The following is a 57,090-nucleotide window of genomic DNA, read 5'->3' as shown; positions in this document are numbered from 1 at the left end:
TAACCTGCCTGACCGGTCAGTTGCATAAGGGCAACGATGATCTGCAAGATCACCCGGATCAGATCCAGAATCAGCTTAGTCAGTTCCATCACTTTCCTTCTCCTTTTACAGGAGCGCGCTTTTCGGCAACCAGGGCTTTGACTCTACCCGCCGGGCGCCTGAGCACATCTTGTGGAGAGGGCTGAGCGGCACTCATGGTTAAAGCCACAGGCCAGCACCACCTGATGCCTGCCGGGATTTTAAAAACCTGCCCCTGTGAGCGGCCAGTCGTCCACGAGGCGATACCCAACGCTCAACACCTGTATAAACATACAGCATAATGGTGAAACTTGAAATCCTTAGCCGCACATTTTACACTCTCTTTTGTGGAGAGTGCTGAGCACCTCGTCTGCAGCGCGGTTACCAGCCGGACTGGCGGACAAAAAATAAAGGATTTGGCAATGCGCCAAATCCTTTTTTTATGTCTGCTCTTCAGCCCGGCGGGCAGAAGCTAGTTGGCGGCGCTGACACGCCACACGGTATTGCCCGCATCGTCTGCGATCAGTACCCCGCCCTGTTTATCGCTGGCCAGGCCGACCGGCAGGCCCCGCACCTGTTTTTCATCATCCGTCAGGAAGCCAGAAACCACCGTTTGCGGCTCGCCCACCGGCTTACCGTTTTCAAATTTCACCCAGATGACCTTATAACCATTCAGCGGCGTGCGGTTCCAGCTGCCATGTTCGCTGATAAACGCGCCGCCTTTGTACTGCGGCATGTTATCGGCTCCGTAGAACAGCAGGCCCAGCGGCGCAACGTGCGAACTCAGCGCATAGTCAGGCTTAATCGCTTTCTGCACCAGATCGGGACGCTGCGGTTCCGCGCGGGTATCAACATGCTGACCAAAGTAGCTGTAGGGCCAGCCGTAGAAGCCTTTCTCCTGCACCGAGGTCATATAGTCAGGCACCAGATCGGAGCCGATCTCATCGCGCTCGTTGACCACCGCCCAGAGCTTGCCGCTCTGCGGTTCCCACTGCAGACCGGTAGGATTGCGCAAACCGCTGGCGTAGATCCGGCTGGCGCCGCTGGCCGCATCCACTTCCAGCACCGCGGCACGGCGATACTCGGCGCCGATACCGTTCTCGGTGACGTTACTGTTGGAGCCGACCCCGACATAGAGCTTGCTGCCATCAGGGCTGGCTAACAGCGCCTTGGTCCAGTGGTGGTTAATCGGCCCGCCCGGCAGTTCGGTCACCTCTTCCGGCGCGGTGCGGATCTCAGTGTCGCCTTCGCGATAGGGGAATTTTACCAGGCTGTCAGCATTCGCCACGTAAAGCGTGTTGCCGATCAGCTGCATCCCGAACGGTGAGTGAAGATTTTCGATGAAGCGATGCTGTTCCCATTTGCCGTTTACATTGCGCAGCAGCGTAATGCGATTACCGCCTGCGCCGCCCTTGCCGGAGGCTTTCTGCACGATACCCATGATCAGCTGTTTTGGTCGGGTGGTCGGCTTGGGCGGGCCATTCGATTCCGCCACCAGCACATCGTTATTCGGCAACACATAAACCTGACGCGGATGCTGCAGATTCTCCGCGATCTTCTCGATTTTCAGCCCCTGCGCCACTTTGGGCATTTCGCCCGCTTTCCAGGGCGTGCCTTCCGGCACCTGCATCGGCGGCATAAAGAAATTGCGCGCCTGCGGCAGTTCGGGATTGGCACCAATCTGTTTCTGTGGATCGACCTGCGCGCCCTGATCGCAGCCTGCCAGCAGGGCCGTTACAGACAGCGCCAGCAGCGTTTTATGCGTTCTCTTCATGATGGCTCCTCCTTAAGCGCTACGGTGGCGTAACGCAAGTTGCACATTCGCCAGCAGCAGCAGCGCCACCACCAGCGTTGAAAGCGTGACGCCCAGCGGAATGACCGCGGCCGCATCACGGCTATGAATAAACGCATTAACGATGGCGATGACGATTGCGACCAGCCAGAGCCAGAAATGGCCCTTTTCTGCGCTGTCGCTGCCACGGAACAGATAGACCAGGGCGATGATGCGCGGCACGATAGCCAGAATCAGCCCCAGCGCAATCAGCCAGCCTGCGGCATCTGTCCAGAACTGCACAAAGGTCTGCATGTAGAGAATATCGAACAGCCAGGCCGCGACAAAAAAGCCCAGCGGTACCGGCTCCAGCAGAGCATACAGCGTCACGGCAAACGCCGATCTTCCCAGGGTATTGCGCATGTTTCTCTCCATTTTTACGTGAATGCGGACCAGGTCAGACGTCGCACTGCTGACAGTAACCGACCCCGCGCCTGTAAAAGATTAGTAAATCTGAAGAGAAACAGTGGGTTTATTCAGGAGGAATTGTAAATCAGGCGGATGACGTCCCTGTCATCCTGTCCTGTCAGGGCTTGTCAGCAGGCAGCGTGACCCAATAGCCTGGCTGATAAGGCAGCGGCAGAAATTTCTCGTGGAACTCACGGAAGGTGGCATCCGGATCGAGATCGGCAAAGAGATCGGGATGCAGCCACTTCGCCAGCGCCTGAATCGCGACAAACTGGTAAGGGCTGTCGTAGAACTGATGCCAGATAGCGTGCACATGGCCATTGTGCGCCACCGGCAGGGTTTTGAACGCATCGCGCGTCATCAGCGCTTTAAGACGCGCTGTAGCTTCGGTGACATTCGCCCCCGGGCCGACGCCGACCCACTTGCCCACGGTGTTGTAGTTTTTCCAGTTCGCGCCGGTCACCACCACCACATCCGGCTGGCTGGCGATAATCTGCTCCGGATTCAGCGTGCCGAAGGTGCCCGGGATGATGCCTTTCGCAATATTACGGCCACCCGCGATCTCTACCATCTGCCCGAAGTTCTCACTGCCAAAGGACATGCAGCACTCATCGCTGTAGCCGCCCGCACGGTCAATCATCACTTTCGGGCGATAGCCGGTGAAGTTTTTCAGTCGTGATGTGACCCGCTCAATCTGCTGCTGGCGGAAGGCAATAATCTCCTGAGCACGCGCCGGTTTGTTCAGCAGTTCACCCATGATGCGGATGCTTTTCTCTGCGTTCACAAACGGGGCTTCGCGGAAGTCGATGAATACGACCGGCACGCCCACGGCCTGCAGTTTTTCAATCAGCCTGCCCTCATCCGTGGCGGCCTTCGACTCCAGGTTCATCAGCACCAGATCGGGCTTCAGGGTTAACGCCTGCTCAACGTTGAAAGTGCCATCTTTCGCGCCGCCAAAGGTCGGTAATTTTTTGATTTCCGGGTAGCGTTTCTCATAGGCCTGATAGCCATCCCAGTCCGCTTTCGGCAGATCGTCACGCCAGCCAATGACCCGGCGGAACGGCGCATCCGTATCAAATGCGGCCAGCAGATAGATCTGACGCCCCTCACCCAGAATAATGCGTTTTGCTTCCTGTGGCACGTCGACCTGACGGCCTGCGACGTCAGTGATCATCCGGGCCGAAGCCGTCCCTGCCAGCGCGAGCATCCCCAGCGCTAAAAACCATTTTTTCATCGTCAAACCCACATAAATGATAATGAGAATTATTAATGTAATGCGGCGTTACTATTACCTAAAATGGCAAACAGGGGAAGTCATTCTAAGAAATGTTTTTACGACATCGGGCAGGCGGGAAGGAAGTTGAAAGGCCGGCTGCACCGGCCTCTGCTCAGGGCCGCCGTCAGTGCGTCAGCTGACGTACAAAGGCGATGATCTCCTGATTTTTACCCTGATCAGACAGACACTGCTGAAAACGCGGGCCGCTGACGGCGGTTCGTACCAGTTCAGGATCGAGCGCACGGAGGGTGTCGAGATAGTTCTCTTTCAGCATAGCGGCTTTAACCTGGTTCAGCAGACCGGCATTACGCACCTGCGGCGCTTTACGTTCAGGCGGATAACCGTGCCCTTTTTCGCCGGTAAAGGCTTTTTCGAAGATAAAATGCAGGTTAAGTTCTGCGCCCCAGCCAAAGCCCTTGGCAAAGGGCAAGGAGAGCGCGTTGCCGTTATTGATCTGTGCGAACAGATAAGCGTCTGCCGGATCGATGCAGTAGCCGCATACCACGCCCGGATGAAGGTTCAGTGACATCAGTGCACCCTGTCCGGTGCCGCATCCCGCCACCACAAAGTCCACTGCCTGGCTGTTCAGCAGCACGCTGGCCTGAATGCCGAGATGAATATAGGTCAGCGCGTGATCCTGCTCATCGCTCATGCCGACGTTAAAGACCTGATGCCCCAGCGGCTGCGCGACGCCTTCCAGCTCCTTCAGCACGATGGCATTTTTGGCGGCCTGGCTGTTTTCCATCATTAATGCGATTTTCATGAACTGCCCTCATAAATTAATTGAAACACCGTTTCATTTTAATGAAAAGCGATTAAAGTGCATGGACTAATTCGGCCGCGAGCTGTGAGTGTCATCACAAACTGACTACCGCACGCCCGGTCATCACAGGAGGTTCAGGATGTTTGTTTATCATAACGCGCAGCCGGTCGACGACTCCGGCCAGGGGGTGACCCGCCGCATACTGGCGCATGGCGGCAACCTGATGGCGGTTGAAGTTACTTTTGCAACCGGGGCGATTGGTCCGCTGCACCATCATCCCCACGAGCAGCTGACTTACGTTCTCAGCGGCCGCTTCGCCTTCACCATCCAGGGCGAAACGCGTGAAGTCGGTGTCGGAGACACGCTGTATAAAGCGCCGGATGTGGTGCATGGCTGTGTCTGTCTGGAGGCTGGCGTGCTGCTGGATACTTTCACCCCGCAACGGGACGATTTTCTGTCCGGAAAATGAAAAAGGCGGCTCACCGGGCCGCCAGTTTCCCCTCCCGCAGGCATCATTTTTCCCCCGTCGCCCCCTTTCATAAAAAACTGCAAAAAGTTTCTGAATGTAGCCTCTGTGCTAACTGAATGATAAGCAGGGATTTACCTCCAGCCCGCGCTGCGCTTCGCGTCAGCCTGGAAATCTCTTCGCCAGATTTCTGTACAAAACCGGGATCGCTGTATAAGTTTAATAGCAACACCAGTACGTTTTTTGACCCAAAAAAGGATAAGAATATGCCAATGCAGAACACCCTGAGCTTGCCAGCGAATCACATTGTCCCGGTAAAAAATGCCCTCGGCTCCGCTTTCGCGCCATCTGAGCAGGAGAAACTGAACTTTCTGATCGAAGAGTTACTGGAAGCAGGCAAAGAGAAAAGCTGCATGGAGTTGCTGCGCTATCTGGCCTCTGCGGACAGTGCCGAAGAAGAGGCCTGCTGCCGCGAGCTGCTGACAATGCTGATGGCAAAATAATGCAAGCCTTCTCTCTGAAGCCATTCAGCGTTCCTGTGTGTTTATGGATTTCTCCGCTTCACGTCTGAGCCCTCTGCTGTTCAGACGTGTCGCATCCTTGTTCATCCTGCCTCTGCAGCAATCCTGTGCTGAAATAAAGCAAGTTCTGATGCCGTATCGGGCTGGTCTTGTGCGCCGGCGCGCGGAAGTAATCAATGCCATTAATCGTGGTTTTCGCTCTACGTAGCCACTCTCCCGCTGCATGTTATTTCCCTGACCCGCCGCTGACCATGCAGTCTCCTGTGTAAACAGACAGACATCGCCTGACTTACCCGTTTTCCATGTTGTACAAGATCAGCGTCTCAGACACGCAGACTCTGAAACGTCTCTGCGGCTTGCCTGCCCGGCAGTTAAGTCTGTTCAGATAACACAGTCAGCTGTCCATTCTGCCCCCGTCAGTGCATAGCACGCTTATGAATCCTGTCACATTTCCGCAAACTCATCTCAACAAGTTTCAGAACCGCAGGAAAAACGCTCACTCACACAACGTGCTGAATAAAAAGACTTTTTATGGATACAGCTTGGCAATCATGCGGCGTACTCATCAATCCATGCTCTTTTTGCACTTATTTAGCCGCGGACGCTGATCCACTCTTCAGCAACAGGCGCGGCTAAAAGCGTCATACCTTACTGGAGTTACTGATGCAGACGACCTCACCCATGACCCATCGCGCCAGGATTGGCGCTATTTTCCGTGTGACCTCCGGCAATTTTCTCGAACAGTTCGATTTCTTCCTGTTCGGTTTTTATGCCACCTATATCGCCCATACCTTCTTCCCGGCCAGCAGTGAGTTCGCGTCACTGATGATGACCTTTGCCGTGTTCGGGGCGGGCTTCCTGATGCGGCCAATTGGTGCCGTGGTGCTGGGGGCCTACATTGACAAAGTTGGCCGTCGCAAGGGGCTGATCGTGACGCTCTCGATCATGGCGGCAGGCACCTTTATGATCGTGCTGATCCCCTCTTACCAGAGTATCGGTCTGTGGGCGCCACTGCTGGTGCTGTTCGGCCGCTTACTGCAGGGCTTCTCTGCCGGTGCAGAGCTGGGCGGCGTCTCTGTCTATCTGGCCGAGATCGCCACACCCGGTCGCAAAGGTTTCTACACCAGCTGGCAGTCGGGCAGTCAGCAGGTCGCGATCATGGTGGCGGCGGCGATGGGCTTTATCCTCAACGCCGTGCTGGCAGAAAGTGCCATTCGCGAATGGGGCTGGCGTATTCCGTTCCTGTTTGGCTGCCTGATCGTGCCCTTTATTTTCGTGCTGCGCCGTAAGCTGGAAGAGACGCAGGAATTTAACAACCGCCGCAGTCATCCTGAGGTGCGTCAGGTGTTCCGCATTCTGCTGGGCAACTGGCAGGTGGTGATCGCCGGAATGCTGATGGTGGCGATGACCACCACCGCGTTCTATCTGATTACGGTGTATGCCCCAACCTTTGGTAAGAAGGTGCTGCTGCTCAGCGCGTCGGACAGTCTGCTGGTTACGCTGCTGGTGGCCATTTCAAACTTCATCTGGCTGCCAGTTGGTGGCGCACTTTCTGACCGTTTTGGCCGTAAGCCGGTTCTGGTGGCCATGACCCTGCTGGCAATGGCGACCAGCTATCCGGCGCTGAGCCTGCTGGCGGCGGCACCGGGCTTCTCGATGATGCTGGGCGTTCTGCTGTGGCTGTCGATGATTTACGGCCTCTACAACGGTGCCATGATCCCGGCGTTAACCGAAATCATGCCCGCAGAAGTGCGTGTGGCGGGATTCTCGCTGGCTTACAGCCTGGCAACGGCGCTGTTTGGCGGCTTTACACCGGTGATGTCGACCGGCCTGATCGAACTGACCGGGGATAAAGCCTCGCCGGGCTACTGGATGAGCTTTGCGGCTGTGTGCGCGCTGGGCGCCACGCTCTATCTTTATCGTCGTACCCGCAGTGTCGCATCACCTGTCCATGAAACAGTTAGCTAAGGAATGAAGATGAAACTGAAAAAGATCGCGTTGTACGCCGCCCTGCTGTCCAGCATGGCAGGCAGCGCTTCGGCGCAGGCCAGAGAGCTGACGGTGATGATCTCCGGCGGGTTTAAAGCGGCGTGGGATACCCTGTCGCCCCGCTTTGCCAGACAGGAAGGGATCACCATTAATACGGTGCCCGGACCGTCGATGGGTAAGACGCCGCAGGCAATCCCGGCGCGACTGGCGCGCGGTGAACCGGCCGATGTGGTGATCATGGTCGGTGATGCGCTGGGCGAACTGCAAAAGCAGGGAAAGACGCTGCCAGGCTCGCGGGTTGAACTCGCCGACTCCCGTATCGGTGCGGTGATTAAAAAGGGAGCGCCGCCGGTAAAGATTGGTACGGAAAGCGAGCTGCGCGCGACCCTGCTTAAAGCGCAGTCTATTGCCTATTCCGACAGCGCCAGCGGCAGATATGTCAGCAGCCAGCTGTTCAGCCGTCTGGGGATTGAGGATCAGGTCAAAGCGAAGGCGGTGAAGGTCGAGCGTATTCCGGTGGCCTCCGAAGTCGCCGCCGGAAAGTATGCCATCGGCTTCCAGCAGGTAAGCGAACTGCTGCCGGTTCAGGGCGTGACCTTTGTTGGTGAACTGCCGGACAAGGTGCAGTACACCACCCGCTTCGCCGGTGCGGTAGTCCGCCAGTCGGCCCAGCCGGACGAGGCGGCGAAGCTTTTACACTGGCTTGCCTCGCCCGAGGCACAGCAGGCGGTGCATGATAGCGGGCTGCACAGCGTGAAAGCGGCCGCCCCGGTTAAAGACGCTGATACTGTTCAATAATCAGGGCCTCCAGTTCGCTGGCGATATGCGACAGCGTCCGGCCATCTTTACGCAGCAGGCCTACGGTGCGTTTCACCTCCGGGTCGGTTAGCGGCACGGCTGTCAGCAGGGCGTGATCGTAATCAGGCATCGACATGGCGGGGACGGCAGCAATGCCCAGCCCCGCCTCTACCATTCCCAGCATGGTTGTGACATGCCGGGTTTCACAGACACAGGGCTTCTCTGGCACGATAGCCTGCAACGCCTGATCCAGCAGGTTACGGTTGCCGGAGGTTTTATCCAGCCCAATCCACTCAGACTGATAGAACGCCCGCCAGCTCAGACTCTTTTTGGTTGCAATGGGATGGTCACGCCGACAGGCGGCCACATAGGGGTCATCCATCAGCGGCTGGAAATGGACATCCGGCTGGGCGTGACCTGAAAAACTGATACCGAAGTCAGCCTGCCCGCCGATCACCGCGTCGTAGACATTGGCCGCACTGCTGTCGATCAGTTTGACCCGCACTCTGGGGTAGCGCGTCTGAAACAGCCGGATGATGCTGGGCATAAAGTAGTAAGCGGCAGACGGCACGCAGGCCACGGTAATCAGGCCCGTACGGGCTAAACTCACCTCACTGAGATCGGCCATCACCTCTTCAAAATCGGCCAGCAGCTTTTCCGATCGCTGCGCAAACGCATGCCCTTTCAGCGTCAGCGTAACCCGACGGGTCGTCCGCTCAAACAGTCTGATCCCCAGCGCGGTTTCGAGCTTATCTATCCGGCGGCTCAGCGCTGACTGAGAAAGGCAGATCGACTCCGCCGCCAGACGAAAATTGCCAAACTCCACCAGCGCGCGAAACGCGTAGAGATCGTTGAGATCGAAATTGACCGGCATAAATCCCTCTATCCGTTGTCTGTCAGCATCCTGACCTGATCCTGACGGCACGGGGGCGTACCGGGATTCAGGTCATAACAGCAAGGATATCATTGATGTCAGCACAGCTTATAGCAAGCAATTATCGCTTCGGTTTAACCTCATGCAGAAAACGGTCGGGATAATCGGCTGTAATGGCGTGCTGGCTGCTGTAACGGCCAGACAGCTTATAGCGGTTCAGGGCGATGCGGTCATAGGCGAAGTTGCTGATGGCCTCCGGAAAGTGACGCAGCACCGCCAGACCACGCCAGGGCGCCGGGAGATGCTGCATGACCCGAAACACCGCCTGTGCCCGCAGCCAGTGCTGATTACCGGCAATGTAGACAATGGTGCTGACGTTTTCTTCCGGCAGCCCGGCCCAGCGTAGCAGCGCTTTGCCCTGCTCGCTCTGCACCGAGGCAAAACGAACCTGTCGCGCCAGATGGTGGCGCAGCAGAAACTGAACCCAGCCATTGCAGAGCTTACAGACGCCGTCATAGAGCACGGCGCTTTCACCGGTTTGCAGATAGGGGGGTGATGACATCCTGCAGATCCTCACTTTTCAGATGATGCGCTGAAGTGTAGCGGGTTCTGCTGAGTTGCTGCTGCAGCCACTGGAAGACGGCCGCGTGATCCTGCACACAGGCGTTGACCTCACAGAGCGGACCCAGCGCCATCGGCCGCGCCCGTTGCGCCAGCTGGTACAGCTCCGGCAGATACTCCGCCCCCGGATGACCAGGCTGGCGCTGCGACAGCCGCGCCTGATAGCGCGCCACCGCAACGTCCGGCTCGATCCTGAGCCACAGCTCCAGCACCTCACCGACACCTGCCTGTTTCAGGCCCTGCTCCAGCAGCGCGCGCGGCTGGAAGCCAAACCAGGCATCGATAAGCCAGACAGGCGTGGCCGGCGACTGCCCGACAATATTCCAGATCGCCTGATACGCCGCGCAGCCCAGCTGGCGGTTACGCTGGCGGTCGACCGGCGCAAAACAGGTCATAAAGGGTTCTTTCAGGCTGTCGAGCGTCAGCACCGGCCAGCCAAAGTGGTCCGACAGCGCGTGCGTCAGGGTGCTTTTGCCAGACGCCGGAATGCCGTTCACCAGCACCACACGTTTAGGGGGAGTTTTCAGCGTCATAGGATGTCGATGACCTCCGCGACGCTACCGGCCTGACGGAGTCTGATCAGCGTCTGTTCATCCTCCAGCAGCGACACAATCGCCCGGATCCCCTCTTCGATATGCGCGTTACTGTCGCGGGCGCCAAACATAATCACAATGTCCGCCTTATCGCTACCGTCAAACGAAATCGGCTCATTCAGCAGGATCATGCTGAAACAGTCGCGAATAACCCCGGCTTCCGGTCGCGCATGGGGGATCGCGATCCCCTCTTCAAAGACATAGTAAGCGCCATGTGTCAGTGTATTGGCGATCACGGCATCAGAATAGGAGGCCGCCAGATATCCCCCGCTGACCAGCGGGGCCGCGGCCAGCGCGATAACCTGACGCCAGTCCGTGGCGTCAATCCCGATCTGGATCGCATTGGCCTCTTGCAATAACTGCTTAATCGTCATCAGCACTCCTTAAATCGACTGGCGAACCACGTTGCGCAGTTCATCGATTTTGACAAACAGCCCATCAATGTCATTGCGGTAGCGGCGGCTTTTGGCAAATAAACTCAATGCCCGGTTATATTCCAGCATTAACGCTTTTTGCGTGTCGCCATTTCGCGGATTCGTCGCCAGCTGCTGCTCCAGCTGCGTTATTTTCTCGCGACTGATCTCTGCCAGATGATCCTGCTGCTGCTCGTCAGCGGTGTCCACCGCCGCTGACTTTTTTAAAAATCCGAACATAGTCTCTCCTGTCCCCGGCTCTGTCGGGGTCACTTCGCGTAGAGGGAAGATAAAATTAACCGGACAGCGGCGACGCTGCACTTACCGGAATAACTGCATCTTTTCGACCAGCACATCGGTAACGGCGTCGTTGGCAGGAACCAGGAAATTGCGCACGCTGTCGTTGACTTTGCCTTTCTCAAAGGTGGATTTGCAGCGCGCCACCCACTGAACGTTCATCTCGGTGCCGACGTTCACCTTCTCGATCCCGCTGCTGACGGCCAGACGCATATCTTCGTCGCTGACCCCGGTGCCGCCGTGCAACACCAGCGGCGTGTGGGTCGCCGCGGTGATATCCGCCAGTCGCTGATGCTGAATGTGGGCTTTACCGGTGTAAAGACCATGCACGGTGCCGATAGAGATCGCCAGCATGTCGACGCCGGTCTCTTCAACGAAGCGGCGAGCATCTTCCACCGGCGTAAACGCGATGGCGTCCATTTCTACGCACAGACCATCTTCAGAACCGCCAATCGCCCCCAGCTCGGCCTCCACCGAGACATTGTGCGGGCGCGCCATATCAATCACCCGGCGGGTATTGGCGATGTTCTCCTCAATTGGCAGATGTGACCCGTCATACATCACGGAGCTGAATCCGGCATCGATCGCCGTCTGAATTGCCGCTAAATCGGAACAGTGATCGAGGTGCAGACAGGCGGGCACGTTCATGCTCTCTGACAGCGATTTAATGGCATCCACCAGCAGCTTATGGCCAAGATATTTCGCGGTACCGGTGGAGATCTGGATCATTAGCGGGCTGTTGGTTTTCTCTGCCGCTTTAAAGTAGGCGGGCAGCATCTCAAGACAGTGAAGATTGAACGAACCAACGGCTTTAAAGTCCCGCTGTTTAGCCAGCGCTAACAGGTCGGCGAAGTTATAAAGTTTCATGGATTTTTTCCTCCTGAGGATGGGTGGATTTACCGTTAACGAACCAGGCAATGGCGGTGACAAAGGCGATAAACAGCGCTACGAACAGCCAGTTATTCTGGAAAGCGTGGCCGAGCACCAGACCGGTACTGATGACGTCAGAATCACTGAAGGTCACGCCGGTGAAGCCATAGCTTTCCAGCATCGGCACCAGAATGGCGGGCAGAAGGGTGATAAACAGGCCGTGAACAAAGCCGCCGATCATCGCGCCGCGACGGCCGCCCATGGCATTGCCGAAGACCCCGGCTGTACCACCGGCAAAGAAGTTGGTCAGCAGCCCGGGCAGGATCATCGCCAGACCAAACATCGGGAAGACCAGCATGCCGACGATGGAGCCGAGTGTGGTGGCGAGGAAGCCCACAATCACCGCGTTTGGCGCATAGGGAAACATCACCGGGCAATCCAGCGCCGGTTTCGCGTCAGGAACCACGCGCATGGCGATACCGCGGAAAGCAGGAACCAGCTCGTTCAGCAGCAGACGCACCCCGCTGTAAAGCACGAATACCCCGGCTACGAACTGAATCGACTGCATAAAGGCGTACATCAGGTAGTTCATGCCATTGCTGTACTGCGCAATAAATGCCGGACCGGCCGCCACGGCGGGGATCAGATACATCGGCACCATCACCAGCGCCATCGACAGATAGGTATCCTGCAGAAACTTAAAGTTATCGGGCAGCTTCAGATCTTCGGTGGAGCGCGATCCTTTGCCGACGACTTTCGCCACTGCCGCCGTAACCAGATAGCCGATGGTACAGAAGTGTCCCAGCGCCACGTCATCCGAGTCGGTGATGCGGCGCACCACCGGCTGCGCCAGCGCGGGCATCACGACGGCCATAATCCCGCCGAACAGACCACCGGTAAGAATCAGCGGCAGGCCTGTAAGACCGGCTTTGTAGCCGATGACGGCACCAATCGTCGCCATCCACAGCAGCGCCTGTCCGGTGAGGAAGATGTACTTGAAGGGTGTGAGCCGTGCGATGACGATATTCACAATGAAGATCACCAGCAGCGTCAGCGCCACCTCCGAGCCCAGCTCGCGGTTGGCCAGCCCGGCAATGGCGGCAACATCAGTGATGTAGCCGCGCATCCCAAAACCGTGGGTAAATATCGTATTCAGGAAGGTCAGCGTACCAACGATAATATTGATACCCGCCATCATAATTAAGAAGCCGAGCAGCGTTTTAAAGGTGCCCTCCATCACCTTGCCAGCCGATTTTTTTTGCAACAGCAAACCAATCAGCGCAATAAAGGCGATCAGAATGGAAGCCTGCCCCAGCAGATCTTTGACCAGGAAGTCAATTACACTATTCATGAGCCGCGACCTTAAGATTATGTTCTTTTAAAAACGCCAGAATCTTCTGCTCAATTTCCGCTTTATCGGTGAGCCGGTTAAGAATAATGACCCGTTTAATCTGTTCCGGACTGGCGTCGGCATTTAAAACATCTGCAAAGGCTTTTTGCGTAAGAATCATGTCTGACTTAAAGGCATTTGCTTCAGAAATGGTGGTGTGATCGATATCCGCGTCGATTTCCAGTTTTTTTAATACGGCCTTCGCGCTCATTTCAATCGCGAAACTGGAACCTAATCCACAACCACAGACACATAATATTTTCAGCATGGTCTTTTCCCTCACAATATATTGAGTTGTTTAGCGAGTTTGTATTGGTGCCCGTCAATATCGACCAGGCGTTTCTGCATGCTTTTTAAATCAATCGGAATCGGTTTATTGCTGCCGTTAATAATGACCGCTTTATTCCGCATACCTGACTGAATACATCGCACCACTTCACTGGCCATAATGGTGCCCTGATAGATCTCCTCGCAGGTCGGGTCGCCATTGCGCAGCCCGTAGCCCAGGATCGTTTTACGGATGCGCACGCCAATCAGCGGCTCCAGCTGCCTGATCAAGGTGTCGATCGCGCCCTGAAAGCCCGGTGAATATTCCCGGGTGTAGCCCTCCGAGCAGAGAATGATGACGCTGTTTTGCTGCGCCAGCCGCTGTGTAATGCGCTGCGCCAGCTGAGGCAGCGGGATCTGGCACTCCGGGATCAGCGCAATATCGGCATTCGATTTAATAGCGGACTGCAGCGTTAATTCGCCGCAATAGCCGCCGAGTAACTCCAGCATAAATACCCGGCCCGGTAAGGCGCGCCCGGTATTACGGAGTTTTGCCACCTCTTTTAAAACCTGTTCGCAGGCAGTGGAGAAACCCAGAGTGTAATCGCTGCCAAAAACATCGTTGTCGATGGTCATGCCGACGCCAAAACAATTTACGCCCCACTCCGAAAGCGTATGCAGAAATTGCAGCGAGCCGTCGCCACCCGCCATCACTAATACATCAATCCGGGCGTTCTTTAGCTGGCGGGCAATAGTGTCATATTCACTGCGTACCAGTTTTTTCTGGGTGCGGCCTGACTGCATCACAGGAATTGAGGCGATGGAAAAATCGAGCAGATCGCGTTCGCTAATTTCACGGTGGTTATTTGCCAGCAGTCCGGGAATGCCGCCGTCAAATATCACCATTTCTGCCTGCGCCAGATGCCCTAACCGGAAAACAAAATTATTTATGCCGGTTACATCGCCGCCGCTGATCACCATTCCAATTCGCATTTTCCCGCTCCTCACTGGCCTCATCTGCTGAAGGTCATTCTTCCGGGAAGCGGGTCAGCTATTTGCAGGTGAGATCACACTTACGTGCGTTATTTTCCGGGCAGGCGTGTTGACAGCAGCAATACCAGGCCGTTATTTGTGAACGTAATCACATAATCCGATCGGACAGGGAGGTTTTCAAAATGAGGTAAATCAGTGAGTTAACGTAAAGCGCGCGCGCAGTGATGCGGGCCGTGGCGAACCGATAAACGGCATAGCATGTGATGTTACAAAATTGTGATTATGACCTCATTTTTCCCGGTTCTGCGGCCGGACGAGGGATAAAAAAAAGCGAAAGTGGCGTGAAGAGTGGTTTTTGGAGCAGTAGATTCGATGGAGGGGAATAAAAAAAACCGGGGCGCTACGGTCAACCGCCGCACCCCGACAGATTACTTCGCGTAGGCTTCAGTAGAGAGCGTCAGCGTCACGTCGTCACTGACGGCTGGGACGTATTTGTCCAGTTTGAAGTCAGAACGTTTGATGGTGCCGGTGGCATCAAAACCAATCGCCTGCTTTTTCACCATCGGATGCTCGCCCTGCTTGTTCAGCGTCGCGTGCAGCGTAACTGGTTTCGTGATCCCCTTCAGGGTCAGGTTACCTTCAACGTCGAACTTGTTGTCACCCTTTGCCACCACTTTGGTGCTGTGGAAGGTCGCGGTCGGGTATTTCGCGGTGTCAAAATACTCTGCGCCTTTAAACTCTTTAGTCAGCGCCGCAACGTGACTGTCGATTTTGCTGACCGGCAGGGTCACGTCAACGCGTGAGGCTTCCGGATGATCTTTGTCAAACACCAGCGTACCGGTTGCATCCGGGATGTCCGCAGTCGGATTTGAGAAGCCAAAATGGTTCCAGGCCACCACTACCGACGTATGCTCAGGGTTCAGCTGATAGTGCATTGCCTCAGCCTGAGACAACGGAGCATAGAGCGCGGCAACGGCTAACAGGGGCAGTGCAATACGTTTAACATTCTTCACAGTCAATTCCTTATGCGGACAAAAGTAGACTGAGTGTGGTCCAGTCTGGCATGAATAGACAGTGAAGAGATTTGTTGATAATTTTCAAATAAATTCAGCAACACAGGCCTGGCGCTATATGGCCGGGCCGCCGGTGAAAAGCACGCGCCAGCGACGGCGGTCCTGAATCAGGGTGCGATGCAGCTGCTGCAGATCTGCCAGGCTCAGCGCCTCGATCTGCGCCGCGTCGGGCTCTGCCAGACCATTTTCATGCCGCAGCCACGCCAGCGGCTGTTCCGCCTGCTGGCTCAGCAGCCGGGTTTTTATCCCCGCCAGATCTGCGTCCGCCAGGCTTTCCGTCAGGGAACGCAGAAACGTGCGGCAATAGCGCAACAGCGACAGCGGGCTGTAGTCGGGGGACTGCAGCGCAAACATCACGCCCTCCTGATCAACGCAGCGCAGATAGCGGCTGCTGACCACGTAACCCACAGGCTGCTCAACCCGATAGCGCTGGAAAAATCGCGGCTCATAAATCAGCGCCAGCGCACGCAGCGCCGTTATCAGCTCCGCCCGATACAGCGGGATAAACAGCAGCAGCGCATTGTCTTTGCTGCTATGCGGCAGGTGGGTCATACCGGTGCGGGCGGTCATGCGGGTCGGCGGTGTGGCAGGATTGACCGGCAGCGACAGCGCGCTCAGCCGCCGGGCAATCCGCGCATGCAACGCCGCGTTACCGCCTTTCAGGGCCGCCCGCCAGCAGAGCGGATTCACGTTCGCCGTAAACTGTCCGGGCAACTGCCGCAGCAGCGCACGGATAGCGATCGTTTCGGTTGCGGGGGGCTGACCGCACGCGGCGGGCTGCGCCATCACCGCAACAATCTGGCTCAGCGCCCAATCAGCGATCGCTTCGTCCGGCGGCAGCTGAAGCGTCAGTTGCCAGACGCTCTCCACTTCCTGCCAGCTGCCGTGACCGCCCTGATGACGCAGCGCGGCAAACCGCGGACGCAGCCGCCGCGCCAGATCGTCACCCGCCTCCGGGGAGAACGTTGACCAGAATTCAGGCCGCAGGATCAGCGTCGCCTCTCCCTCATCCGGCTGATGATGAGGCAGTGCCACCGCCTGTTCAGGCAGCGGCTCGGGTACAACCGCGCTGTCGAGCGGATAGAAAAAGAAAGTAGCCTCAGGCAGCGTTTCAGGCGTTGAAGGCTGCCAGGGCCTCAGCGCCAGGCTGAAACCCTGGGTCATCTGATTCTCTTCCACCGCTTCCGGGATGCAGCGCAGCAGTGTGCCCGGCGCAGTAATCAGTTTCTCCACCAGCGGCAGCAGTGCAGGCGGATTGTCATCCGGCGCAAAGCCGATCGCGCGCTGCCGTAGCTGCTCCATCGGTGACAGTGTCACGAATTGGCGCTGTGCCAGCTGGTGATAGTGCTGGTGCTGCTTTTCGCTGGTCTGCCGCAGCGCCACCAGATAACGATCGATCAGGTCATTGACCTGCTCCGGCTGAGCGGTATCGATGCCCAGTGCCAGCCAGACCGCCCCCCCGGCCTGATAGAGAATTTTCAGTTCCAGCGTCTCCGCCAGCGCCTGTTCACGCAGGGTGGCCAGCAGCGAACCGGGCGCTTCATCCAGCAGAAACTCACGCCACAACGTGACACCGTCACTACTGGTAAGCAGCCAGCTGCGCCATAGCGCGGCCGGTGAGCCGCCGAGCTGCCAGCGCGTCTTTTCTGTCAGCAGCGGCACGGGAATATCGCGCTGGAGAGCGCCAGGCGGCAGCGCCGCGACAAACTCACGCGCCAGCGCTTCGAGCTCCTCCAGCGGCTGGGGGCCCTGCAGCCAGAGACGCATATTGCCAGCGACATAGTAACGCTGATGAAACTGACGCAGCGCCCGCTGGAGCGCGGGCAGCTCATCGCCGAAGTGGGCGCGGCTGCCCACATGAAACTGCCGGAAGACTGAGTGGGATGCGACAGCATGCAGCAGTGCGGCGTCGATGCGGGAGGGCTGATGCTGCTGCAGAAGCTGATACTCCGCATCGATTACGGCCACCTCCTGCCCGATTGCCCGGTTATCAAGCAGCGGATGGGCAATCATATCCTGCAGGCGAGCCAGCCCGTCCGCCAGCTGCGACGGCGCGACTTCAAAAAAGAAAGCGCTATGACGCGCCAGGGTGGTGGCGTTGACCCGCCCGCCCTGCGCCTGAATCCACGGCATCAGCCGCCCCTCATCAGGCCAGCCGGTGCTGCCGGTAAACAGCAGATGTTCCAGCAGATGCGCCAGGCCGGGCCAGCGGTCAGGCTCGTCGTGACTGCCCGCATCCACCTGAATCAGCGCGGCGGACTGGCGGGCGTCGGCCTGCTGAACCAGTTCGACGTTCAGCCCCTCGATCACCAGACCGCGCGTCTTCATCAGAGATTCCGGGTTTTGTAGATCAGCTGCGAGTTGGTGCGGTTACGGAACTGCAGCTGACCAATTTTTATGTCGCTGCAATCCGCTTCGCGGCGTGCTTCAAGGATTTTGCCGTGATGCGGCGATTTGCTGCAGACCGGATCGGTGTTGTCGGCATCGCCCGTCAGCAGGAATGCCTGACAGCGGCAGCCGCCAAAATCTCTCTCTTTCTCATCACAGGAGCGGCACGGCTCCGGCATCCAGTCAAAGCCACGGTAGCGATTAAAGCCAAAAGAGTTGTACCAGATATCCTCCAGGCTCCGGGTCAGCACCGATGGAAACTCGACGGGTAGCTGGCGCGCACTATGACACGGCAGCGCGGTGCCCTCCGGCGTGACGCTGAGGAAGATCGCTCCCCAGCCCCCCATGCAGGGTTTGGGCCGCTCTTCATAATAGTCTGGCGTCACGAACAGCAGATTGGTCAGGTTTCCGCTGTCGCTCATCTGCTCACGATAGCGGCTGACCACCGCTTCAGCGCGGGCGATCTGATCACGCGTCGGCAGCAGCCCTTCGCGGTTGAGCTGCGCCCAGCCATAGAACTGACAGGTCGCCAGTTCCACATCATCCGCTTCCAGCTCGATGCAGAGGTCGATGATTTTGTCGATCTGGTCGATGTTATGGCGATGCAGAACGAAGTTGAGCACCATCGGATAGCCGTGTGCCTTGACCGCTTTCGCCATCTCCAGCTTCTGCTGAAAGGCTTTTTTCGAACCGGCCAGCGCGGCATTCAGGGTTTCATCGCTCGCCTGAAAGCTGATCTGGATATGATCCAGACCCGCCTCACTGAACGCCTCCAGCTTGTTTGCGGTCAGGCCGATACCCGAGGTGATCAGGTTGGTATAGAAGCCAAGATCGCGTGCCGCTTTAATCAGTTCGGGCAGATCTTTGCGGGTCAGCGGCTCGCCGCCGGAAAAACCGAGCTGCACGCTGCCCATGGCGCGCGCCTGGCGGAAGACCTCAATCCACTGCGCCGTGGTCAGCTCCTTCTCCTGCTGCGCAAAGTCGAGCGGATTGGAGCAGTAAGGGCACTGCAGCGGACAGCGATAGGTCAGCTCGGCCAGCAGCCAGAGCGGCGGATTCACGCCAGGTTTATGCGGGGTCACGGAACTGTATCCACTTCTGTTCATAGGCTGACTGCAGGAACTCAATGACATCCGGCCCGACGCCGCCCGCTTCCGGGAAGCGGCTGTCCAGCGTGGCGATAATCGCGGCGACATCCTGCTTACCATCCACCAGTTCAAGAATGGCGGCGGCGGTTTCGTTCAGTTTTGCCATCCCTTCGGGATAGAGCACCACATGGGTATCCTGCGCGGCTTCCCACTGCAGGCGATAGCCGCGACGAAACGCGACAATAGAGTTTTCGTTCATCTGTTATACCAGTCGGGTGGTGTGCCACGCCGCCTTGTCGGTGACGGTGTGATAAGGCGGACGTTTCAGCTCATAAGCCATCGTCATCGCGTCCAGCATGCTCCATAAAATATCGAGCTTAAACTGCAGAATTTCCAGCATGCGGTTCTGCGACGCTGCCGTGGTGAACGTTTCCAGCGCCAGCGCCAGGCCATGCTCCACGTCGCGGTTCGCCTGACCCAGACGGCTGCGGAAGTAGAAATAGCCCTCTTCTTTGATCCACGGATAGTGCTGCGGCCAGCTGTCGAGCCGCGACTGGTGGATCTGCGGCGCGAACAGTTCAGTCAGCGAGCTGCAGGCTGCCTCATGCCAGTTGGCACGGCGGGCAAAGTTAATATACGCATCCACCGCAAAACGTACGCCCGGCAGCACATGCTGTTCTGACAGGAGCGCTTCACGGGTCAGACCGACCGCCTCGCCCAGCCGCAGCCAGGCCTCAATGCCGCCCTCCTCGCCGTTGCTGCCGTCGTGATCAAGGATGCGCTGCACCCATTTGCGCCGGGTGGCCGGATCGGGACAGTTGGCCATGATCGCGGCATCTTTCAGCGGAATGGTGGTCTGATAATAAAAGCGGTTCGCCACCCAGCCCTGAATCTGTTCGCGCGTGGCCTGACCGGTATGCATCGCGATGTGATAAGGATGATGAATATGGTAGTAAGCGCCTTTATCGCGCAGCGCCTGTTCAAAAGCCTGCGGGGAGAGCGTTTCCGTAATCTGCATGATTTAGCCCTGAAGATGAATCGCCATTCCGTCCCAGCTCACCTCTATTCCCTGCGCCGTCAGGAACTGACGCTGCGGTGACTGCTCGTTGAGAATCGGATTGGTGTTGTTAATGTGGATCAGAATTTTACGTTTTGCCGGCAGCGACGCCAGCAGCGCCATCAGCCCCTGCTCTTCCGCCAGCGCCAGGTGGCCCATCGCCTTTCCGGTGTTGTGGCCCACGCCGGTGGTCAGCAACTCATCATCCTGCCAGACGGTGCCGTCGATCAGCAGGCAGTCCGCCTTCTGCAGCCACGGCAGAATCACCGCATCAGGTTCGCCCAGGCCTGGTGCATAGAGCAGCGTCTGACCATTAGCCTGGTTTTCGATAAACAGCGCCACGTTGTGGCCCGGTAGTGGCCGGTCGCGATACGGCGAATACGGCGGTGCATTGCTGATAATAGGAATCGCCGTGAAGCGCAGATCGCCGCAGACATCCACGCTGAACGGCGTCAGTGGCGCAATGGGCCGGTGCTGCAGACCGCCGTTCCAGTGAGAGAGCATCGGGAAAACAGGAAAGCCGCTGCTGAGATCGGCATGCACTTCCGGTGTACACCACACCTGGTGCGGGCACCCTTCGCGCAGGCTCAGCAGCCCGGTAGTATGGTCGATCTGACTGTCGGTCAGGATAATTCCACCGATCGCCGTGCCGCGCAGTACGCCCTGGCGGGTCAGCTCTGGCGTGTGCAGGATCTGCTGGCTGATGTCAGGCGAGGCGTTGCACAACACCCAGTCTGTGCCGTTATCGCTGAGAATTATGGATGACTGTGTGCGTAGCTGGGCCTGAATAGTGCCGTTTCGCACACCGTGGCAGTTGGCGCAGTTGCAGTTCCACTGCGGAAAGCCGCCACCTGCGGCAGAACCGAGGATTTTGATAAACATAGAGGAAAACCAGAAGTTGAAAAAATGCCCGCTCAGAGGGCGGGCAGAACGATTAACGGTTGGAGATGTAGAGAGTGACTTCCAGACCGAGACGCATATCAACGAAAGTTGGTTTTTTCCACATGAGTTATTTCCTCTTTATTAACAATATATTAGCTGCCTGGAATCAGCATTACCGGCGTTAAATGAGACCGTCATCACAAATTCCAGGCAGATGGTGCGCCAATGGCGCGTCAGGATCAAGCCCGGAACGTAAGGAAATTGTTATCACAGCCCGGTCAGATGTAAAACCCGCTGCCAGTTTCCCCATGCCAGTTTCTCTGTCAGTGTCTGATCATAGCCCGCTTCCTGGAAAGCAGCGAGCAATCGCGGCATTCCGCTGATATCGCCCAGCGCAGCCGGAGGAGTAATGCCATCAAAATCGGAGCCAAAAGCGACATGGTCACTGCCCATTATCGCCAGCAGGTGATCACAATGCTTAACAATTTCTGTCAATGGGGTGTCAGCGTCACGTCTGCCGTCGGCGCGCAGAAACGCATTGCCGAAATTGATGCCGACCAGACCGCCGCTGTCGCGGATCGCCCGCAGCTGATCGTCGGTCAGGTTGCGCGGCTGCGGACAGAGGGCGTGCGCGTTAGAGTGGCTGGCAACCAGCGGCCCGCGGAAGAGCCTGGCGGTATCGTGGAACGCCTGCAGGTTCATGTGCGACACATCAACCATCATCTTCAGCCGCGCCGCCTGCTCAATCAGTTTTTCACCGGCAGGCGTCAGGCCCGGGCCGGTGTCGGGTGAGCCAGGAAAGGTGCCGCTGACACCCTGACCAAAGCGGTTAGGCAGATTCCAGAAGGGCCCGATGCTGCGCACGCCCGCCTGCCAGAAAGCGTGCAGCTGTTCACCCTCTTCATCCAGCGCATCCGCGCCCTCGATGTGGGCCACCATCGCCAGCACGCCGGCGGCGCGGCAGGCGGCGATCTCATCCACGCTGCGGCAGAGGCGCGCCCGGCCGCCTGACTCATCGGCCAGCAGCTGCAGGATCTGCAGCTGCTGCCACATGATTGTCAGCGGTTCATAGGGTTCACTGGCGCGGTCCGGCACGGTCTGGGCAATGTAGGCCTGGGGCGGTACAAAAATCGCAAACAGTCCGCCGCCCATTCCGCCCTGCCGGATGCGGGAAAAATCGAGATGCCCCCGCTCAATCCCCTGATAAAACGCCTGCGCAGGCGCATCGCGATGATGCAGCCAGAGATTGAGCAGCAGATCGTTGTGACCATCGAAAATCAGCATAAAAGTTTATCCGGAGAAACAGCCGACCATGCTAACCCTGCCCGGCGGATTCATCAAACCCGGGCGCACACAGTGTGTTGTCACTTTTGCACGGCAGATTGTCACCCCCGCGTGCGCAGGCCGTGAGGCACAGCGGCAGACTGATAAAAAAACAGAGGAGAAACGCATGCTGACCCGACCCGCTGACAAATATCGTCCTTCGCCGCTGATTGACCTGCCCGATCGCCAGTGGCCTTCACACCAGCTCACACAGGCGCCGCGCTGGCTCTCTACGGACCTGCGTGACGGCAATCAGGCGCTGGCAGAGCCGATGGACCGCGAGCGCAAAATGGCGTTCTGGGATTTGCTGCTGCGCTGCGGCTTCCGTGAAATTGAAGTCGCCTTTCCGTCCGCATCGCAGACAGACTTTGACTTTGTCCGCGATCTGATTGAGCAGCAGCGTATTCCGCAGGATGTCACCCTGCAGGTGCTGACGCAGGCGCGTGAAGACTTAATTACCCGGACATTCGAGGCGCTGCAGGGCGCGCCGCGCGCCATCGTACATCTCTACAATGCCACCGCCCCGCTATTCCGCGAACGGGTGTTTAAACAGAGTAAAGCGGAGATTGTGGCGCTGGCGACGGCAGGCGCCGCGCAGATCCGGGCAGGTTGTGAGGCGCAGCCGGATACCCACTGGACATTTGAATATTCGCCGGAAACGTTCTGCTTTACTGAACCGGCGTTTGTGCTGAAAATCTGCGAGGCGGTCGCCGATGTCTGGCAACCCGATGCGCAGCGGCCGATGATCATTAATCTTCCCGCGACGGTCGAGGTCAATACGCCTAACGTTTACGCCGATCAGATTGAATATTTCTGCCGCCATTTCAGTCGCCGTGACGCCGTCTGCATCAGCGTCCATCCGCACAACGATCGCGGCACCGGTATCGCCTGCGCCGAGCTGGCCCTGCTGGCAGGCGCGGATCGGGTTGAGGGCTGCCTGTTTGGAAATGGGGAGCGCACCGGCAACGTCGACCTGGTGACGCTGGCGCTGAATCTTTACACTCAGGGGGTTTCGCCGCAGCTCGATTTCAGCCAGATGCATGAGGTTATCGAGGTTGTCACCCGCTGTAATCAGCTGCCGGTTCATCCGCGTCATCCCTATGCAGGCGAACTGGTCTTCACCGCCTTCTCGGGTTCGCATCAGGATGCCATCAAAAAAGGGTTCGCCATCCGCGCCGAACAGCAGGAGACAGTGTGGCAGATGCCCTATCTGCCGTTGGATCCGGCCGATATCGGCTGCAGCTATGAGGCGGTGATCCGCGTCAACAGCCAGTCGGGGAAAAGCGGTGCCGCCTGGCTACTGGAGCAGAATCACGGATTACAGATGCCGCGCGTGCTGCAGCAGGCGTTCAGCCAGTGTGTTCAGCAGGAAACAGACCGGCATGGCGGCGAGATGACCCATTACGCGCTGTGGCAGCTCTTCTGCCGCCACTACGGCGTGACACAGCCTGTGGTGGCTCTGCTGCGGGCGGAGAGTCAAAGTGACAGTGGCGGGCAGACGCAACTTCGCGCCAGCGTGCGCTGGCAGGGGCAGTCGCGGGCACTGAACGGCCACGGCAATGGCTGGCTGTCGGCGGCGGTCAATGCCCTGCGCAGCACGTTTGACCTGACTCTGACCATTGAGCACTATCATGAGCATACGCTGGGAAGACGCAGTGACAGTCGCTCCGTTGCCTATGTCAGCTGCGTGGACAGCCAGGGTAAGCGGGCCTGGGGCGTGAGTATCGATAACGATACGGCCCGTGCGGCCCTGCAGGCGCTGCTCAGCGCGGCGGGCCACTTTCTGACGGCGGAAAGTAGTCCGTCGGCGAAACACCCAGCAGACGACGAAACATCGCGCTGAATGCGCTGGGGCTCTCATAGCCCAGTTCCAGCGCCACCCGCAGCACCGTGTCGCCCTGCGCCAGCCGCGTCAGGGCGATCGCCAGGCGGGCACGGCGCACCCAGTCGCTGAACTGCAGACCGGTTTCACGCATAAAATAGCGGGCCAGGGTGCGGCCCGAGACATTCGCAAGCGTACTGGCACGCTGCAGCGTCCAGCTCTCACCGGGTGCCTCACGGATTTGCGCGCACAGCGCCTGCAACCGGGGGCTTTCCGGCGTCGGCAGGGCAAATGGCAGCACATCCATTCCCCGGATCTCATCCAGAATCAGTTCGATAATCCGCTCACTCCGGCTGCCTGCAGCGTAGGACGCTGGCAGGCTCAGCGCGCAGACAATCAGCTCACGCAGCAGCGGGGAGATTTGCACGACCTGACAGCTGGCGGGCAGATCGGCACGCGCCAGCGGATCGATAAACAGCGTTCGCGCCGCCACCTGACCGGTAATCTGCAGCGCATGCCGGGTAAAAGCGGGCAGCCAGACGCCGCGACTGGGCGGCACAATCCAGCTGCCATACGCCGTTTCGACCCGCACCACCCCACTCAGCGTATGGATCAGCTGCGCGCAGGTGTGGTGATGCCAGGGTTCGCTGGCACCGTGCGGATAATCGTGCGCCAGCGGCACCAGCGGACGCGACTGAAACGCTATGGGTTGCTGGCTCATTGCGCCCCAAGGTAGCGGTAAATCACCGCCAGATCCTCTTCACCGTGTCCGGCTTCCACCGCCTGCTCCCAGAGCCGGGCGATGTTGTCCAGCGCCGGCAGCGGCGTTTCTGCCGCATCCAGCGCCAGCCGCGCATCCTTCAGCGCCCAGACCAGATGCATCTGCGGCGTGTAGTCATCGCTGGCAATCATCCCGAGTTTCATTTTCGCATACGGCGCGGCCAGCGGACCGCCCTCCAGCACCTGCCAGAGATCGTCGGTGGAGAAACCAAACTGCTCCGCCAGCCGGGTGCTCTCGGCCAGACTCTGCATCAGGCCAATCAGCCAGCTGTTAATCACCAGCTTCATCCGGGTGCTTTTGCCCGCTTCGCCCAGCCACCTGGTGCCTTTACTGATGGCGGCAAACACCGCTTCTGCCGCCTGTGCCCGGCGCTGGTCACCGCTGGCGAGCACCAGAATCTGCGCGTTTTCTGCAGGCGCTTTGGTGCCGGAAACCGGGGCGTCGAGAAACAGCAGATCGGAGCGCTGGTCGGCGAAAAAGGCGATCAGCGCGTCGGTTTTTTCGACACCGATGGTACCCATCTGGCACAGGGTTGCCCCCTGTTTAAAGGCCGCTTTCGCCTTGTGCAGTACCTGCTCCGTGGTGTCACCGTCGGCAAGCATGGCGATCACCACATCCGCATCACGTACCGCCTCTTCAGGTGAATCAGCCAGGGTTAAACCGGCATCAAGCAGATCCTCACCGCGTGCGCGGGTGCGATTCCAGCCGTGAACGCGAAAGCCTTTTTTCAGCAGGTTAGCGGCAAATGCGTGCCCCATTGCGCCTAATCCCAGAACCGCGACTTCAGGTTGTTTCATGCTGACTCCCGTAAGTTGTTTCCTGGCATCCGATCAAATCGGACGCGTGGTTACTGCAAAAGATGGATTCCAGCCTGGCGGTAAACGGTAAAAAAATCCAGCCCGAAACGGTATACCCCGGCGCATCAAACCCTTACCATATCCGGCGATTGTTCCGGCTGGTTCATTCCAGCTCTTTTTTTCAGGCCACTCATAATGAAAATAATTTCTCTGCGCCGGGCAACGCTGCTGATGCTGCCCGCGCTCTTACCGCTGTCGCTGCAGGCGGCGGATGATAACAATACCCTGGTCGTCACGGCTGCTCCGCCGGAAAACGGGCTTAACGAACTCGACACCCCGGCGGCCCTGAGCGTGGTCAGCGGAGACGATATGCGTCAGGCCGCACCGCGCGTCAACCTGTCGGAAAACCTCAGTAGCGTGCCCGGTCTGCAGATCCAGAACAGGCAGAATTATGCCCAGGATCTGCAACTGTCGATGCGCGGCTTTGGCTCACGTTCAACCTACGGCGTGCGCGGATTACGCATTTACGTGGATGGCATCCCGGCCACCATGCCGGATGGCCAGGCGCAGACCTCCAACATCGACATCGGCTCAATCGATCATGTCGAAGTCCTGCGCGGTCCCTTTTCGGCGCTCTATGGCAACGCCTCAGGCGGCGTTATCAACGTGACGACTCAGCAGGGGCAGCAGCCCCCCTCACTGGAATACAGCAGCTGGTACGGCAGCTACGGCAGCTGGCGCAACAGCGTCAAAGCCAGCGGCGCGACGGGCGATGGCACTCACGCCGGCGATGTGAACTACACGGTGTCGGCCTCACGCTTTACCACGCACGGCTACCGGGATCACAGCGCCGCGCAGAAGAATCTCGGTAATGCCCGGCTTGGCGTGCGGATAGACGATGTCAGCACCCTGACCCTGCTGTTTAACAGCGTGCACATCGACGCACAGGATCCGGGCGGATTAACCGAGGCGCAGTGGCGGGATAACCCGCGTCAGGTGGTGAGTAACGTTTCGCTCTACAATACCCGCAAAACGGTCGATCAGACCCAGGGCGGCCTGCGTTATCAGCGCCAGATGAGTGAGAATGACGACCTCAGCGTGATGCTCTATGCGGGTATGCGTGAAACCACACAGTTTCAGTCGATTCCCGCCGCCGTTCAGCGCAACCCCGCACATCCCGGTGGCGTAATTGCGCTGACCCGCCACTATCAGGGGGTCGACAGCCGCTGGACCCATCGCGATACGCTGCTGTCGGTCCCGGTGGCAGTGACTGCCGGACTCGATTACGAAACCATGAGCGAACGCCGTAAGGGCTATGAAAACTTCACCGTCAGCAACGGGGTAACGCAGCTGGGCGAACAGGGCAACCTGCGCCGTAATGAGCGCAACCTGATGTGGACGCTGGACCCCTATCTCCAGACCGGCTGGCAACTGACCGATAAACTGTCGCTGGATGCCGGTGTGCGCTTTAGCACCGTGAACTTTGACTCCAGTGACTTCTATATCCGGCCCGGAAACGGCGACGACAGCGGTGAAGCGCGTTATCACAAGTGGCTGCCCGCGGCGGCACTGAAATACGCCTTTGATCCCAGCTGGAATGCATGGATCTCCGCCGGGCGCGGCTTTGAGACCCCGACCATCAACGAACTCTCCTACCGTTCAGACAATGCCACGGGCCTCAATCTGGGTCTGAAACCCGCCACCAGCGACACACTGGAGATTGGCAGCAAGAAACGCATCGGCAACGGTCTGGTCAGTGCCGCACTGTTCCAGACCGACACCCGCGACGAGATTGTGGCAGATGCCAGCAGCGGTGGGCGGACCACCTATAAGAATGCCGGCCAGACCCGCCGCCGCGGCTTTGAGTTAAGCCTGGATCAACAGTTTGCCTGGGACTGGCGGCTGAAACTGGCCTATACCCTGCTGGATGCGCGCTATCGCAGCAACGCCTGCGGCAGTGAGAGCTGTGACGGCCACCGGCTCCCGGGCATCGCCCGCAATATGGTTTACGCCGGGCTGGGTTATCTGCCGGAAACAGGTTTCTACGCGGGCAGCGAGGTACGCTATCTGAGCCAGATCGCTGCGGAAGATCAGAACCGGGTAAACACGCCTTCTTATACCGTCGCCGCGCTGAACAGTGGTTACAAATGGGAAGTTGAGAACTGGACGCTGGATCTGTTTGGCCGCGTCGATAACCTGTTTGACCGCCACTATGTGGGGTCGGTGATCGTGAATGAGAGCAACGGACGCTATTTCGAATCTGCGCCGGGCCGTAATTACAGCGTGGGTGCCACGTTGAGTTACGCGTTTAACTAAATTATTGATCCAGAAAAGGGTGCAGCAGCGCCCTTTTATTTCCCCTCTCTTTTCCTCCCCATTGAAAAACGCCTTCTGAATTAATTAAACCATTAAATAAAATCATCAAAAAAACATTCAGAACCTTTATATCATTTCAAAACACATTCTCTTTTTATAATAGGAAAATGAGCAGTCCGCCATTTTAATCAGAATAGCTCCTGTACTTTCCTGATAAATTATTCGCGGGTTAAAAAGCTAATCCTGTGACGGACTGCGTTTATCGCAGTCTTAACAGGCACTGATGCGATACAGGGAGTGTTAAATGAGGAAACTAACCAGGCGTCATATCACACCACTGGCGTTATTCACCGGGTGCGTCCTGAGTGGTGGAGTGGCAGGAAAAAACATCGGAAGCCAGTCAGGGAACAATATTACGCTGGAAGATGGCGATATTCTGACAGGCGATAAAATTTATCAGACCGGCATTTATGGGGTGTTTAATCCGCTTGATAAAACAGGCGTAATTAACCTGGGGCGTCACGTGTTTATTTCCGTCAGCGATCCCGATTCTTATGCTCGCGGTGTGGAAATCATGGGTAATGAGAGCCAGGTAATGGCAGAGGCGCTTACCCTTAACGTCAATGGCCAGCGTGCTTCAGGCATAAACATTAATGCTGAAAGGGTAACTGCTGACCTGGGTACGGGAACGACAGTTAACGTGACCGGAACCGAAAACTTATTCGCCAGTGGGGTAAGAGTGGCGTATGGATCATCGCTGAAGGCCGATGCTCTCTCAATCACCACCTCTGGCAAATATGGTACCGGTCTCGCGGTTGCTAATCATGGCAGCAGCGCTGAACTGGGCAGCGGCAGCATCATTTCAACAAACGGCGAGATCAGTCCCGGTATCTTAATTGATTCACTCAATGGTAAACCCTCATCAACGCAGACCTTTCTGAATGCGGATCAGCTTAGCATTACCACAACAGGTTCTTTTTCAAATGGCCTGGAGATGCAGGAACATACCCGGGTAAATCTGGGCAAAGGCAGTCGTATTACGACGACCGGCGAGGGTTCATCAGGCATCTGGAACTTTGGTGATCTTACGGCAGAGAATCTGACCCTTGCGACTTCGGGCAAAGCGGCCAACGGCCTTGAGGTCCGCTTAAACGGCGTCGCAAATATTGGTCCTGACAGCCATGTCACAACGTTACAGGCGGGAGGGATTGTTGCCAGTGGTATGGCTACCACAATTAATTTTAAAGGCTCCGCCGACAAACGTAATACAATCAATACAGCGACTTCCTATGCCGCCTCTGCACAAATAGCGGGATCGAAGGTCAATATTGAAGAAACCGATATTACCAGCGGTGACGTCGCACTACTGGCTTTACTTTCCGGAAGTCTTTCAGCAAAAAACATCACTATTAATAATAGCGCCACAAAAAATGCCGCCGTTATTGCCATGGCGAATGGGACGGCCAGCTTAACGGGCGATGTGACCATTATACTGCCCTCACCGGATCAACTGGCTATTGCTACGCAATATAACAAAAACTATCTGCCAGGAAGTATAAGCGCAGATGGCAGGCTGAATATAAAGGGATCTGTATACGCTAATGGCGGTAAAATTGACTTAACGCTGCAGCCTGACTCTGTCTGGGAGGGCCGCGCATTCAGTGATAATATTGATGGTGGTTATCTCAATGCCACATTAAATAGCAGCACATGGAATGTAAGCGACACCTCTAATCTCGATGGATTGAATCTGACAGACAGCAAAATTGATTTTAACCAAGTGGCATCCCAGACGGATTTCACTACGTTAACCGTCGGGGACTTAACCGGAAACGGCGATTTTTTAATGCGCGTCGGTCTGGCTGGCGACGGTGTGAATGACAAAAGCGATAAGCTGGTGGTGACGCATAGCAGCGCAGGAAATCATACTGTCTCTTTTGTGAATCAGGGATCGCAGTCAGCAACGGGCAATGAACAGATTACGGTTATTGAAACCCCCGATGGCAAAGCAAACTTCACTGCCAACGCTGAGATTGAACTTGGCGGATATCTCTATTCGTTACGCAAAGCGGGTACGGACTGGAAACTCGCTGCTTCCGGCTCCGTGTCAGAACCGGCGATGATTTCCCCCTCACAGCAGGAACCCATCCCTGCACCCGCACCGGCGGAAAAACAGGCGCCTGATACTCCCCCGCAGCAGGCATCTGAACCTGCACCCGCACCGGCAGAAACACAGGCGCCTGACGCCACTCCGCAGCAGGTATCTGAGCCAGCACCCGCACCAACAGAAACACAGGCGCCTGACGCCACTCCGCAGCAGGTATCTGAGCCAGCACCCGCACCTGCGGCGCAGCAGATAGCCGGAGCGGCGACAGCGCCCGTTTCGGGCCGAAAAGATCAACGTCTTACTACCACCGCTAATGCCGGAGGAAATTTCCTGCATGTCAGTTATCTGATGAACCTCGCCGAAACGCAGCCGCTCCTTCAGCGGCTGGGTGAAATCCGCAACAATCACAGTCAGGGCAACGTCTGGGTGCGGGGTATTGACGGTAAGATGAACGCTTCTTCTGCCGGAAAACTCGATGGCTTCAGAATGCATTACAGCGGTTTTCAGTTTGGTGCTGACAAAAATCTGTCTGAGAGCAAACAGATCTATGGTGGTCTGTTTATGGGCATCAATCACGCCTCACCACACTATCGCGGTGGCAGGGGCACTGTCAGGTCAGAATATGGCGGGGGCTATCTGACCTGGGTAACTGAAACAGGTTTTTATGTTGACCAGGTGCTGAAAATTAACCGCATCAGCAACCAGTTCGGGGTTAAGGACAGTCAGCAGAATCCGGTGTCCGGTCAGGCAAAATCCTCCGGTATTACCGTTTCGACAGAAGTGGGACAGCGTTTCAGCTTTTCGCCTGACGAACAGGGCTTGTACCTGGAACCTCAGGCACAAATTACGCTGGCTCACCAGAAAAGTGCGCAAACCCGTGCCAGTAATGGTCTTGCCATTCATTTTGATCACTATCATTCGGCTTACGGACGAATCAGCACCCTTGCGGGATTCAGCCAGACGCAAGGAGATATCCATTATGATGCCTATATCAAAACAGGACTGGAGCGTGAATTTTCAGCCAGAATGCGTTACACACTCAACGGCTCCGCTGAAAGTGCGGATTACAGTGGAAATGGCTGGAATAATGGTTTGGGCATCACCGCGCGTTTCCGCAACACGCATCATCTTTATCTGGAAGCAGACTTAACGCGGGGTGAACGCGTTGACCAGCGCCGCATTAACGCAGGTTATCGGTTTAGTTTCTGATCGGTAAAAGCCGCCTTGCAACTTGCCCTGCTGGTTGTTGCAGGACAAGGCAGGCGGTCTTTCTGTCAGTGGGTGTTACCAATCAACGCCATAATCTCTTCACTGCTGCCGGTTTCACCCAGACGCGGAAAGATCCGACTGATGCTGTTGTGATGGGTATCGGCATTAAGGTCGGTCATCGCATCGGTGGCTAACGTGACGTTGTAACCTGATTCATACGCCTGACGGGCCGTGGACTCGACGCCGATGCTGGTCGCAATCCCGCAGATCACGACCTGGGTAACGCCACGCGCCTGCAGTTCGTCATGCAGTGTGGTGCCGTGAAATGCACCCCAGGTTTTCTTGGTGACGGTAAGGTCATCCTGCTGAGGCGTCATCGCCGGAACCAGCGTGGCCCAGTCGGCAGGCAATTCGCCGCTGTGACGTCCCTGCTCATTGCGGCCCGGTGCGGCACCGGCCACGTTCACCAGTACCACAGGCAGCTGGTGCGCGCGAAAGGCCTCTGCCAGTGCGGCACAACGATCGATTACCGGCTCTGGCGCATGCACCAGCGGCAGCGCCACAATGCCATGTTGCAGGTCGATAACAATCAGCGCAGTTTTTGCATCAAGTGTGGTTACAGCCATGTTGGATCCTCAGGGTTATTCGTCAGCGAGTCGTTGCAGCAGAGGGAGAACGTCGGTCAGTTGCTGCTGTTCTGCCGGGCTCAGCCGGGCCGCCAGCGTCCGCACCAGCCAGTCCTCGCGCATTGCCCGGCTCGACGTGATGACCGCCAGACTTGCGGGCGTCGGAAGATAACGCGTTTTGCGACCATCATGGGGATCAGGCTCGCCTGTCACCAGGCCTGACGCCAGTAAACCAGCTACGGTCGCGCCCATCGACTGGGTTCGTACGCCCTCAGCCGCAGCCAGTTGCGTCACCGTCATCGCCCCGTCGCGCACCAGATGGCCCAGCACCGCCACCTGGGACCAGGTCAGTTCCCCGGGCGGGGCTGACTCGCGCAGGCGTCGCGCCAGCTTACCCACCAGCATCCGTAGTATGGCGGCGGAATCTGTCAAATCGCTCATTGTCCCTCTCTGTGAACCGGCAAAAGTATAGAGATACGAAGGTAAACTGTGTAGTTTGCGCCCGTATCAATTTGTAACGTCAGGCCGTTGCGGGTAGTGAATCAGGCTGTGAAAACGCAGCGGTGTGCTGAGCGGGTTGCGGTAGCTGTGCGGCATATCGGCCTCAAAGCGGAACGCCTCACCCGCGAGCAGGCGCCGCCAGACCTCTCCGACCGCCAGCAGCAGTTCGCCCTCAATAACCACCACCTGCTCCACACAGCCTGCTTCGTGGGGCGACGAGTGGCTCTGCGCACCCGCCGCCAGCTCCACCGCCAGCAGTTCAAACCGCAGCTTTGGATCGTAAGGCAGCAGAGGCCGGACGGCCATCCCGGCGTCAGGCTGACTGAATCCCGGCGCAGCCCCGGAGGCGATCACCCGGGAGTCGATGAAAAACGAAAAAGGAACGTTAAACCCGGTGGCGATCTTCCACAGCGTGGCGATGGTCGGGCTGGATTCGCCGCGCTCAATCTGCCCCAGCATCGCTTTACTGACGCCGGTTCGCTCCGCCGTCAGCGTCAGACTCCAGCCGTTGGCCTGACGCAACTGCCTGAGCGCATCGCTCAGGTGTTGCTGAAAATCCGCCATTATTTCTCCTGATTGGCATGCTGAATAAAAATAACAGACCAAGAGTGTAACACTTGTGCGTTATAGCGCACTATGCCACGCTGTACGCTATAACGCACAACCCGATTGAGAAGTGAGAGATGACACGAGCGGAACAGGCCTCATTTACTCTGCCGATGCTGGTTTCCGGCTTTGTTGCCGTACTGGTAGGCTACAGCAGCAGCGGCGCGATTATCTATCAGATGTTTCAGGCGGCGGGCGCTACGCCCGCGCAGATCGGCGGCTGGCTGTCGGTTCTGGGTCTTGCACAGGGAATCGTCTCTCTTTGCCTGTCGCTGCGCTACCGGATGCCGGTGCTTGCCGCCTGGTCCACGCCCGGCGCGGCGCTGCTGGCGACCAGTTTTCACGGCGTCACGCTGAATGAGGCGGTAGGGGTTTTCCTCTTTGCCAACCTGCTGATTGTACTTTGTGGCGTGACTGGCCTGTTCGCCCGTCTGATGAACCACATCCCCGCCTCGCTGGCGGCGGCGATGCTGGCGGGTATTCTGCTGCGCTTCGGGCTGCAGACCTTCGCCGATTTGCAGAGCAACTTCACTTTATGCGGCAGCATGTGCCTGGCCTGGCTGCTCGCGCGCCGCTGGCTGGCCCGCTACGCCATCCTGGTGACACTGCTGGCAGGCATCTTGGTCGCTCTGGCACAGCACGCCATCCATTTTCCGCCGCAGGCGGTCAGACTGGCACTGCCGGAGCCGATCATGCCGCACTTTACCCTGACCCTGCTGCTGGGCACAGGCCTGCCCTATTTTCTGGTCACAATGGCGTCGCAGAATGCGCCCGGCATTGCAACCCTGCAGGCGCACGGCTATCGTCCGCCCGTCTCTGCCCTGATGACCCGCACCGGGCTGACGGCACTGCTGCTGTCGCCGTTTGGCGGTTTTTCGGTCTGCGTCGCCGCGATCACTGCCGCCATCTGCATGAGCGAGGAGGTCGATCCCGACCCCCGGAAACGCTGGCGTGCGGCGGTACTGGCCGGCGTTTTCTATCTGCTGGCAGGCGCATCAGGCGCGCTGATCGCCGTGCTGTTCAGCGCCCTGCCTGCGGTACTGATCGAGGCGCTCGCCGGTCTGGCCCTGCTGGCCACCCTGGGCGGCAGCCTGCAACGGGCACTGGAGCAGCCAGCGGAACGTGACAGCGCGCTGATTACCTTTCTGATCACCGCGTCGGGCGTATCACTGCTGGGCATCGGACCCGCTTTCTGGGGACTGAGCGGGGGCATACTCGCTCACCTGCTGCTGGTGCGCAAAACGGGCTGAAGATCGCATTGTTCTGAAATTGCGGTTATTTTTACGTCAGCCCGCGAAAAAAACAGTGGATTTAGCCCCTTTTCTGCCGTTTGATTTGTCATTGCCCGGCGTAAAATCAATTTAATCGTCGATAACACGCGATTTTCTGCCTCAGACAACGACCGATAAGGGCCCAACAGGTGGCAAAAACTTTTCTGCGCAGCGGTAAATTAGATGCTGTTCTGGCGCTAGGTGAAAATGGCCAGCCGGTCTACGCCTCAGCACTGCAAATTCGTGAAACGCTGCGCCTGCGCCGTCAGAGCGCACTGGCAGATTGCCTGGCGATCCCGCAGGCCAATGAACGGGGCGATCGCCTCGACTGGTATGCTCCTTTCAACGGTCGGGTAAAATCCTGGCTGGGCGCGAGCGATCATGAACGTCGCGCGGCCCTGCAGCAGCTCACTGCCTGCCAGCAGGATATGCAGGATCTCAGCACGCGCGCGCGCGCGGCGGAGAACCCCGCCATGCGGCTGTTTGGTGCGTTGCTGAGCAAAACCCTGCAGTTTCCCGATCAGCAATATGTCTATCTGGTGGATGGCAAACCGGTCATCACGTTCTGGGGCTTTGTCGATGCCCAGGCACGCAGCCGCGATGATCCGCTGGCCTGTCTGCGCGATACGCTTGAGGAGAACCTGCCGGTCGCGCTGGTTGAGCCGCTGCCCGAGCTGCCAGTCGCGCCCGTGGCCGCCGAACCCGTGCTGATGGCGGAACCTGCACCTGAAGCGGTGGAAGAACCGCAGCCGGTGGTGATGACGCCTGAGCCGGTGCAACAGAAACCTGCCCCGGCGCGCCGCCCTTTACGTGTCTGGTATCTGCTGCCGCCGGTGGCGATTGCGGCCGCCGTCGTGGTGGCGGTGCTGCTGCATCGTCCCGCATCCGAAGCGCCGGTTGAGAGCGCGAAAGTCAGTGCAGAACCTGCGACGACGCCGGTTGCGGTTGCGTCGCCAACATCGGCCGCTGCGCCAGCCCAGGCCGCGGCGACGCCCGCTGTCGCGCCCCCTGCCGTGATGGCCGCCGCGGAGAATCTCCCGGAGACGCTGCCGCAGAAACCGGCCAGCGTCGCAGCGCCTGAAGCCGCACCGACCGCCTCATCTGCTACCCTTGCCAGTGTAGTGACGCCTGCGGTGCCGGCCCGCCCCGATGACCTGATCGTTACGCCTGATGCGGTGCGCGAAGGTCAGGTTCAGGTCATCGATGGCCGCTGGCGCGTCACCATCAACCAGATGCCAACACCGACCGGTAAACCGCCGGTGATGCGTTTCCAGTTCAAAAATGGCAAAGGCAGCGTGCAGGTGACTCAGGGTAATACCAGCTGCAAAGCGGATGTCAGCGCGGCCATGACCAGCGCCGGCAACCTGGTCATTGAGAGCCGTTACACGGCGAAGTGCCAGAACGGTTCGCGCTACCGTATGCCGCTGCTGGTCTGCCACGCGAGTATCGGTGCCGCAGTGTGCGAAGCGCAGTATGCGGAAGACCGGATCTTCCCGATGACGATTAAGCGTGAGAGTAAATAACGATGCTGGCTCCCCTGATCGATGACAAACAAAAAATTACGCTGATTGAAAACAGCGGTGTGCAGTTTCTTGATTTCGGCCTGCAGCTCTCTGCCACCCCGGCGCGTCGCCAGTTCGTGCGTCAGACCGCCAACGGCCCGCTGCTGCGCCTGAACGTTGACGGCAACAGCGGCAGGTTCCTGCTCTACCCGGAAGATGGCGGTGCCGCAGAAGTGGTGCGCCCGGAGTCCGATATCGCGCTGGCCGACTCCCTTACGCTTCTGTCCGCCTGCTGGCTGCCGCTGCCCATGCTGCGCTGCGCTAGCGGACGCCGTTTCATCGGCGGCCCGGAAAACTGGGCGCGGATGCGTCTGGTCGCCCTGCCCGCCCCTGATGCGGCGGGCAATACCCATCGCGTCACCCTGGCGTTCGACACCCGCTGTGTCGCGGAGCAGGATGGCGGCGAACAGCTTGGCCTGACGCCCGCTGATGCGCAAAACGGCGTGACCTTCGCGCTCGCCTGGCACAACTATGAACTGGGCGACTTTCTCGATCTCACCTGGGTTGACGGCTGGCTACGGGAAATTTTTACCGACCGCGTCGGCGATCGTCGTGAACAGGCGATCAATCAGGCGCTTCGCGAATTTGAGTATCAGGCGCACTATCTCAATCTGCTGGAGCTACTGGGCGAACAGCTCGACCTCAGCGAGATCCATATTCAGGCCGCCACGCTGCAGACCCCGGCCGTCAGCGTCGACATCATTCTCGACGTCGGCAATTCCCATACCTGCGGCATCCTGGTGGAAGATCACCCGGAAGAGAGCAACGGCCTGAAGCAGACCTATGAACTGCAGCTGCGCGATCTCGCCCAGCCGCATCAGGTTTATAATGAGCTGTTCGACAGTCGCCTGGAGTTTGCTGAAGCACACTTTGGCAAGGCAAACTTCTCGCTGGAGAGCGGCCGCGAACAGGCCTTTATGTGGCCTTCTCTGACGCGTGTCGGACGTGAAGCGAGCCGTCTGGCGCTGCAGCGCGCAGGACTGGAAGGCAGCACCGGCCTCTCCAGCCCGCGCCGCTATCTCTGGGATGAGGCGCGCTATCAGCCAGGCTGGCGCTTTAACACGCCGGGTGAGCAGAGCGAGCCGCTGGCCTATGCTGCGCCGTTTACCACCCTGCTGAACGACGAAGGCCAGCCGCTTTCGACGCTGTCGCCGGACGACCGCCTGCCGGTCTTTTCCCCTCACTACAGCCGCAGCTCGCTGATGACCTTTATGCTGTGCGAGCTGCTGGCGCAGGCACTGATGCAGATGAACAGTGCTGCTCAGCGTCAGCGGATGCCACAGAGTCACGCGCCGCGTCAGCTGCGCCATGTCATCCTGACGCTGCCTTCGGCGATGCCGAAGCCAGAGCGCGAAATCTTCCGTCGCAGAATGCAGGAGGCGCTGACGCTGGTCTGGAAAGCCGAAGGCTGGCTGACCGACGAGGATGAGCTGGCTCCGGCACTGCCGCGTCAGAGTCCAAAACCGCTGCCGGACGTGCAGATGGAGTGGGATGAGGCGACATGTGGTCAGATGGTCTGGCTGTTCAACGAAACACAAGTCAACTTTGCCGGTCGCGCTGAAGACTTTTTCAGCAGCATGGCGCGCCCGGATCGTCCGCGTGAAGCGGATGAGCTGCCCGGCAAGAGCCTGCGCATCGCCTCGATCGATATCGGTGGCGGCACCACCGATCTGGCGATCACCCAGTATCGCCTGGATGATGGTCAGGGTAACAATGTCAAAATCACACCGCGCCTGCTGTTTCGTGAAGGGTTCAAAGTGGCGGGCGACGATATCCTGCTGGATGTGATTCAGCTGTGGATTCTGCCTGCGCTGCAACAGCACCTGCAGAAAGCGGGCCTGGCCCTGACCGATCCACTGATGAACAAACTCTTTGGTCACGATAGCCGTATGGACGGTCAGGCTACGCTACGTCAGCAGGTGACGTTACAGCTCTTTATTCCGCTGGCACAGGCCGTGCTGGAACGCTACGAAAACTGGGATCCGCTGGAGAGCCACGCCGAGATCAATGCGCTGTTCGGCGAGCTGATTGAACAGGTGCCAGGCGAAGCGGTGCTGGCGTTTGTGAACGGCGAGATTCAGCGCGAGCTGGGCGGTCACGGCCGCTTCGACCTGCTGCAGGTGCCGCTGGTGGTCAGCCTGTCGCAGCTTCACGGCGAATTTATGCAGCACCGCATGGCGATCATTCCGGCGCTGCGCTCAATGTGTGAAGTGGTATCGCTCTATCAGTGTGACGTGCTGCTGCTGACCGGCCGGCCGTCGCGTTTCCCGGGCATTCAGGCGCTGGTGCGCCATCTGCAGCCGCTGCCGGGCAGCCGCATTCTGTCGCTGGAGGGCTATCACACCAGCGACTGGTATCCGTTTAACAAGCATGGCCGTATCGATAATCCGAAGTCTACTGCGGCGGTGGGTGCAATGCTCTGCCTGCTGGCGCTGGATCTGCGTCTCAGCAGTTTCTGGTTCCGCGCGGGCGATTTTGAGCCTTACTCGACGATTCGCTACCTGGGCATGCTCGATGAAAACCAGGCGCTGACCGATGAGAATCTCTGCTACAGCGAAATCGATCTCGACGATCCTGATTATGCGCTGGATAAAAAAAGCAGTTTTCGTATCCGCGGCAACGTCTGTCTGGGTTTCCGCCAGCTCGATAACGATCGCTGGCCCGCCTCGCCGCTCTACAGCCTGACGCTCAACGACGCCACACTGGCGCGCAAAGTGGCCGGGGAGAGCGTGCTGCGCATCCGCCTGGCGGTGAAAGCCGGTCCGGGAGCCACCGGCCCGGAAAATCTGGTGCTGAGCGATGCGCGTCTGGACGACGGTACCCGCGTGCCGCTGGAGCAGTTAAGTCTGAAGCTGAATACCCTGTCGGCCACCGGCAATGCCAATGCGCAATACTGGATTGACAGCGGGAGCGTATGTAAACGATGAAAGCCCTGAAACCCCGCCAGCCGCAGACGCTGGCAAAACGCCTGAACCTGCTGCAGGATGCCCTGAATCAGAGCCTGGCCTGGATTGAAGAAAACCGTGAACAGTCGCCGCGCCTGGCGCTGGAAGCGGAAACCCTGACGCTGCAACTGCGTCAGGCGCGCGTACAGACCCAGGCGCTGGCGCAGCAGGTCGCACGTCCGGTGACGCTGGCGCTGTTTGGTCAGTCGCAGGCCGGAAAAGCCTGGCTGCTGAATGAGATGGTGGCTGACGCCCAGGGCCAGTTAATGACCCGCATGGGTGACAAGCTGCTGAGCTGGTTCCAGCATATCAATCCCGGCAACCTCGATTTTGCGACGGCAACCCGTTTCAGCCATCAGCGTGAGCCGCTCTCCGGCGAGTGGCCGGTTGAACTGGCGCTGCTGAGCGAGGCTGAGATCGTACGGCTGATGGTCGCCTGTGCCGGTGAGCGCGCGCCCGACACCGCGCAGATCGACAGCGCGCTGCAGCGCCTGCAGCGTCATCGTCTGGCGACGCCGCTGGCGGGCCTGGAAGGCGATGCGCTGGTGACGCTCTGGTCCTGGTGCCGACGCCGTCCGCACTACGATGCCCGGCTCGATCGCCATTTCTGGCCGCAGGCAGTTGAACTGGCGCCCTGGCTGAGTGTGGATGACCGCGTACAGCTCTTTTCGCTGCTCTGGCCGTCGCAACCGGCACTCAATGAGATGCTGCGCAGCCTGCTGCATCTGCGTCATCAGCTGCGCAACAGCAGCCGCCTGCTCGCGCCCCTGAGCCTGCTCACCGATGCGTCACTGCTGCCGGCTGAACAGCTGATTGTGCCCGCCAGCGACCAGGATCAGCAGCAACGGGTCGAAGTCTGTCCGCTGAATGGCAACCGTATTGGCAAGGCACAGCATGTGCCGCTGGGTTTGCTGGCTCTGCTGACCCTGGAGGTGCTGGTGCCGCTTTGCTCCACACCGCGCACCGCACTCTATGACGATGCCGACATGCTTGAACTGCCCGCGCCCGGTCAGCCCGCTGACGCAATCGTGCAGGATGACCGGCAGCGCCTGCGTCAGCAGGAGCCGTTACGGGCGCAGTTGCTGGAGCAGAAACGCGCACTGCTGCCCGGCTTCTACGCTACCCGGCAGGCAATCGACCTGCTGATTGTCTGCACCGCCGCCAGCCAGCGTCAGGATGCCAGTCTGGTGAGCGAGTCACTGCGTGAATGGCAGCGTCAGCAGCCTGTGCAGGAATCTGGCGGGAAACCCCGGCTTATCTGGGCGATTACTCCTTTCGATAGCCGCCATCAGCAGGTCAACGTGGATGAAGCCGTGCAGCGCCAGATGGGACAGCCTGGTCAGCACTGGGGATCGATGCTGGCCCTGGATCGCGCGGGCGTTGACCGCATGGCGAGCTGGTTACAGGATGAGATGCAGCCGGAGGCCCGCCGCGACATGTTGCTGGCGCAGCTGGCACAGATTCAGCATACCGTGGTCGAGCGCCGCTTGCTGCCGTGGACCGAAGCGGAAGCCTCACCGGAACAGGCGGACCGTAAACAGAACATCGCCGACACGCTGCTGAAGTGTTTGCAGCATCGTACCGGCCTGCACGGTGAGCTGCTGGAACGCCTGCAGCCGCCGCGTGAGGCACTGCGTCAGCTGTGGCTGAATCAGTCTGCCCTGCCAGGCAGCAAACCAGCCAATCTGCAGGCGCCGGAGAATCAGTTCGGGATTGGATTTGAATTTGACCTGTTCAGCGAAAGTCCGGCTGAAGCGCCGGTTCAGCCGCGTCAGAGTCTGCCGGGCGCGCAGCAGTTTCCGCGTCAGGTGATGCTGCTGTGGCTGGATCATCTGCGTCAGCTGCCGGAGAATCGCAGCCTGCTGGCGTTGCTGAACGTGGATAAGGCGACGATGGAGTGGCTGGTCGAGGAGCTGATCACGGCCGGATTCCGCACCGATATCGCGCAAAAATTGCAACAGGCGCTGCATGAGCCTGACACGCAGAGCGTCAGTCATGAATCCCGTGCCGACCGTCAGGTGACGCGGGCGATGACGGTGCTGGGTGATTTTGTCGCCTGGCTCGGCTTTTTACAGCGGCCTGAAAACGAGCGGCCTGCCAGCCGGGTCAACCGCGGTCAGGTCATCTTTTCACGTCCGCCCGCGCCCAGCGTCAGCTTCGGTGCCGGTCAGCGCCTCACCCGGCTTTCTGCCGCGCCGGCTAACCACACCGCCTACTACATCTACGACTGGCTGGTCGGACTGAATCAGGTCATCATCGAGAACAATGGCTATACCGGCGGCGGCGATCTGCCGTCGCGGGCGCGTGACGCGCTGATTGCCCTGCTTAAGCCGCTGCGCGCCTAATCACTAATCAGGCGCAGCTCGCCCGCCAGCGACTGCGCCGCCTCCTCCAGCAGCGCCAGCACTGGCGCTAAGTCGGGCTGCTGCGCAGCAACGTGCTGCAGCCGCACCGTGGCAGGCAGTGCCATCCCACCGGTCAGCCAGTCCCACAGCGCATCCAGATTATGACCAAAATTTGCCGGGCAGCCGCTCTGCTCAGCAAACTGCTGATAAAAGGCGGCGCGCGTGGTCAGCTGACGCAGGTCAAAAGTCAGATCAAGCATGATCAGGGCACCTGTCTGAAACTGCGGTAGTGATCGGTTGAAAGAAATACGAGGCCGTCTGAGGAGTAGACCAGCCTGTCGGCATCGCGATGACCACAGCGATAGTTCACATCCGCCTCATACCACTGACGACCAGCTCGTGTGGGCAGCCGTTTTTCACGGTTGGCAAAACGATCGCCGCCGATAGCTTTGCCGGGCAACACGTCACACAGATTGCCCTTCTCCGGGTTCCAGCCACGCTTGCGCGCGTCGCTTTTCGTCAGATAGTAATCCGGTAAATGCTGATGCTGCAGAACCCAGCGTGCGACGGTGCGGGCATCGGTGAGGGTAGCGATATCAGGCTGAGCGGGTGCTGAAACACGATTCAGCCAGGGTTTGAGGCCGTAGAAACAGACCGCGAGGACAAGGAAAAGTCCAATCCAGAGTTTTTTTGACATAATGGCATCCGTGGCGACAGGATGCAGATGATACCAGTTTTGCGCGCAGAGAAAAGCGCGGGCCAGACATGCTGGCCCTGGCGAGGTTATGCGGCGTGCGAATCCCCGCTGTGTCGACGCCATGCACCGGGTGCGACACCATACTGACGTTTGAAGCTGCGATTAAAGGATTGCTGTGAATCGAAGCCCAGTGATATCGCCACGTTCAGAATCGGTTCGTCGGTGCTGGTCAGGCGATCGGCTGATTTCTTCAGCTTCTTCACGCGGATGTACTCACCCAGCGGATAGCCCGTGTGTTCTTTGAACATGCGCTGCAGGTGCCACTTGGAGTAACCCGCGCGCTCTGAAACGGTATCCAGATCCAGACGTGCTTCGATATTGTTATCAATCCAGTCGATTAAATCGTGAATAAAGGCGTCACTCATCATTCCAGTCTCTCCTGTCGCCGTGGCGAAAAGTATTAGTATCAGTTGCAGTTACACTTAAGGGTGGCTGACTATGCCATTTAATGCAAGTTTTATTAGTACATTAAATGCCGCACACTTTGTGTGGATTTAACGCATGCTGCTCAGGCTTTCATCGCCCGCGTCAGACCGCACATAAAGTGTATCTGTTATTCTTGCAGTTGCCAGTGACGCCAGCCTACACTCACCGCGATTAATTGCAATCTTGAAAGTTGCAAATATTGACCAGATGGTCACCTGTTACTCTTTATCGCGGAAAGACAATAATGATTACGAACCGGGTTCGTCAGGGCTTGACCCTCTTTGGGATGATACTGCTTATCGCGCAGCTCAGCGGCTGCGACAAGGGAGTTGCGCAAAACGCCCCGCCCGCCCCGCCTGAGGTGAGCGCCGCGCCGGTGCTGATTAAGCCGGTCAGCCAGTGGGACAACTTCAATGGCCGGATAGAGGCGGTGCAGAGCGTGCAGCTGCGTCCACGCGTTTCCGGCTACATCGACGCGGTAAACTATCGCGAAGGCGATGAGGTTCGCAAAGGTCAGGTGCTGTTTACCATCGACGATCGCAGTTACCGCGCGGCGCTGGAGCAGGCCAGAGCGGAACTGGCCCGGGCGCGCAGTCAGGCAAACCTGGCCCGCAGCGAATCGGGCCGCAGCGAGAAGCTGATCGGCACCCAGGCGATCTCCCGCGAAGCCTGGGAACAGCGGCGCGCCGCGGCCAGTCAGGCACAGGCAGAGGTGCTGGCGGCAGAGGCCGCGGTCGATATGGCCCAGCTGAATCTGGACTTTACCCGCGTCACCGCGCCCATTGATGGCCGCGCCAGCCGTGCCATGATCACCGCCGGTAACCTGGTGACCGCGGGCGACAGCGCCAGTGTCCTGACCACGCTGGTGTCGCAGCAGCAGATGTATGTCTATTTTGACGTGGATGAGAACACCTTCCTGCACTATCAGGCGATGGCGCGTCAGGGCCAGCAGCGTCATGCCCTGCCGGTTGAGATTGCGCTGACCGGCGAGCAGGGCTTCCCGCATCAGGGCAAAGTGGATTTCCTGGATAATCAGCTGACCGCCAGCACCGGCACTATTCGCATGCGCGCCCTGCTCGACAATCAGCAGCGTCAGTTTACGCCAGGTCTGTTTGCCCGCGTGCGGCTGCCCGGCAGCGCGCAGTTCGAGGCCATGCTGATCGATGACAAGGCGGTACTGACCGATCAGGATCGCAGGTATGTCTATGTGGTGGACGGTGAAGGCAAGGCGCAGCGGCGTGATATCCAGCCTGGCGCGATGGTGGATGGCCTGCGTATCGTGAAATCGGGTCTGCAAGCCGGAGACCGGGTGATTGTCGCCGGTCTGCAAAAAGTCTTCATGCCGGGCATGCCCGTTACCGCTCAGCAGGTCGCCATGCGCGCGACAGCCGCTCACTAATCCGAGGCCGCTATGGACTTTTCCCGCTTTTTTATCGATCGGCCTATTTTTGCCGCGGTGCTGTCGATTCTGATCTTCGTTACCGGGATGATTGCCATTCCGCTGCTGCCGATCAGTGAGTATCCTGATGTTGTCCCGCCCAGCGTACAGGTGCGTGCCGAATACCCGGGCGCGAACCCGAAAGTGATCGCCGACTCCGTGGCGACGCCACTGGAAGAGGCGATCAACGGCGTTGAGAATATGATGTACATGAAGTCCGTTGCCGGTTCGGATGGCGTGCTGGTGACCACGGTGACCTTCCGTCCGGGCACCGACCCTGATCAGGCGCAGGTGCAGGTGCAGAACCGCGTCGCGCAGGCGGAAGCCCGCCTGCCGGAGGATGTGCGCCGGCTGGGAATCACCACCCAGAAAATGTCACCGACCCTGACGCTGGTCGTACACCTCTTCTCGCCGGACAATACCTACGATTCGCTCTATCTGCGTAACTACGCCACGCTTAAGGTGAAAGATGAGCTGGCGCGTCTGCCGGGTGTTGGTCAGATCCAGATTTTCGGCGCGGGTGAATATGCCATGCGCGTCTGGCTCGATCCCAACAAAGTGGCGGCGCGCGGCCTGACCGCCTCAGACGTGATTACCGCGATGCAGGAGCAGAACGTCCAGGTTTCGGCCGGTCAGCTGGGTGCGGAACCGCTGAAAAAGCAGAGTGATTTTCTGCTGTCGATCAACACTCAGGGACGACTGGAGAACGAGCAGCAGTTCGGCGATATCATCCTGAAAACCTCTGACGACGGTTCGCTGGTGCGGCTGCGCGATGTGGCACGCATCGAGATGGGTTCAGGCAGTTACGCCCTGCGCTCTCAGCTGAACAATAAAGATGCTGTCGGTATCGGTATCTTCCAGGCACCTGGCGCGAACGCCATCGATCTCTCCAATGCGGTTCGCGCCAAAATGGATGAGCTGGCGACCCGCTTCCCCAACGATGTGAAATGGGCCGCACCTTATGACCCGACGGTGTTTGTACGCGACTCGATTAAGGCTGTGGTGCAGACTCTGCTGGAAGCGGTGATCCTGGTGGTGCTGGTCGTGATCCTGTTCCTGCAGACCTGGCGTGCCTCCATCATTCCGCTGCTGGCCGTGCCGGTGTCGGTCGTCGGGACCTTCAGCGTGCTCTACCTGCTCGGTTTCTCGCTCAATACCCTCAGCCTGTTCGGACTGGTGCTGGCCATCGGGATTGTAGTCGATGACGCGATCGTGGTGGTCGAGAACGTCGAGCGTAACATTGAGATGGGACTGTCGCCGCGTGCCGCTGCGCATCAGGCAATGCGCGAAGTCTCCGGGCCTATCATTGCCATTGCGCTGGTGCTCTGCGCGGTGTTCGTGCCGATGGCGTTTCTGTCGGGCGTGACCGGACAGTTCTATAAGCAGTTTGCCACCACCATCGCGATCTCTACCGTGATTTCAGCAATTAACTCGCTGACGCTCTCGCCTGCACTGGCGGCGATGCTGCTGAAAGGCCATGACGCGCCGAAAGATCGGCTGACCCGGATTATTGATGCGCTGTTCGGCTGGCTGTTCCGTCCGTTTAACCGCTTCTTCCAGCGCAGTGCCCATGGATATGAATCGCTGGTTGGCCGCACGCTGCGTCGCCGTGGCGCGGTGTTCGCGGTCTATCTGCTGCTGCTGGCCGGGGCCGGGTTTATGTTCCACACGGTGCCGGGCGGCTTTATTCCAACGCAGGATAAGCTCTATCTGATTGGTGGCGTCAAAATGCCGGAAGGCTCCTCGCTGGCGCGGACCGATGAGGTGATTCGCAAAATGAGCGAAATCGGTATGCAGACGGACGGCGTCGCCTATGCGGTTGCCTTCCCCGGCCTGAATGCCCTGCAGTTCACCAATACGCCGAACAGCGGCACGGTCTTCTTTGGTCTGAAGCCCTTCAACGAGCGTAAGCATACGGCAGCCGAGATTAACGCGGAAATCAATGCGAAGATCGCCCAAATCCAGCAGGGCTTTGGCTTCTCTATTATGCCACCGCCGATCCTCGGGCTGGGTCAGGGATCAGGCTATTCGCTCTATGTGCAGGATCGCGCCGGTCTGGGCTATGGCGCATTGCAGACAGCGATCAATACGCTGTCAGGCAGCATCATGCAGACGCCGGGTATGCACTTCCCTATTTCCTCCTATCAGGCCAACGTGCCGCAGCTGGATGTTCAGGTCGATCGGGACAAAGCGAAAGCGCAGGGTGTGTCGCTGACCGCGCTGTTCAGCACGCTACAGACCTATCTCGGCTCTTCTTACGTGAATGACTTCAACCGTTTTGGCCGAACCTGGCGGGTGATGGCGCAGGCGGATGGGGAGTTCCGCGACAGCGTTGAGGATATTGCGAACCTGCGAACCCGCAACGATCGCGGCGAGATGGTGCCGATTGGCAGCATGGTCAACATTACCACCACTTACGGTCCCGATCCGGTGATCCGTTATAACGGCTATCCGGCGGCGGATCTGATCGGTGATGCCGACCCGCGCATCCTCTCCTCCGCACAGGCGATGAGCCAGCTGGAAGTGATGTCCGGTCAGCTCCTGCCCAACGGCATGAACATCGAGTGGACCGACCTGAGTTATCAGCAGTCAACCCAGGGTAACACGGCGCTGATCGTCTTCCCGATGGCGGTGCTGCTGGCCTTCCTGGTGCTGGCCGCGCTCTATGAGAGCTGGACGCTGCCGCTGGCGGTCATCCTGATTGTGCCAATGACGCTGCTCTCTGCGCTGTTTGGCGTCTGGCTGACCGGCGGCGACAACAACGTCTTCGTGCAGGTCGGACTGGTGGTGCTGATGGGACTGGCATGCAAGAACGCGATTCTGATCGTCGAGTTCGCGCGGGAGCTGGAGATGCAGGGCAAAAGGATTACAGACGCGGCGCTGGAAGCGTGCCGCCTGCGTCTGCGCCCCATCGTGATGACCTCCATCGCCTTTATCGCCGGTACGGTGCCGCTGATTCTGGGGGAAGGCGCGGGCGCCGAAGTGCGGGGCGTGACCGGCATTACGGTCTTCTCCGGGATGCTGGGCGTGACGCTGTTCGGTCTGTTCCTGACGCCGGTGTTCTATGTCGCCCTGCGCAAGCTGGTGACGCGCCGGTCAGGTGATGCCGAAACTGTGACGGCGTAAACCCGCAACGTTGAAAGGGGCGATCGGATGATCGCCCCTTTTTTGTCTGTGACTGGCAGCAGGCCGTTTAGCACTGTCTTAACTTTTCATTCAGCGTTTCGACAATAAACGCATTCAGCGAAGTTTCATTTTGCGCAGCAGCCTGAGACAGGCGCTCGCCCATTGATTCCGGATAGCGCAACGTAAAGGTTTTCGTTTTTTCCTGCAGCGCGTAAGGATCAATGCCGGAGGCGGCACAATCTTCCAGATATTCGCGTAGCGATATCGCTCCCTCTTTGTGCAGACCCTGCACACTGTCGGAGACAAAATCACAATAACCGGACAGGCCGGTAAAGCGACCGCGGAACAGATTGATTTCGGGAACGCAGGTAATCACTGCGGGTTGCCCGGCGACGGTGATTAATGAATTTGAACGCTTATTCATAAGGATCGACTCAGAGCATAAGTGCCTGTCCGACAAGATGCCCATAAAAAAAGCCGCTCATCAGCGGCTTTTTTTGCAGAGTTCTTCACTCTCTTCGGGTTCGGGTTCGGGTTCCGGCACGGCAGTGCAGTTGCTGGTATCGCGCTTTTTCAGCTCATTCAGCGCGTCGGCCACGGTGCGTTTTGCCAGCACATCCAGTGACGCCTGCTCGGCTTCGTCGGCGATCGACTTAAAGTACCAGCAGAGGTTGGCGCTGACCAGACAGCGCGGCGCGACGTCGGGACGCGCAGCCCAGATTTTTTTATCCTCAATGACGGAGACATAGATATCCCTGAGGGTAATCTCCGCAGCTGGACGGCCCAGATGAATTGAGCCGGTTCGGCCCAGCGTCGAAACGATAATGCCATCGCGGGTCAGCGGGACCATCAATTTTCGTATGAAACTGGGATTCGCTTCCAGCCCGTAAGCCAGAATCGCGCTGGTAGAGCGTTTTCCCATTTGCTCCGCCATCGCTACGCTCAGAACCATTTGCAAAGCTGTCGGGAAGCGGTAATCAAGCATTTATTTATCCTGAGTTGCGGTGCATCTTCTTGTTTTATTGCCGCGTAAATGAACAATCAATGAGCAATAAATATAACAAACACTGTTGCTTTTTTGAAGCAAAGCGGCAGTCACAAGGCACGTATTCACCAAAGGCAGAAGTCCGATAGCACAAGCTGCTTAGCCTGTTCACTGCCCTGTTCCGGCGAAATCTGAAGCCAGACGCCTTCACGCAAAACGGGTCGATACCGCCGGTAATCGCCGCTTCAGCGCCATCACCAGCATCACGTTAATGATTGCCAGCGCGCAAAGCAACCATAGCGTGGCTGATGCGCCCATCTTTTCAAAGACATATCCACCAATCAGCGGCGTCAGCGCCTGCCCCATCAGTGCCGGCCGCGCCATCTTACCCATCACGATCGCGTAAGACTCTGGTTTGACCATCGCCAGCGGTAAAGTTCCACGCACAATGGCACGTAAGCCATTTCCTGCGCCATAAAGCACCATACTCAGCAGCGCCATCTGCGGCATGAATGCCAGCAACAACAGCCCCAGTGCCACCAGCCCGACAGAAAAAAAGGCGGTACGGATAGGATGACTGCGTTTAAAAGCGACATCGACAATACGGGAGCCCACCTGACACGGACCAATCACGGCGCTGATCTCCAGCGCCGAAGCCAGCGTATGGCCACTCGCCTGCAACAGCGTAATAAGCTGCACGGAAACAGCGGTCATGATCACCGAAGCCAGGGTAAAAATGGCGCAGAGCAGCCAGAAAAGCGCTGTCGAAATTTCTGCCGTGGCCGGCTGCGCCGGACGCTTTTTTACTGACCGGGTGAGATGACCGGCAGGCAGCGCAAACAGATAGGCAGGCAGCACGCACGCCACCATCAGCGCAGCAATGATCAACGAGGCCTCCCGCCAGCCAAAACCGTGGATAAGCAGTGCTGTTCCCGGCCAGGCCAGCGTGGTGCAGAAACCGGAAATCAGCGTGATCCCGGTGATGGCAGCCCGTGCCTGACCGCCATAGCAGGTGCCCAGCGTGGCAAACAGCGCATCATACAGGCCCATCGCCATACCCACGCCGATAATGACCCAGGCAAACAGAAACAGTGGCAACGCGTGACTGAACGCCATGATGACCAGCCCTGCCGCCATCACCAGCCCACTTAGCGCCAGCAGGAGACGGCCACCGGTACGAGCTATTAATCTGCCTGCCAGCGGTGACAGCAGGCCCGACACCAGAATGCCGAGCGACAGTGCACCGTAAATCCACTGCCGGGACCAGCCCGTCTCAGCCGCGATGGGATTCGCCATCACCGCCATCAGGTAAAACGATCCTCCCCAGGAAAGTATTTGCACGCAGCCAAGGGTGAAAATGGCGGCGATGCCCGGTTTAATGTTCTGATTCACTTAGACTCTCTTCGTTAGCAGGCAAACTGTTTTATAGCATGTTCTGCCCGCAGCCTGCATGCATCACGCCTTTCCGGCCTGATGACCGGCAGCGCGCACGTTTTTGATAATAGCGTTACTAGTATGTTGTAACTATAATGTTCTTGCATCTGCGGCAGGCTTCTGCCACATTATGAACGTTGTAACTATGGAGACCGCCAATGACGCGCTACGACTTAGTGGCTGATATGCATCAGTGTGTAAACGATCTGGAACAGGCGCTGGGAGAACTGCGGCGGCAGATTGAAGCGCAGTCTCTGCTCATCGCACGGGTCTTCAGCCTGCCGCCTGTCGTAAAAGGCCGCGAACACGAGGCGATTACGCAGATTACCGTCGAGCAGCATCTCGGTGAGCGTGCGTTAACCATGGCGCTGGACCACTACTGTCGCCTGTTTATGCAACATCAGTCAGAACAGCTGAGCACCAAGGCTGCCGTGCGCCTGCCGGGTGCCCTCTGCATTGAGTGCGACGCGCAGCAGGAAGCGGAAATCGGCGCGCGGGTGACGGTCATCAATCAGCTGAAAGCGCGGCTGGAGCAGCTGATTACCGTGGATTCGGGCCTGCCAAGTGAAGCACGCTTTGAGTTTGTCCACCAGCATCTGCGCGGGTTAATCACGCTGAACGCCTACCGCACGATTACTCTGCTCAGCGCACCAGACAGCCTGCGCTTCGGCTGGGCGAATAAGCACATCATCAAGAATCTCAAACGCGAAGAGGTGATAGCTCAGCTGGAGAAAAGCCTGAAAGCGGGACGCGCTCAGGCGCCGTGGTCTCGCGAACAGTGGGCAGAAAAAGTGCAGGAGGAACTGGCCAGCGTGCGCGCCCTGCCCGCCTCGGCACGGCTCAAAATCAAACGTCCGGTGAAAGTTCAGCCGGTGGCGCGCGTCTGGCGTGCCGATGAGCAAAAACAGACCCAGCTGGCCTGCCCGTCACCGATTCTGGTGATCTGTCGCGATCGCAGTCAGGTGCCGGTGCTGGGCGAGTTGCTTAACTATGATGCAGACAATATCAGGCATCGTCATAAGCCTGCCGCTGAACCCCTGAATCTGCTCATCCCCCGACTCCATTTGTGGGTGGATTGCCCGATATAATGCAGAGGCCAGCTTCCGCTGGCCTCTGTTGTCGCTTACGACTTCATGCTGCCGACCATCTCTTCCGGCCGTACCCAGGCATCGAACTCCTCTTCTGTCAGATAGCCCAGCTTCAGCGCCGAGCCTTTCAGCGTCAGCCCCTCTTTATGCGCCTTTTTGGCAATTTCAGCGGCTTTGTCGTAACCAATATGCGTATTGAGCGCCGTTACCAGCATCAGCGACTCATTCAGCAGCTGGTCAATACGCTCGCGCACCGGCTCGATGCCGACCGCGCAGTGGTGATTAAAGCTGTCGATGCCATCCGCCAGCAGGCGAACGGATTGCAGGAAGTTATGGATGATCATCGGACGGAACACGTTAAGCTCAAAATTACCGGACGCACCGCCCATGTTGATCGCTACGTCGTTCCCCATTACCTGGCAGCAGAGCATGGTCATGGCTTCGCACTGGGTCGGATTGACTTTACCCGGCATGATCGAGCTGCCAGGTTCATTTTCCGGAATGGCGATTTCGCCGATGCCGCAGCGCGGGCCGGACGAGAGCCAGCGCACGTCGTTAGCAATTTTCATCAGTGAGGCGGCCAGCCCTTTCAGTGCGCCATGCGCATGAACCAGCGCATCACAGGTCGCCAGCGCCTCAAACTTATTCGGCGCCGTGACAAAGGGCTGCTTCGTCAGATCGGCCAGCGCTTTCGCCACCCGCACCGCATATTCCGGATGGGTGTTCAGGCCGGTGCCGACAGCGGTGCCACCCAGCGCCAGCTCCGCTACGTGCGGAATGCTCTGCTCAATATGCTTCAGGTTATGCTCCAGCATCGCCACCCAGCCGGAGATCTCCTGGCCCAGCGTCAGCGGCGTCGCATCCTGCAGATGCGTACGGCCAATCTTGACGATGTCCTTAAAGGCGTCAGATTTCTGGCTCAGCGTCTTTTTCAGCACCTGAATCTGCGGAATCAGCTGTTCGCGCAGCGCGATGACGGCAGCCACATGCATGGCAGTCGGGAAGACGTCGTTGGAACTCTGGCTCTTGTTCACATCATCATTAGGATGTACCAGCCGCGACATCCCGCGCTCGCCGCCCAGCAGTTCGCTGGCGCGGTTTGCCAGTACTTCATTCATATTCATGTTGGTCTGCGTACCGGAGCCGGTCTGCCAGACCGCCAGCGGAAACGCCTCTGCATGCTGGTCAGCCAGCACCTCATCAGCCGCGCGGACAATCGCATCGGCGCGTTCAGCGGGCAGCAGACCCAGATCGCGGTTGACGCTGGCGGCCGCCCGTTTGGTCAGCGCCAGGGCATGCACCAGCGCCGTGGGCATTTTTTCGGTTGAGATGCGGAAGTGCTCCAGTGAGCGCTGCGTCTGCGCGCCCCACAGTTTGTCTGCCGGTACGTCGATGGGGCCCATTGAATCTTTCTCAATGCGGTTGGCTGCCATGAATACATCTCCTTCACCTTGTTTTTAAAAGAATGTGCACCCGTTCTGGCGATCGTCCAGGGTACACCGGATAGCAATACACAATAATTTAACATTATCAGAGCTTAGCGCCGTTTGGGATCGGGTCGCTATTTTTAACGACCGTTTCTGCTTTAATAACGACCATAATTTTTGTGCTCCGGGAGTTCGTGATGCAGAAAATGAACAACTCACTGCAAAATTATGCCTGGGGCAGCCAGACAGCGTTCACCCGCCTCTACGGGATTGCCAATCCGCAGGGGCTGCCGATGGCAGAACTCTGGATGGGTGCGCATCCGAAAAGTCCCTCCACCGTGTCTGACCGGGGCCAGCCGCGATCGCTGCGTGAGGTCATCGCGGCCAATCCTGTCGCTATGCTGGGTGAAGCCGTTGCACAACGTTTTGGTGAACTGCCCTTTCTTTTCAAAGTCCTCTCCGCCGACCAGCCACTGTCTGTCCAGGTTCACCCCAGTAAACCTGCCGCAGAGGCAGGCTTTGCCCGGGAAAACGCGGCAGGGATCCCCCTGACGGCAGCGGAGCGCAACTACAAAGATCCCAACCATAAGCCGGAGCTGCTCTACGCGCTGACCCCCTTTCAGGCGATGAACGGTTTCCGCACGCTGACGGAGATAAAGTCGCTGCTGGAACCCCTCGCAGGCGCCCATCCGCAGATCGCCCACTTTCTGCAGCATCCCGACCTGACGACGCTGGCCACACTCTTCTCCGCCCTGCTCTCGCTGGAGGGTGAGCCGAAGTCGCGGGCGCTGGATATCCTGAAATCAGTGCTGCGTGTGCAGCAGGGTGAGCCGTGGCAGACCATCCACGCTATCGCGGCGGACTATCCCGACGACTGCGGCCTGTTTTCACCGCTGCTACTGAATGTGATAACGCTGCAGCCGGGCGATGCGATGTTTCTTTATGCTGAAACGCCGCACGCCTACCTGAAAGGCGTGGCGCTGGAGGTGATGGCCAACTCTGATAACGTCCTGCGCGCCGGGTTAACCCCGAAATATATCGATGTCGCCGAACTGATGGCCAACCTGAAGTTTGAAGAGAAACCGGTCAGCAAGTTACTGATCGCGCCAGCGCAACAGCGCCATGCTCTCCACTTCCCGGTTCCGGTAGAGGATTTTGCCTTCGCCATTCACACGCTCAGCGCCGCGCCGCAATCGCTGGCGCAGCAGAGCGCCGCCCTGTTGTTCTGCATTGAGGGCCAGGCAATGGTTGTCAGAGGCGATAAGCAACTGACGCTGAAACCCGGTGAGTCCTGCTTCGTTCCCGCCTGTGAATCGCCCGTGTCGGTAGCCGGAACGGGCCGTCTGGCGCGGGTATTTAATGACCTGAGGTGAACCGGCTGACGAAGGGCCGGTTAACTGCTATTATTTCAACCTATTAGCATTTAAACGCCTGCGGGCGTTTTTCTTCGGTCGCCAGGGCACACCTGCGGCGTTAGCGGACTCAAGGATAAGGACGAATCAGCAATGAAAAAGACCAATGTTGCCGTAGGTGTCATCATCGCACTGGGTGTAATCTGGACTGGCGCGGCATGGTTCACGGGCAAACAGATTGAAAGCCACAGGGATCAGCTGGTCCAGAATGCTAACGCGCAGCTGAATGCTTATGCCCCCAACAGCCGACTGAAAATCAGCTATCAGGATTATCAGCGCGGTGTGTTCAGCAGCAAAGTGAATCTGGTGATTCAGGCCAGCTCGCAGACCGAGGATAATCCGCTGCTCAAGCCTGGCCAGAGCCTCATACTGAACGAAACCATCGACCACGGCCCCTTCCCGTTTGCGCAGCTGAAGCATTTCAACCTGATCCCGAGCATGGCTTCGGTTCATACCGAACTGGCGAACACCGATGCGGTGAAGAAGCTGTTTGAGCTGACCGGCAATAAATCGTTGATCAACGCGGATACCCGTATTGGTTACAGCGGTGCGACTGATACGGCGCTGCGCATCCTGCCTGTTGACTATCAGAACGCACAAAGCGGCGAACGTCTGGCGACCAATGGCGGCACCTTCAACGTCAGCGCGGACAACAAAGGCGACAAAGTGTCGCTCGACAGCGACGTGGATAGCCTGGCGCTGACCAGCAAAAATGAGATGGGTCAGCCGGTGCTGTTCACCCTGAACGGGCTGAAGCTGAGCGGCAACACCCACCTCAGCCCGGAAGGCGTGCGGATTGGCGACCAGTCGGTAAATATTGAGAAGGTCAATGCCAGCATCAACGGTCAGGACGCCCTGACGCTGCACAACATGAAAGGCACCTCCTCGTTCGATAACAGCGCCGGCAAGATTGGTGGCAATATCGACTATCAGGTGGAAAGCGTTCAGCTGCAGAAGCAGGACTTTGGTCAGGCCGCGCTGAAAATGAAACTGTCGCAGTTTGACGCTCAGGCGGTCAAAGCCTTCTCCGAACGCTATAACGCGCAGATGCAGGCACTGCAGAACCAGCCGGGCCTGGCGGACGATCCGATTCGCTATCAGGCGGGCGTGCATGAGATCCTGATGAACAACCTGCCGATGCTGCTGAAAGGCTCGCCATCCCTCAGCATCGCACCGCTGAGCTGGAAGAACGATAAAGGAGAAAGCACCTTTAACCTGACCGCTAACTTCAACGATCCCTCTCTGGTGACCGGCGAAGCCCAGAGCCTGAGCGCTATGGTGGATCGGGTTCTGAAGTCACTGGACAGCAAGCTGACGATCAATATGCCGATGGCGACCGAAACCATGCAGAAAGTGGGTCTGGCCGAGGGCTATCAGGCGGATGACGCGCAGAAACTGGCCGATCAGCAGGTGAAAGGCCTGGCGGCGATGGGTCAGATGTTCCGCCTGACACAACAGCAGGACAACAACATTGTGACCAGCCTGCAGTACGCCAATGGACAGGTCAATATGAACGGCGACAAGATGACGCTGGAGCAGTTTTTGTCCCGCTACATGCTGGGGATGCCAACCAGTGAAGGGATGCCACAGTAAATCGTTTCATCGCATCAGGGCGGCCTTCGGGTCGCCTTTTTTATTGCTGAAAGGGCCTGAACAGGCGTTTTACCGGGGTTATGGGTAATTATGCAGCATCCGGCGGCGCTGTTTGCGCAAATCACTGGCGCTGTTGCGCATGATATTTTTATAATGCTCTGCACTTCACTGACAACTGAGCGAGTGCACTATGATTGATTCTAAAATTCCCCTGACTGATATTCATCGCCACCTTGATGGCAACATTCGTGCACAGACTATTCTTGATTTAGGTCGCCAGTTTAACCTTGCCCTGCCCGCCTCCACGCTGGAAACGTTGCGTCCGCACGTTCAGGTAGGCCAGAACGAACCCGATCTCGTGAGCTTTCTGCAGAAACTCGACTGGGGCGTAAAAGTGCTGGGCGATCTGGATGCCTGCCGCCGTATCGCGCAGGAGAATATCGAAGATGCCGCCCGCGCCGGTATTCACTACGCTGAACTCCGTTTTTCCCCGGGCTATATGGCGATGACCCACAATCTGCCGATTGCGGGTGTGGTGGAAGCGGTCATCGATGGCGTGCGCGCAGGTCGTCAGCAGCATGATATCGACGTGCGCCTGATCGGGATAATGAGCCGCACCTTCGGTGAAGAGGCCTGCCTCAACGAGCTGGAAGGGTTACTGGCGCATCGCGATCACATCACCGCAGTCGATCTGGCGGGCGACGAGCTGGGCTTCCCCGGCAGTGAATTCCTGAGCCACTTCACGCGCGCACGCGACGCGGGCTTCCGCGTGACGGTGCATGCGGGCGAAGCCGCCGGTCCGGAGAGCATCTGGCAGGCGATTCGTGAGCTGGGCGCGGAGCGTATCGGTCACGGCGTAAAAGCGATCGAGGATCGTGCGCTGATGGACTTCCTGGCGGAGCACCGCATCGGCATCGAATCCTGTCTGACCTCTAACATCCAGACCAGCACCGTGCCGTCACTGGCGCAGCATCCGCTGAAGACTTTCCTTGAGCACGGCATTCTGGCAACCATCAATACGGATGATCCGGCCGTTCAGGGCATCGAGCTGGCCCACGAATATCATCACGCCGCGCCTGCGGCAGGCCTGAGCGCCGCGCAGATCCGTCAGGCGCAGGAAAATGGCCTGACGATTGCCTTTCTCAGCGACGCAGAGAAAGCGGCCATTCGCGCCCGCGTGCAGTAATCCCGACGCGCAAAAAAACGGGCCGGATAGCCGGCCCGTTCTGCTTTTGTCTTATCCCGGCGATCAGACGCGCTTCAGCGACATCGTCTGGCGCTTTTCGGCGGATTGCAGACCCAGGTCGATCAGCTCCATCACCTGAATTGCCTCTTCCGCCGTCACCGGGTTATTGCCCCGTCCGGCGATCGCCTCGCGTATGGCTGCATAGTAAGCGGGATAATTACCCGGCTGCGTCAGCTGCGTGGTTTCCTTCAGCGCCTCCCCCTCTGCCAGCGTCAGGGTGCCATCACGCATGTCATAGCCCCAGTCTGCCTGCGGCGGGAAGTCACCTGATTTCAGACGATCTTCCTGCGGATCCAGACCATATTTGATGTAGCTGCCGCGCGTGCCATGCACCGTATAGCGGGCGGACTCCGCTGCTACCAGCATGCTGGCGTGCAGCACTACGCGGCGCTGTGGATAGGTCAGCGTGGCGTGAAAGTAGTCTGTGGTCTGCGCGCCCGGACGCATTTCGGCCAGGTCAACGTTAATCGCGACGGGCGGGCCAAACAGCTGCAGCGCCTGGTCCAGCAGGTGCGGCCCCAGGTCATACCAGATGCCGCTGCCTGCGCCCTTCATTTCGCGCCAGCGATTGCGGACTTCCGGACGGAAGCGATCAAAGTGCGATTCAAAGTAACGGACTTCGCCCAGCGTACCGGCTTCAAGCAGCGACTTCAGCGTCAGGAAATCGCTATCCCAGCGACGGTTATGGAAGACGGAAAGCAGCAGCCCTTTCGCGTTAGCCAGTGCATCCAGCTCGCGCGCCTGTGACAACGTCACAGTAAAAGGCTTATCAACCACGACATGCTTGCCAGCATTCAGCGCGGCTTTGGCCAGTGGGAAGTGAGTATCGTTGGGGGTCGGAATCACAATCAGCTGCAGTGTCGGGTCGTTCAGTAGCGCCTGAGGCTCGGTGACGACCTGCACGCCAGGCCAGTCGGCGTGAACTTTACTGGCATCACTACTGGAAATCGCAGCCAGCTCCACGTCCGGCGTTCCCGCAATCAGCGGGGCATGAAACGTTTTACTGGCAAAACCGTAGCCGATGAGGCCAACACGTAATTTATCGCTCATTTTACTCCCTCTCAGAGCCAG

50 protein-coding genes and 1 pseudogene are annotated in these 57,090 nt (G+C 58.3%); 17 read left to right on the top strand and 34 right to left on the bottom strand.

The annotated features are described in order from the left end of the window. Positions 1-490: 490 nt before the first annotated feature. The 4 genes from ACLHDD_RS06145 to ACLHDD_RS06130 form a co-directional block, all read right to left on the bottom strand. Positions 491-1,792 (bottom strand): PQQ-dependent sugar dehydrogenase, encoded by a 1,302-nt coding sequence (locus tag ACLHDD_RS06145; protein ID WP_427103375.1) that lies wholly within the window; start codon positions 1,790-1,792, stop codon positions 491-493. Positions 1,793-1,804: 12 nt separating this feature from the next. Beyond that, on the bottom strand, positions 1,805-2,212 hold the full coding sequence (locus ACLHDD_RS06140) for a DUF2231 domain-containing protein (protein WP_427103374.1): 408 nt from the start codon (positions 2,210-2,212) through the stop codon (positions 1,805-1,807). A 163-nt stretch (positions 2,213-2,375) separates the two neighbouring features. Next, a complete protein-coding gene (locus ACLHDD_RS06135; RefSeq protein WP_427103373.1) occupies positions 2,376-3,491 on the bottom strand; it encodes an ABC transporter substrate-binding protein in 1,116 nt (371 codons plus the stop codon). 166 nt (positions 3,492-3,657) lie between these two features. Beyond that, the gene (locus ACLHDD_RS06130; protein WP_427103372.1) at positions 3,658-4,296 is read right to left on the bottom strand and encodes an RpiB/LacA/LacB family sugar-phosphate isomerase; all 639 of its coding nucleotides are present in this window, start codon (positions 4,294-4,296) and stop codon (positions 3,658-3,660) included. A gap of 139 nt (positions 4,297-4,435) precedes the next feature. On the opposite strand from ACLHDD_RS06130, the gene ACLHDD_RS06125 reads away from it, so the two are divergent. The 4 genes from ACLHDD_RS06125 to ACLHDD_RS06110 all read left to right on the top strand — a co-directional run bounded on the left by ACLHDD_RS06125 (position 4,436) and on the right by ACLHDD_RS06110 (position 8,070). Continuing rightward, the gene (locus ACLHDD_RS06125) at positions 4,436-4,765 is read left to right on the top strand and encodes a cupin domain-containing protein (protein ID WP_427103371.1); all 330 of its coding nucleotides are present in this window, start codon (positions 4,436-4,438) and stop codon (positions 4,763-4,765) included. 263 nt (positions 4,766-5,028) lie between these two features. Further along, complete coding sequence (locus ACLHDD_RS06120) at positions 5,029-5,265, top strand: hypothetical protein (RefSeq protein WP_427103370.1); 237 nt, start codon at positions 5,029-5,031, stop codon at positions 5,263-5,265. Positions 5,266-5,943: 678 nt separating this feature from the next. Next, positions 5,944-7,251, top strand: a complete 1,308-nt coding sequence (locus ACLHDD_RS06115; protein ID WP_427105179.1) for an MFS transporter — start codon at positions 5,944-5,946, stop codon at positions 7,249-7,251. A 9-nt stretch (positions 7,252-7,260) separates the two neighbouring features. Then, on the top strand, positions 7,261-8,070 hold the full coding sequence (locus ACLHDD_RS06110) for an extracellular solute-binding protein (protein WP_427103369.1): 810 nt from the start codon (positions 7,261-7,263) through the stop codon (positions 8,068-8,070). On the opposite strand, the gene ACLHDD_RS06105 is transcribed toward ACLHDD_RS06110, so the two are convergent. From ACLHDD_RS06105 to ACLHDD_RS06025, 17 genes are all read right to left on the bottom strand, one after another. Next, positions 8,045-8,944, bottom strand: coding sequence for a LysR family transcriptional regulator (locus ACLHDD_RS06105; protein ID WP_427105178.1), 900 nt, complete (start codon positions 8,942-8,944; stop codon positions 8,045-8,047). The genes ACLHDD_RS06110 and ACLHDD_RS06105 overlap by 26 nt on opposite strands. Positions 8,945-9,065: 121 nt before the next feature. Beyond that, the gene (locus tag ACLHDD_RS06100; RefSeq protein ID WP_427103368.1) at positions 9,066-9,506 is read right to left on the bottom strand and encodes a thiol-disulfide oxidoreductase DCC family protein; all 441 of its coding nucleotides are present in this window, start codon (positions 9,504-9,506) and stop codon (positions 9,066-9,068) included. Next, positions 9,475-10,098 carry an AAA family ATPase gene (locus tag ACLHDD_RS06095; RefSeq protein WP_427103367.1) on the bottom strand — a complete coding sequence of 208 codons (624 nt, stop codon included), beginning with the start codon at positions 10,096-10,098 and terminating at the stop codon, positions 9,475-9,477. The genes ACLHDD_RS06100 and ACLHDD_RS06095 overlap by 32 nt, the downstream gene beginning before the upstream one ends. Continuing rightward, positions 10,095-10,532 (bottom strand): PTS sugar transporter subunit IIA, encoded by a 438-nt coding sequence (locus ACLHDD_RS06090; RefSeq protein ID WP_427103366.1) that lies wholly within the window; start codon positions 10,530-10,532, stop codon positions 10,095-10,097. The genes ACLHDD_RS06095 and ACLHDD_RS06090 overlap by 4 nt, the downstream gene beginning before the upstream one ends. Positions 10,533-10,541: 9 nt before the next feature. Further along, on the bottom strand, positions 10,542-10,811 hold the full coding sequence (locus tag ACLHDD_RS06085; RefSeq protein WP_427103365.1) for a hypothetical protein: 270 nt from the start codon (positions 10,809-10,811) through the stop codon (positions 10,542-10,544). Between the two features lie 81 nt (positions 10,812-10,892). After that, the gene (locus ACLHDD_RS06080) at positions 10,893-11,735 is read right to left on the bottom strand and encodes a class II fructose-bisphosphate aldolase (RefSeq protein WP_427103364.1); all 843 of its coding nucleotides are present in this window, start codon (positions 11,733-11,735) and stop codon (positions 10,893-10,895) included. Then, the gene (locus ACLHDD_RS06075) at positions 11,722-13,089 is read right to left on the bottom strand and encodes a PTS sugar transporter subunit IIC (protein ID WP_427103363.1); all 1,368 of its coding nucleotides are present in this window, start codon (positions 13,087-13,089) and stop codon (positions 11,722-11,724) included. Before ACLHDD_RS06075 ends, ACLHDD_RS06080 begins: the two co-directional genes overlap by 14 nt. After that, entirely contained in the window at positions 13,082-13,396 is a 315-nt protein-coding gene (locus ACLHDD_RS06070; protein WP_128086730.1) for a PTS sugar transporter subunit IIB, read from the bottom strand. The genes ACLHDD_RS06075 and ACLHDD_RS06070 overlap by 8 nt, the downstream gene beginning before the upstream one ends. Before the next feature lie 11 nt (positions 13,397-13,407). After that, a complete protein-coding gene (locus ACLHDD_RS06065; protein ID WP_427103362.1) occupies positions 13,408-14,388 on the bottom strand; it encodes a 6-phosphofructokinase in 981 nt (326 codons plus the stop codon). A gap of 428 nt (positions 14,389-14,816) precedes the next feature. Continuing rightward, the gene (locus ACLHDD_RS06060; RefSeq protein ID WP_128086732.1) at positions 14,817-15,401 is read right to left on the bottom strand and encodes a YceI family protein; all 585 of its coding nucleotides are present in this window, start codon (positions 15,399-15,401) and stop codon (positions 14,817-14,819) included. Between the two features lie 114 nt (positions 15,402-15,515). Then, on the bottom strand, positions 15,516-17,789 hold the full coding sequence (pqqF, locus tag ACLHDD_RS06055; RefSeq protein WP_427103361.1) for a pyrroloquinoline quinone biosynthesis protein PqqF: 2,274 nt from the start codon (positions 17,787-17,789) through the stop codon (positions 15,516-15,518). Then, complete coding sequence (gene pqqE, locus ACLHDD_RS06050) at positions 17,789-18,955, bottom strand: pyrroloquinoline quinone biosynthesis protein PqqE (protein WP_427103360.1); 1,167 nt, start codon at positions 18,953-18,955, stop codon at positions 17,789-17,791. The genes pqqF and pqqE overlap by 1 nt, the downstream gene beginning before the upstream one ends. Continuing rightward, positions 18,918-19,196, bottom strand: a complete 279-nt coding sequence (gene pqqD, locus ACLHDD_RS06045) for a pyrroloquinoline quinone biosynthesis peptide chaperone PqqD (RefSeq protein ID WP_128086757.1) — start codon at positions 19,194-19,196, stop codon at positions 18,918-18,920. Before pqqD ends, pqqE begins: the two co-directional genes overlap by 38 nt. A gap of 3 nt (positions 19,197-19,199) precedes the next feature. After that, positions 19,200-19,955, bottom strand: a complete 756-nt coding sequence (gene pqqC, locus ACLHDD_RS06040) for a pyrroloquinoline-quinone synthase PqqC (protein WP_427103359.1) — start codon at positions 19,953-19,955, stop codon at positions 19,200-19,202. 3 nt (positions 19,956-19,958) lie between these two features. Continuing rightward, a complete protein-coding gene (pqqB, locus tag ACLHDD_RS06035) occupies positions 19,959-20,876 on the bottom strand; it encodes a pyrroloquinoline quinone biosynthesis protein PqqB (RefSeq protein ID WP_427103358.1) in 918 nt (305 codons plus the stop codon). A gap of 52 nt (positions 20,877-20,928) precedes the next feature. After that, positions 20,929-21,000 (bottom strand): pyrroloquinoline quinone precursor peptide PqqA, encoded by a 72-nt coding sequence (gene pqqA / locus ACLHDD_RS06030; RefSeq protein ID WP_010245082.1) that lies wholly within the window; start codon positions 20,998-21,000, stop codon positions 20,929-20,931. A 143-nt stretch (positions 21,001-21,143) separates the two neighbouring features. Beyond that, complete coding sequence (locus tag ACLHDD_RS06025; protein ID WP_427103357.1) at positions 21,144-22,160, bottom strand: dipeptidase; 1,017 nt, start codon at positions 22,158-22,160, stop codon at positions 21,144-21,146. Positions 22,161-22,326: 166 nt separating this feature from the next. Here ACLHDD_RS06025 and leuA point away from each other — a divergent pair, with 166 nt between their 5' ends. Further along, positions 22,327-24,042 carry a 2-isopropylmalate synthase gene (gene leuA, locus ACLHDD_RS06020; RefSeq protein WP_427103356.1) on the top strand — a complete coding sequence of 572 codons (1,716 nt, stop codon included), beginning with the start codon at positions 22,327-22,329 and terminating at the stop codon, positions 24,040-24,042. On the opposite strand, the gene ACLHDD_RS06015 is transcribed toward leuA, so the two are convergent. Then, positions 23,963-24,742: an AraC family transcriptional regulator gene (locus ACLHDD_RS06015; protein WP_427103355.1), complete on the bottom strand. Its 780-nt coding sequence runs from the start codon at positions 24,740-24,742 to the stop codon at positions 23,963-23,965. The two genes, leuA and ACLHDD_RS06015, sit on opposite strands and share 80 nt — an antisense overlap. Further along, positions 24,739-25,611, bottom strand: a pseudogene (locus tag ACLHDD_RS06010) (NAD(P)-dependent oxidoreductase); the annotation flags it as partial. The gene ACLHDD_RS06015 and the pseudogene ACLHDD_RS06010, both read right to left, overlap by 4 nt. Positions 25,612-25,794: 183 nt before the next feature. Here ACLHDD_RS06010 and pqqU point away from each other — a divergent pair. Both pqqU and ACLHDD_RS06000 read left to right on the top strand, forming a co-directional pair. Next, on the top strand, positions 25,795-27,915 hold the full coding sequence (gene pqqU / locus ACLHDD_RS06005) for a TonB-dependent receptor PqqU (protein ID WP_427103354.1): 2,121 nt from the start codon (positions 25,795-25,797) through the stop codon (positions 27,913-27,915). A gap of 304 nt (positions 27,916-28,219) precedes the next feature. After that, positions 28,220-31,231 carry an autotransporter outer membrane beta-barrel domain-containing protein gene (locus tag ACLHDD_RS06000; RefSeq protein ID WP_427103353.1) on the top strand — a complete coding sequence of 1,004 codons (3,012 nt, stop codon included), beginning with the start codon at positions 28,220-28,222 and terminating at the stop codon, positions 31,229-31,231. Between the two features lie 65 nt (positions 31,232-31,296). Here ACLHDD_RS06000 and ACLHDD_RS05995 read toward each other — a convergent pair whose 3' ends face one another. The 3 genes from ACLHDD_RS05995 to ACLHDD_RS05985 form a co-directional block, all read right to left on the bottom strand. Next, a complete protein-coding gene (locus ACLHDD_RS05995; RefSeq protein WP_427103352.1) occupies positions 31,297-31,857 on the bottom strand; it encodes an isochorismatase family protein in 561 nt (186 codons plus the stop codon). Between the two features lie 15 nt (positions 31,858-31,872). Then, positions 31,873-32,298, bottom strand: a complete 426-nt coding sequence (locus ACLHDD_RS05990) for a MarR family winged helix-turn-helix transcriptional regulator (RefSeq protein ID WP_427103351.1) — start codon at positions 32,296-32,298, stop codon at positions 31,873-31,875. 66 nt (positions 32,299-32,364) lie between these two features. Next, the gene (locus ACLHDD_RS05985) at positions 32,365-32,922 is read right to left on the bottom strand and encodes a helix-turn-helix domain-containing protein (protein ID WP_427103350.1); all 558 of its coding nucleotides are present in this window, start codon (positions 32,920-32,922) and stop codon (positions 32,365-32,367) included. Between the two features lie 119 nt (positions 32,923-33,041). Between ACLHDD_RS05985 and ACLHDD_RS05980 the strand changes: the two genes are divergently transcribed. The 4 genes from ACLHDD_RS05980 to ACLHDD_RS05965 all read left to right on the top strand — a co-directional run bounded on the left by ACLHDD_RS05980 (position 33,042) and on the right by ACLHDD_RS05965 (position 41,087). Further along, the gene (locus ACLHDD_RS05980; protein ID WP_427103349.1) at positions 33,042-34,214 is read left to right on the top strand and encodes a benzoate/H(+) symporter BenE family transporter; all 1,173 of its coding nucleotides are present in this window, start codon (positions 33,042-33,044) and stop codon (positions 34,212-34,214) included. A 170-nt stretch (positions 34,215-34,384) separates the two neighbouring features. After that, complete coding sequence (locus tag ACLHDD_RS05975) at positions 34,385-35,758, top strand: SrfA family protein (protein WP_427103348.1); 1,374 nt, start codon at positions 34,385-34,387, stop codon at positions 35,756-35,758. Positions 35,759-35,760: 2 nt separating this feature from the next. Next, on the top strand, positions 35,761-38,724 hold the full coding sequence (locus ACLHDD_RS05970; RefSeq protein ID WP_427103347.1) for a virulence factor SrfB: 2,964 nt from the start codon (positions 35,761-35,763) through the stop codon (positions 38,722-38,724). After that, positions 38,721-41,087 (top strand): virulence factor SrfC family protein, encoded by a 2,367-nt coding sequence (locus ACLHDD_RS05965; RefSeq protein ID WP_427103346.1) that lies wholly within the window; start codon positions 38,721-38,723, stop codon positions 41,085-41,087. Before ACLHDD_RS05970 ends, ACLHDD_RS05965 begins: the two co-directional genes overlap by 4 nt. Here the strand turns inward: ACLHDD_RS05965 and ACLHDD_RS05960 are convergent. The 3 genes from ACLHDD_RS05960 to ACLHDD_RS05950 all read right to left on the bottom strand — a co-directional run bounded on the left by ACLHDD_RS05960 (position 41,084) and on the right by ACLHDD_RS05950 (position 42,212). After that, a complete protein-coding gene (locus ACLHDD_RS05960; RefSeq protein WP_427103345.1) occupies positions 41,084-41,347 on the bottom strand; it encodes a barstar family protein in 264 nt (87 codons plus the stop codon). The two genes, ACLHDD_RS05965 and ACLHDD_RS05960, sit on opposite strands and share 4 nt — an antisense overlap. Before the next feature lie 2 nt (positions 41,348-41,349). Next, entirely contained in the window at positions 41,350-41,784 is a 435-nt protein-coding gene (locus ACLHDD_RS05955) for a ribonuclease domain-containing protein (protein WP_427103344.1), read from the bottom strand. 86 nt (positions 41,785-41,870) lie between these two features. Then, complete coding sequence (locus ACLHDD_RS05950; protein WP_009090299.1) at positions 41,871-42,212, bottom strand: helix-turn-helix domain-containing protein; 342 nt, start codon at positions 42,210-42,212, stop codon at positions 41,871-41,873. A gap of 302 nt (positions 42,213-42,514) precedes the next feature. Between ACLHDD_RS05950 and ACLHDD_RS05945 the strand changes: the two genes are divergently transcribed. Further along, a complete protein-coding gene (locus ACLHDD_RS05945) occupies positions 42,515-43,669 on the top strand; it encodes an efflux RND transporter periplasmic adaptor subunit (protein WP_427103343.1) in 1,155 nt (384 codons plus the stop codon). A gap of 12 nt (positions 43,670-43,681) precedes the next feature. Continuing rightward, positions 43,682-46,834: a multidrug efflux RND transporter permease subunit OqxB gene (gene oqxB, locus ACLHDD_RS05940; protein ID WP_427103342.1), complete on the top strand. Its 3,153-nt coding sequence runs from the start codon at positions 43,682-43,684 to the stop codon at positions 46,832-46,834. A gap of 67 nt (positions 46,835-46,901) precedes the next feature. Here the strand turns inward: oqxB and ACLHDD_RS05935 are convergent, their stop codons facing one another. From ACLHDD_RS05935 to ACLHDD_RS05925, 3 genes are all read right to left on the bottom strand, one after another. Further along, the gene (locus ACLHDD_RS05935; protein WP_427103341.1) at positions 46,902-47,258 is read right to left on the bottom strand and encodes a type II toxin-antitoxin system HicB family antitoxin; all 357 of its coding nucleotides are present in this window, start codon (positions 47,256-47,258) and stop codon (positions 46,902-46,904) included. 60 nt (positions 47,259-47,318) lie between these two features. Then, positions 47,319-47,819, bottom strand: coding sequence for an RrF2 family transcriptional regulator (locus tag ACLHDD_RS05930; protein WP_427103340.1), 501 nt, complete (start codon positions 47,817-47,819; stop codon positions 47,319-47,321). 207 nt (positions 47,820-48,026) lie between these two features. Beyond that, positions 48,027-49,211 (bottom strand): MFS transporter, encoded by a 1,185-nt coding sequence (locus ACLHDD_RS05925; RefSeq protein ID WP_427103339.1) that lies wholly within the window; start codon positions 49,209-49,211, stop codon positions 48,027-48,029. Positions 49,212-49,411: 200 nt separating this feature from the next. Here ACLHDD_RS05925 and tus point away from each other — a divergent pair, with 200 nt between their 5' ends. Continuing rightward, positions 49,412-50,341 carry a DNA replication terminus site-binding protein gene (tus, locus tag ACLHDD_RS05920; protein WP_427103338.1) on the top strand — a complete coding sequence of 310 codons (930 nt, stop codon included), beginning with the start codon at positions 49,412-49,414 and terminating at the stop codon, positions 50,339-50,341. A gap of 35 nt (positions 50,342-50,376) precedes the next feature. Here the strand turns inward: tus and fumC are convergent, their stop codons facing one another. Next, complete coding sequence (fumC, locus tag ACLHDD_RS05915) at positions 50,377-51,774, bottom strand: class II fumarate hydratase (RefSeq protein ID WP_427103337.1); 1,398 nt, start codon at positions 51,772-51,774, stop codon at positions 50,377-50,379. A gap of 191 nt (positions 51,775-51,965) precedes the next feature. On the opposite strand from fumC, the gene manA reads away from it, so the two are divergent. The 3 genes from manA to add all read left to right on the top strand — a co-directional run bounded on the left by manA (position 51,966) and on the right by add (position 55,959). After that, the gene (gene manA, locus ACLHDD_RS05910; protein WP_427103336.1) at positions 51,966-53,141 is read left to right on the top strand and encodes a mannose-6-phosphate isomerase; all 1,176 of its coding nucleotides are present in this window, start codon (positions 51,966-51,968) and stop codon (positions 53,139-53,141) included. Between the two features lie 132 nt (positions 53,142-53,273). Beyond that, entirely contained in the window at positions 53,274-54,773 is a 1,500-nt protein-coding gene (locus ACLHDD_RS05905; protein WP_427103335.1) for a YdgA family protein, read from the top strand. 190 nt (positions 54,774-54,963) lie between these two features. Continuing rightward, the gene (gene add, locus ACLHDD_RS05900; protein ID WP_427103334.1) at positions 54,964-55,959 is read left to right on the top strand and encodes an adenosine deaminase; all 996 of its coding nucleotides are present in this window, start codon (positions 54,964-54,966) and stop codon (positions 55,957-55,959) included. A gap of 63 nt (positions 55,960-56,022) precedes the next feature. Here add and ACLHDD_RS05895 read toward each other — a convergent pair whose 3' ends face one another. Continuing rightward, a complete protein-coding gene (locus ACLHDD_RS05895; RefSeq protein ID WP_427103333.1) occupies positions 56,023-57,069 on the bottom strand; it encodes an oxidoreductase in 1,047 nt (348 codons plus the stop codon). Positions 57,070-57,090: the final 21 nt, after the last annotated feature.

It is taken from the genome of Pantoea sp. NSTU24 (genome assembly GCF_050157905.1).
Classification (GTDB): Bacteria; Pseudomonadota; Gammaproteobacteria; order Enterobacterales; family Enterobacteriaceae; genus Pantoea.
Note: the sequence above shows the minus strand (reverse complement) of the source record. Positions and strands in the feature narration are given on the sequence as shown.

Excerpts from the sequence above, each read along its gene's own strand:
- ACLHDD_RS06100 (WP_427103368.1), bottom strand. The coding sequence starts at position 9,506 with ATGTCATCACCCCCCTATCTGCAAACCGGTGAAAGCGCCGTGCTCTAT.
- ACLHDD_RS06065 (WP_427103362.1), bottom strand. The coding sequence starts at position 14,388 with ATGCGAATTGGAATGGTGATCAGCGGCGGCGATGTAACCGGCATAAAT.
- ACLHDD_RS06080 (WP_427103364.1), bottom strand. The coding sequence starts at position 11,735 with ATGAAACTTTATAACTTCGCCGACCTGTTAGCGCTGGCTAAACAGCGG.
- tus (WP_427103338.1), top strand. The coding sequence starts at position 49,412 with ATGACGCGCTACGACTTAGTGGCTGATATGCATCAGTGTGTAAACGAT.
- ACLHDD_RS05935 (WP_427103341.1), bottom strand. The coding sequence starts at position 47,258 with ATGAATAAGCGTTCAAATTCATTAATCACCGTCGCCGGGCAACCCGCA.
- pqqB (WP_427103358.1), bottom strand. The coding sequence starts at position 20,876 with ATGTTTATCAAAATCCTCGGTTCTGCCGCAGGTGGCGGCTTTCCGCAG.
- ACLHDD_RS05905 (WP_427103335.1), top strand. The coding sequence starts at position 53,274 with ATGAAAAAGACCAATGTTGCCGTAGGTGTCATCATCGCACTGGGTGTA.
- leuA (WP_427103356.1), top strand. The coding sequence starts at position 22,327 with ATGCTGACCCGACCCGCTGACAAATATCGTCCTTCGCCGCTGATTGAC.
- ACLHDD_RS06015 (WP_427103355.1), bottom strand. The coding sequence starts at position 24,742 with ATGAGCCAGCAACCCATAGCGTTTCAGTCGCGTCCGCTGGTGCCGCTG.
- ACLHDD_RS06105 (WP_427105178.1), bottom strand. The coding sequence starts at position 8,944 with ATGCCGGTCAATTTCGATCTCAACGATCTCTACGCGTTTCGCGCGCTG.
- ACLHDD_RS06070 (WP_128086730.1), bottom strand. The coding sequence starts at position 13,396 with ATGCTGAAAATATTATGTGTCTGTGGTTGTGGATTAGGTTCCAGTTTC.
- ACLHDD_RS06025 (WP_427103357.1), bottom strand. The coding sequence starts at position 22,160 with ATGCTGATTTTCGATGGTCACAACGATCTGCTGCTCAATCTCTGGCTG.
- pqqE (WP_427103360.1), bottom strand. The coding sequence starts at position 18,955 with ATGAACAGAAGTGGATACAGTTCCGTGACCCCGCATAAACCTGGCGTG.
- ACLHDD_RS06075 (WP_427103363.1), bottom strand. The coding sequence starts at position 13,089 with ATGAATAGTGTAATTGACTTCCTGGTCAAAGATCTGCTGGGGCAGGCT.
- pqqD (WP_128086757.1), bottom strand. The coding sequence starts at position 19,196 with ATGAACGAAAACTCTATTGTCGCGTTTCGTCGCGGCTATCGCCTGCAG.
- ACLHDD_RS05970 (WP_427103347.1), top strand. The coding sequence starts at position 35,761 with ATGCTGGCTCCCCTGATCGATGACAAACAAAAAATTACGCTGATTGAA.
- pqqC (WP_427103359.1), bottom strand. The coding sequence starts at position 19,955 with ATGCAGATTACGGAAACGCTCTCCCCGCAGGCTTTTGAACAGGCGCTG.
- ACLHDD_RS06095 (WP_427103367.1), bottom strand. The coding sequence starts at position 10,098 with ATGACGCTGAAAACTCCCCCTAAACGTGTGGTGCTGGTGAACGGCATT.
- ACLHDD_RS05930 (WP_427103340.1), bottom strand. The coding sequence starts at position 47,819 with ATGCTTGATTACCGCTTCCCGACAGCTTTGCAAATGGTTCTGAGCGTA.
- pqqU (WP_427103354.1), top strand. The coding sequence starts at position 25,795 with ATGAAAATAATTTCTCTGCGCCGGGCAACGCTGCTGATGCTGCCCGCG.
- ACLHDD_RS05960 (WP_427103345.1), bottom strand. The coding sequence starts at position 41,347 with ATGCTTGATCTGACTTTTGACCTGCGTCAGCTGACCACGCGCGCCGCC.
- ACLHDD_RS05965 (WP_427103346.1), top strand. The coding sequence starts at position 38,721 with ATGAAAGCCCTGAAACCCCGCCAGCCGCAGACGCTGGCAAAACGCCTG.
- ACLHDD_RS05945 (WP_427103343.1), top strand. The coding sequence starts at position 42,515 with ATGATTACGAACCGGGTTCGTCAGGGCTTGACCCTCTTTGGGATGATA.
- ACLHDD_RS05950 (WP_009090299.1), bottom strand. The coding sequence starts at position 42,212 with ATGATGAGTGACGCCTTTATTCACGATTTAATCGACTGGATTGATAAC.
- ACLHDD_RS06135 (WP_427103373.1), bottom strand. The coding sequence starts at position 3,491 with ATGAAAAAATGGTTTTTAGCGCTGGGGATGCTCGCGCTGGCAGGGACG.
- add (WP_427103334.1), top strand. The coding sequence starts at position 54,964 with ATGATTGATTCTAAAATTCCCCTGACTGATATTCATCGCCACCTTGAT.
- ACLHDD_RS06000 (WP_427103353.1), top strand. The coding sequence starts at position 28,220 with ATGAGGAAACTAACCAGGCGTCATATCACACCACTGGCGTTATTCACC.
- ACLHDD_RS06120 (WP_427103370.1), top strand. The coding sequence starts at position 5,029 with ATGCCAATGCAGAACACCCTGAGCTTGCCAGCGAATCACATTGTCCCG.
- ACLHDD_RS05995 (WP_427103352.1), bottom strand. The coding sequence starts at position 31,857 with ATGGCTGTAACCACACTTGATGCAAAAACTGCGCTGATTGTTATCGAC.
- ACLHDD_RS06145 (WP_427103375.1), bottom strand. The coding sequence starts at position 1,792 with ATGAAGAGAACGCATAAAACGCTGCTGGCGCTGTCTGTAACGGCCCTG.
- ACLHDD_RS05990 (WP_427103351.1), bottom strand. The coding sequence starts at position 32,298 with ATGAGCGATTTGACAGATTCCGCCGCCATACTACGGATGCTGGTGGGT.
- ACLHDD_RS06140 (WP_427103374.1), bottom strand. The coding sequence starts at position 2,212 with ATGCGCAATACCCTGGGAAGATCGGCGTTTGCCGTGACGCTGTATGCT.
- ACLHDD_RS05980 (WP_427103349.1), top strand. The coding sequence starts at position 33,042 with ATGACACGAGCGGAACAGGCCTCATTTACTCTGCCGATGCTGGTTTCC.
- ACLHDD_RS06125 (WP_427103371.1), top strand. The coding sequence starts at position 4,436 with ATGTTTGTTTATCATAACGCGCAGCCGGTCGACGACTCCGGCCAGGGG.
- ACLHDD_RS06090 (WP_427103366.1), bottom strand. The coding sequence starts at position 10,532 with ATGACGATTAAGCAGTTATTGCAAGAGGCCAATGCGATCCAGATCGGG.
- manA (WP_427103336.1), top strand. The coding sequence starts at position 51,966 with ATGCAGAAAATGAACAACTCACTGCAAAATTATGCCTGGGGCAGCCAG.
- ACLHDD_RS05895 (WP_427103333.1), bottom strand. The coding sequence starts at position 57,069 with ATGAGCGATAAATTACGTGTTGGCCTCATCGGCTACGGTTTTGCCAGT.
- ACLHDD_RS05955 (WP_427103344.1), bottom strand. The coding sequence starts at position 41,784 with ATGTCAAAAAAACTCTGGATTGGACTTTTCCTTGTCCTCGCGGTCTGT.
- ACLHDD_RS06085 (WP_427103365.1), bottom strand. The coding sequence starts at position 10,811 with ATGTTCGGATTTTTAAAAAAGTCAGCGGCGGTGGACACCGCTGACGAG.
- pqqF (WP_427103361.1), bottom strand. The coding sequence starts at position 17,789 with ATGAAGACGCGCGGTCTGGTGATCGAGGGGCTGAACGTCGAACTGGTT.
- ACLHDD_RS05985 (WP_427103350.1), bottom strand. The coding sequence starts at position 32,922 with ATGGCGGATTTTCAGCAACACCTGAGCGATGCGCTCAGGCAGTTGCGT.
- ACLHDD_RS06110 (WP_427103369.1), top strand. The coding sequence starts at position 7,261 with ATGAAACTGAAAAAGATCGCGTTGTACGCCGCCCTGCTGTCCAGCATG.
- fumC (WP_427103337.1), bottom strand. The coding sequence starts at position 51,774 with ATGGCAGCCAACCGCATTGAGAAAGATTCAATGGGCCCCATCGACGTA.
- oqxB (WP_427103342.1), top strand. The coding sequence starts at position 43,682 with ATGGACTTTTCCCGCTTTTTTATCGATCGGCCTATTTTTGCCGCGGTG.
- ACLHDD_RS06130 (WP_427103372.1), bottom strand. The coding sequence starts at position 4,296 with ATGAAAATCGCATTAATGATGGAAAACAGCCAGGCCGCCAAAAATGCC.